Raw genomic sequence first — 57671 nt, 5'->3', positions numbered from 1 at the left:
CCATCTCGCTGTTTTGGGGCGTGAGTGAACTGACCACGACCGTTGGAATCGGGTGAAAGCGCATCAGTTTGCCGAGAAAGGTCAACCCATCCATTCGCGGCATCTCGATATCCAGGGTCAAGACGTCCGGCTCGAATTTGGCGATGTACTCCCGCGCCACATAGGGGTCGACAGCCGCGCCGACGACGTGGATATCGCCGTGGGCGCTCAGTGCCCGCTTGAGTGTGGACCGCACCACCGCTGAATCGTCGACGATGAGAACCTTGATCACAACAGCCTCCCTACATCGCCAGGCCGGAATCCTCTGCTCAGCCGGGGGCAGGTCGAATATCAGAATTCCTGGAGGACGGCCGCTTCCTCTTCGTCAAAGGGGATCATCTGCGCCGCGCTCGACCCGGTGCTCGCGGAAGGCGCGGCAGTCGGCGCCTCGGGCCGCGGCGAGGGTGTTGCCGCTGCGGGCCTCTGCATGGCGGGGGTGTGGGCGACGCCACTGAGAGTGAAGCGGGATACCAGGGTCCGCAGCTCGGCAGCTTGGGCCGAAAGTTCTGCAGCGGCGCTGGCGCCTTCTTCCGAGGCGGCTGCGTTGCGCTGAATGACCTGGTTGATCTGATCCATGACCCGGTTGAGTTCCTCGACGCCCTTGTCCTGCTGGTTGGAGCTGGCCGCGATCTCTTCGAGTACAGCCTGCACCGAGCCGGACTGTTCGTTGATCTCGCGCAGGTGAGCCAGTACCTCGGAGTTGATGGCGACGCCTTCCTGGGAGTTCTTCGCCGACTCGTCGATCAGGTCCGCGGTATCTCGGGCGGCTTCCGCCGAACGCATGGCGAGGTTGCGCACTTCCTCGGCTACTACTGCGAAACCCTTGCCGGATTCACCGGCCCGGGCCGCTTCGACAGCGGCGTTGAGCGCCAGGAGATTGGTCTGAAAGGCGATCTCGTCGATGGTCTTGACGATCTTGGCCGTCGCATCCGCGGAGGCCTTGATTTTGTCGATTGCCTGGGCCAGACGGGCCATCGATTCCACGCCCTGTTGAGACGAGTTTCGCGCGTTGTCGGCCAGCGCCCTGGCTTCTTGGGAGTTGATGGAGTTCTGGCGCGTCATCGAGGAAATCTGGGAGAGGCTGGAGGCCGCTTCCTGGGATGCTTCCGCCTGTTGGTTGGCGCCGTTGGCGATATCTGTGGTCGTCGCCGAGATCTCGGACGATGCTGCTGCCACCTGCTCGGCGGCCGATGCCACCTGGGCCAGAGATTCATCGAGGCTGCCGAGAGCCTCATTGAGCGAGGTGGAGATGCGGCCGTACTCACCCTCGAACTCGCCCTCGAGGCGGCAGGTCAGTTCTCCCTCCGCAACCCGCCGGAGAACGTCGCCGAGGCGTTTGAGGAAGCTCACGGCCTTGTCCCGTTCGTGCGCCACCTCCTTGGCCAGGGCTTCCATCTTGCGCCGCCTCGCTTGCATCAGCGCTTCGATCACCAGGGCGATGTCGACGCGGATCACGCGAGAGAAAGAGCCTGTGAACTGGAAAAGTTCCTCCTGCGTGGCCCCGGCTTCGAGAAGGGTCTTCTGGCAGAAATTCTGAATCACGTCGTACATGCCGACGTAGTAGTTGGCATCGAGATCGATATCGTCGTGGCGTTGACCTACCGTCGCACGGTACGAAAGGTAGGTGTCGTCGATCCGACCTTCGAGCATCGTCGCCAGGTAGCGGGTGATCAGGGGCTTCTGCCGATCGACGGAGGTGTGGCTGGTGACAAATTGCCAGGCTTCGGGGAAGCTCTTGATATGATCGTAGAAGCTGTCGACGAGCGCGTCGACGTTGGCCATCAGTTCACCTTTCCACGCCGCGACGATGCCGAGGTCTTCTTCTGTCAGGCCGTGAAAGGCCAACATTTGAGCGACCTTGGGGTCGCTGACGACGATCTGCCCCTTGCAAGCCGGACGAGTGGAGCGAGATCTAGAAAGGAAGGAGAACATCGCAAAAACCTCCTGGGTCCGGTCGACCCTGGTGATACCGGCCAGGCACATGGGCCTGCCGTGTAGAATCTGTGAATCCGGGTGGCGTCGTCCCGGAATCGAAAAAGGGAGCCCGTCGCCTGGCTCACGACGCGATCTCCACATTTTCTTCTTCGAGAGTCATGGACCGGGCGTAGGCGGCGAGTCCTCGAACGTCGAGGATCAGCCCCACCATGCCGTCGCTGAGGATCGCGCCCCCGGATACTCCCGGAGTTCGGCCGAGTCCGGCACCGAGAGACTTGACGACGATTTGCTGCTGGCCGAGAAGTTCGTCGACCAGCAGGCCGAAGCGCTCCTCCTGGTCGGAGACGATGACGAGCAAAGCGCGGGTTGGATCCTCTTCGGTCCCGGGAATGCCGAAGAGCGCGGAAAGGCGATACATCGGGAGCAGGCCCTCGCGCATGACGACCATCTCGCCTTCGCCCGCGACCTTCTTGATCTCATCGCGGGTCGGGCGGAGGCTGCGCACGATGTTCGCCGTGGGGTTGATGTACCTCTGGCGGCCCACGCGCACCAGCATGCCGTCGGTAATGGCCAGCGTTATCGGCAGGAGGATCGATACGGTCGTTCCCTGGCCCAACTTCGATTCGATGAGAATGCGTCCGTGGAGTTGCTCGACACTCTTGCGCACCACGTCCATACCGACACCGCGGCCGGAAACAGCGGTGACTTGAGCGGCGGTCGAGAATCCCGGCTCGAAGATCAGCGAGAAGACGTCGGAATCGGACATTCCCCGGTCACTTTCGATCAGCCCCTTTTCGAGCGCTTTGCGCACGATGACTTCCCGGTCGATGCCGCGACCGTCATCCTCCATCGAGACGACGATGTAGCCGCTGGCGTGGCAGGCCTTCAGGCGCACGGTTCCCATCGGAGGCTTTCCGGATTGGATGCGCTCGTCGGGAGTTTCGATTCCGTGGTCGATGGCATGGCGGATCATGTGCACCAGCGGGTCGGCCAGCACGTCGACCCTGTTGCGATCGATTTCTGTTTCCTCTCCTTCGACGATGAGCTGCACCTGCTTGTCGAATTTCTGGGTCAGATCGCGAACGAGACGGTGCATCCGTTTCAAGGTCGCCTTGATCGGAATCATGCGCAGGGACATGCTCAGGGCCTGGAGGTCCCGCACGATCTTCGAGAGGTGAGCGACCTTCTGGGTCAGCGCGTGGTCTCCACCACGCAGGACGGCGTGGTCCTGGGTCAGGATCGACTGAGCGATCACCAATTCGCCCACCATGTCGACCAGGAGATCCAGGCGGCTGGTGTGGACGCGCACCGTCGGTTCGACGGTGGTGCGGGGGGCGGCCCGTTGGGGTGTGGCGGAGGGTTCCGCCGAGGCGGGCGACGGCTCACTCGGCGTGGGAGTGGGGGGGGCGTCTCCGGTTCCTGGCGGGTCTCCGGGGAGGGGGCGGCCGGTTTCTCATCACGGGGCACCGGGGAAGGCGCCGGGGAGGAAGCTGCGGCCTGGGTTTCCGCGCTGCCGGCGGCAACCAGACCCGGCATCAGGGGGAGGGAGTCCGGAGGCCGTTCTGGCCGACCGCCGGCCAGGGCCGCCTCGAGGCCAGCCATCAGGTCCTTGAGGACATCGATGGAACGCAGGGAGAGATTGGCTTCCGGCTTTCCGTAGCTGATCTCCTTGCCGCGTACCCGGCTGAGCAGAGTCTCGGCCCGGTGGGCCAGGACCGACATGGCTTCGACACCGAGGAAGGCCGAGGTGCCCTTGATCGCGTGGAACGCCCGGAAGACCGTGTTGACCGCCTCGTCGTCGTCGGGATCGCTTTCGAGGGCCAGCAAGGCCCCCTCGGCCATCTCGATCCACTCGTTGTTCTCGGTGATGAACTCCGCCAGCAACTCGAGATCGGGCTCGTCGGGGAGTAGTGTGAAATTGCCCGCGGGCTCGGGAGGGGCGGAAGTCGGATCCACGACCGCCGGGGCCGGATCTTCCTGTTCACTTCGTAAGAGGTCCGGCTTTCGCTCCGCCTCGGGCGGAGAGGCTGGCGGCTCTCCGGGTGCCGGTTGTCGGGGGGCGGCGCCCGTCTCCAGGCAGGCCGTCACGCGCGCTTCCGCCTCCTCGAGCCCGGCGCTGTCCCGCTCGGGATTCAAGGCAGTCAGGTAGAGTGCCTTGGCCAGCACGATCAGCGCTCCGAGCAAACTCGAAGAGTCTTCATCGCCGGCCGAGCGGAGGGCATCGATGCCCTGAGGCAGGAGTCGGGAAGCCGGCAGCAGTTTGGCGACGGAGTCCGGGTTTCCGTCCAGCAGATCGTCCAGTTCCCAGGCGACCTTGGCGAGACGATCCTCCCCTTCGCGGTCCCAGCCCACCAAGGCCGGGACGAGCCTGCCGAAAAGGTCCGCGGGGAAGGCGGTGCCATCCCCATGGGTTCCGTTCTGGGCGGCCATCTCTCTCCTCTTCCTGTCAAACGGTTTTTCGGCGGAGGGGGGGGAGGGGACTTTAGCCCCCGTGCCGAAAAGGCCTCGCGCAGGTCAGCGGGCGGGAGTGAACGGGGGACGAACCGGCTTGCGGGGGAGAGACGGTTCCTTATAATGGCGCAGCGCTCGGCTCGGCACTCCCGGCGAGGGACCGCCGGGCGGGTGAGGAATCCTTCTCCTGTGGGCCGTTAGCTCAACTGGTAGAGCAGCAGACTCTTAATCTGCGGGTTCGGGGTTCGAGTCCCTGACGGCTCACCACGCCGGTGCCGAAAGCCGGCCCGGCCGTGCGGCGCCTGGGCGGCGTCGATCCGGGCGGTCGTCCGGGCGAAAGTGGCGGAACTGGTAGACGCGCGAGACTTAGGATCTCGTGGCTCCGGCCGTGGGGGTTCGAGTCCCCCCTTTCGCACCATGCCCGTGATCTTCTCCCGGGGATATTGGCGTCTTTACCGGCGGCGCCGGCCGCCGATCTGGGTCAAACTGATGCCTGCAGCCGGGCCGGCTCCCGCCGGCCGGACAAGGACGGAACGAAAATGAAAGTCCAGGTCGAGGATCTCTCCCAGGTGCGCAAGCGCCTGGCCATCGAGGTGCCGGCGGAGGAGGTGCAGAGTGCGTGGGATCGCGCCTTGCGCCAGGCTCGCCGCGAGATGAAGTTTCCCGGGTTCCGCCCCGGGAAGGCGCCCCTGGCCCTGGTGCGGGCCCAGGTGGGCAAGACCCTCGGCGGGAAGGTCGCCGAGGCACTCGTCGGGCGTTATGCCAGTGAGGCGATTCGCGAGCAAGGCCTGCGCCCCATCGATGGTGGGATTTTTCTCGATCTCGCGCGGGACCAGGAAGACCCGCCGCCCGCCGAGGAGGGCGAGAGCTACACTTTCGGCGTCCTGGTCGAATTGCCCCCCGACTTCGAGGTCGAGGACTACGCCGGCGTGAAAGTCGCGCGGCCCAAGGTGGAAGTCGACACCGAGGATGTCCAGAAGGAACTCAACGCCCTGCGGGAGAGCTTCGCCACCTACGAGCCCGTCGAGGGGCGGCCCTCGGCCGACGGCGACGAACTGGTGCTGCAGATCGAGGGGCACGAGAAAGACGGAGAGCTTCGCCTCGAGCGCCGCGCCAGCCAGTTGCGACTGGGTGACGAGGGCAATCTTCCCGAGTTCAACGAGCATCTGGCCTCCCTCGAGGTGGGTGACAGCTTCTCCTTCGAGGTCCAATACCCCGACGAAAAGCGTTATGGCGACCTGGCCGGTCGCCTGATGGTCTTCAGCGGAGAGATCGAAGAGATCCGCCAGCGCGTCGTCCCTGAAATGGACGACGCCTGGGCCGCTGGTTTCTCGGATATCGAGAACTTGGCCCAGTTGCGCGAGCGCATGCGCGAGGCCATCGAGGCCCGCCGCAACTCGGAAGCCGACGCCGTGGCCCGGGAGCGGCTGCTGGATCGGCTGCTCGACCGTACCCCCTTCGAGGTGCCGCCCAGCCTGGTCGAGGCGGAGCTCGAGTATCGTCTCAACGCGATCGGCCGCGACCTGGCCAGGCGGGGCATCGACCCCAAGAACGCCGATCTGAACTGGGAGGAGGTCGTCGACAGCGAGCGCAAGGCCGCCGAGCGCTCCGTGCGTCGCGATTTCCTGCTCGATGCGATCGCCGCCAGGGAACAGATCGAGGTGGAGGCGGCCGAGGTCGACCGGGCCATCGAACAGATCGCTCGCGAGAACGGCGTTCAGCCCGAGGAAGTGCGCCGGCGCCTGGCCAAGGGCGAAGGCCTCAAGTCGTTGAAACAACAGGTCCTACGCAGCAAATGTCTTGACTGGCTCTATGCCAGGGCTCATATTGTGTGAGGGATGGTCCCCAGTTTTCGAGGGAGAGTTGTATGCCGCTGGTTCCCATTGTCGTCGAACAGTCTGCCCGTGGTGAGCGTTCCTGGGACATCTTTTCCAGGTTGCTCAAGGATCACATTATTTTCCTCGGCCAGGCGATCGATGACCAGATCAGCAACCTGGTCATCGCCCAGATCCTCTTCCTCGAGGCCGAGGATCCCGACCGGGACATCAATGTCTACATCAACAGCCCCGGCGGTGTCGTCACGGCGGGATTGGCGATCTACGACACCATGCAGTTCGTCCGGCCTCACATCAACACGATGTGCGTGGGGCAGGCGGCGTCCATGGGCGCGGTACTGCTCGCCGCGGGTGAAGCGGGCAAGCGTTCGGCGCTGCCCAACTCGAGAATCATGATCCACCAGCCCCTGGGCGGAGCCTATGGGCAGGCGAGCGATATCGAGATCCATGCGCGGGAAATCCTGCGTTTGAAGGATCGGCTGAACCAGATCCTGGTCAAACACACGGGTCAAGACATGGACACGATCCGCCAAGACACCGAACGAGACAATTTCATGACTGCGGACGAGGCCAAGGAATACGGCCTGATCGACGCCGTCATCGAAAGCCGTAGCTGAGCGATCCAGCGAGGGGAAAGCGTCATGGCCGGCAAGAAAAAAGGCGGTTCGAGAGACGAAGGCGAGTTGCGCTGCTCTTTTTGCAACAAGAGCCAGCGCGATGTTCGCAAGTTGATTGCGGGACCTACCGTCTACATCTGCGATGAATGCGTCGACATTTGCGTCGATATCATCGCTGAAGAGCGGGAGCCCGAGGAGGGCGGCCTCGAGAACCGGTTGCCCAAGCCCGCCGAGATCAAGGAGTTCCTCGACTCCTACGTGATCGGCCAGGACCTGGCCAAGAAGAAGCTGGCGGTGGCGGTCTACAACCACTACAAGCGTCTCGAGCTGGCTTCCCGCACCGACGAGGTCGAGCTGCAGAAGTCGAATATCCTGCTCGTGGGCCCCACCGGGACGGGGAAGACGCTCCTGGCCCAGACCCTGGCCCGGATGCTCTCGGTGCCCTTCGCCATCGTCGATGCCACGACCCTGACCGAGGCCGGCTACGTGGGCGAGGATGTCGAAAACATCCTGCTCAAGCTGCTGCAGGCCGCGGGCAACGACGTGGAGAAGGCCCAGCGGGGCATCATCTACATCGACGAGGTGGACAAGATCGCGCGCAAGGGGGAGAACCCCTCGATCACCCGGGATGTTTCCGGGGAAGGCGTGCAGCAGGCCCTGTTGAAGATCCTCGAGGGAACCGTGGCGAACGTCCCGCCCCAGGGCGGGAGGAAGCACCCGCACCAGGACTTCATCCCCATCGACACCACCAATATCCTCTTCATCTGCGGCGGGGCCTTCGTCGGGCTGGACAAGATCATCGACCAGCGGACGGGCAGCAAGATGCTGGGATTCAAGGCCGAGGTCAAGAGCCGGGTCGACCGCAACCGCTTCGAGACCCTCTCCAAGGTGCAGCCTGAAGACCTGGTGAAGTTCGGGCTGATCCCGGAATTCATCGGTCGTCTGCCGGTCACCGCGCCGTTGGCCGACCTGGATGCCGAGGCCCTGGTGAGAATCCTCACCGAGCCGCGGAACGCACTGGTCAAGCAATACAAGAAGATCTTCGAGTTCGAGGGCGTCGAGCTGAATTTCACCGACGAGGCACTGCAGGCCGTTGCCCGGCAAGCATCAGAACGCAAGATCGGGGCTCGCGGACTGCGCCTGATCCTCGAAGAGATCATGCTGGAGTTCATGTTCGAAATCCCTTCCCTCACCGATCGTCGAGAGCTGACCATCACGCGGGATTTCGTCGAGAATGGCCAGGACGGCGCAGGACTGCGCCTGATGGAAAAGGCCGGCTGAGCGCCTGATCCTTTTTCCATTGCGGGGTGCATCCTCGGCCGGGGCCCGCCGCCGGGTTCGCTCGGTGCGTGGTCTTTCAATGGGGGCCTTGATGGCCCCGGGGTTCACCGCGACATGACTACCGCCAAGGTCTTGCGAGTGCCGATGGTTCCCCTGCGGGAGGCCGTGGTCTTTCCGCGGACGATGGTTCCCTTCGTCGTCGGGCGGCGGTCTTCCCTCAAGGCCCTCGAGCGGACGCTGGAGGGATCCCGCAAGATTTTTCTGGCCTGCCAGCGGGATCCGGGCGTCGATGACCCCCAGCCCGAAGAAATTCACTCCGTCGGCACGGTCGCCACGGTCGTTCAGTCCCTGAAGGTCGCTTCGGGGAACGTTCGCATGCTGGTCGAAGGCGAGTTTCGCGCTCGGGCCGTGGAAATCGTTCGCGCGCCGGACGGTCACTTGGTGGCCGAGGTGCTCGCGCTGTCCGAGAAGGGCGACAGCGGGCCCGAAGTGGAAGAACTCTGCCGCACGGTCAGTCGCCTCTTCGAGAGCTACGTCAAGCACAACCCCGCGTTGCCGGCGGAAGCCGTTCTTTCCACTCTCAAGGTCTCCCAGCCCTCGCGCCTGGCCGACACCATCGCCGCCCACCTGGCTGTCAGCGCGGAGATCCGCCAGGACCTGCTCGAAAGGCACCTGGTGCGCGAACGCCTCGAGCGCCTGGTACGGGTGCTCGAGATGGAAATCGAGCGGCTGCAACTCGACCAGACCGTCGACAGCCGGGTCAAGGAGCAGCTCGAGCAAGCCCAGCGCGAGTACTACCTCTCCGAGAAGATCAAGGCGATTCAGAAAGAGTTGGGGCGCGCGGGGAGGGACGACGAATTCGAGCAGCTTCGCCTGCGTATCGAGGAGTCCGGTCTCCCGGCCGAGGCGCAGGAGAAGGCACTGGCGGAGCTCCAGCGGCTGGAGGTGATGGCCCCGGTCTCGGCCGAGGCGACCGTGAGCCGTACCTGGCTCGATTGGTTGCTTGCCGTGCCCTGGAAAACGCGCAGCCGCGAGAAGCGCGATCTGCGCCGGGCCCGCCGGATTCTCGACCGGGATCATCACGGCCTGGAGCCGGTCAAGGAGCGAATTCTCGAGCACCTGGCGGTGAGCCAGCTCGTATCGAGGCGTCGCCGGAACACGATCTTGTGTTTTGCGGGTCCCCCCGGGGTGGGGAAGACATCCCTGGCTCGCTCCATCGCCGAGGCCACCGGCCGTAGGTTCGTGCGGCTCTCCCTGGGAGGCGTGCGGGACGAGGCTGAAATCCGCGGCCACCGACGGACCTACATCGGCGCCTTTCCGGGGCGTATCATCCAGATGATGCGCAAAGCCGGCGCACGTAACCCGGTCTTTCTGCTCGACGAGTTGGACAAGATGTCCATCGACTTCCGCGGAGACCCCTCGGCGGCCCTGCTCGAAGTGCTCGATCCCGAGCAGAATCACACCTTTCTCGATCACTACCTGGACGTGGAGTACGATCTTTCCGACGTCTTTTTCATTGCCACCGCGAACGTGCTGCATTCGGTGCCTCCGGCCTTGCTCGACCGGCTGGAGACGATCGCCCTGGCGGGATACACCATGGAAGAAAAGCTGGTCATCGCCGAGCGCTTTTTGCTGCCTCGACAGCTCAGTGCCCACGGCCTGGGCCGGCGGGGCGTGAGGATGGACACGGCGGCGATCCGGCAGGTGATCGAGGGCTACACCCGGGAGGCCGGTGTGCGCGGCCTCGAGCGGGAGGTGGCCCGTATTTGCCGCAAAGTGGCCCGGATGTACGTGGAGGGCCGCTGGAAGAAGGGTTTTCTCATCGATGCCGACCGGGTGGAGGAGTTGTTGGGCGTGCCCCGCTATCGTCTCCGGGAAAAGCGGGCCGGCAACGAGTTGGGGGTGGCCACCGGCCTGGCCTGGACAGCCGCCGGGGGGGAGCTGTTGGCCATCGAGGTTGCCAGCGTGCCAGGAAGGGGTAAGCTGATCATCACCGGGAAGGTCGGTGACGTGATGCAGGAGTCGGCCCGGGCCGCGCTGACCTACGTCCGGTCGCGGGCCGCCGAGTTGGGCATCGACCCGGGCTTCCATCGCCGCTTCGACCTGCATGTTCATGTTCCGGAGGGCGCCATTCCCAAGGACGGTCCTTCCGCGGGAGTCGCCATGGCGACAGCGCTGGTCTCGATGTTGGCCGGCATACCCGTCCGGGCCGACGTGGCGATGACCGGAGAGATCACGCTCCATGGCAAGCTGCTGGCGGTGGGAGGAATCAAGGAGAAGGTGCTCGCTGCCCATCGCTCGGGACTGCGCCGGGTGATGATGAGCCGGGAGAACGAAAAGGACCTGACGGATTTGCCGCAGGAGGTCCTGGGGGATCTGGAGATCATCCTGGTCGGTCACATGGACGATGTCCTGCCCCGGGCGCTCGAACGGCCCCCCAAGAGCCTCTCCCTCCTTCAGCCGGAGGGAGAAGACACGGCCAGGCCCCACTGAGAGCACAGGGGTCGGCGGAACAGGCCACGAGAGATGGCGTCATGGAAACCCAAGAGCGTGAGCTTCGTGCGCGCCGTGACACGGATCGACGACTTTCCCCGGGATGGTCGGCCCGAGATCGCCGTGATGGGCCGGTCCAACGTGGGCAAGTCGAGCCTGATCAACCGCGTCCTGGGGCGGCGCAGTTTCGCCCGGGTGAGCAAGACTCCCGGTCGGACCCGGGAGGTGCACTACTACCTGCTGGACGACAGGCGTTACCTGGTCGACCTTCCCGGCTTCGGCTACGCGAGGGTCGGCAAGGAGATGCGGCGCCAGTGGTCGCGCCTGATCGAGGCCTACCTGGGGCGCAAGGAAGCCCTGGCGCTGGCGGTCCACCTGGTCGACGCGCGCCACGATCCGACTCCCCTCGACGCGATGATGCGCGACGCCCTGCTTTCGCGGGGACTGCCTACCGCCGTGGTTCTGACCAAGTGCGACAAGTTGTCGGGGTCGGCCCTGCCCCGTGCGCTTTCCCGGACACGGCGCCGGCTCGAGCTTCCGCGGGAGGTACCGCTGGTGGCGACCTCCGCGGCGGATGGCACGGGAATCGATGCGTTGAGCAAGTTGATGATCGCTGCCTGGAGCGGTGAGCAAGCCGCCTGGAGCAGGCGAGAGGACGAGGCATGAATCTTCACGAGATCAAGGAGATGGAGATCGGTGAGTTGACCAACCTGGCGCTCTCGATGTCGATCGAGAATGTTTTCCAGGTTCGTCGCCAGGAGCTGGTGCACCGGATACTTTCCTCGCGAGTGCGCAACGGTGAACGGGTCGTGGCTCGCGGCGTGCTCGAAAAGCTCCCCGAGGGTTACGGTTTCCTGCGTTCCCCCGAGCACTCCTACCTTCCCGGTCCGGACGACATCTACGTCTCTCCCGGCTTGATTCGGCGTTTCAAACTGCAGACCGGCGACCTGGTCAGTGGCCCCCTGCGCCGCCCGCGGCGCAACGAGAAGTACTACGCCCTGCAGGAGGTCGAAGCTCTGCACGACCTGCCGGTGGCCGAAGCCAAGCGGGAAAAGGGTTTCGAGGACCTGACCCCATGGCATCCCGACGAGATGCTGCGGATGGAAACCGACCGGGCCAATCTCACGGGTCGGGTGATCGACCTGCTGGCGCCCATCGGCAAGGGACAGCGGGGGCTGATCGTGGCCCCGCCCCGCACGGGGAAGACCATGTTCCTCCAGGCGATCGCCGGGGCGGTGGCGGAAAACCACCCGGATGCGCGGCTGATCGTGCTGCTGATCGACGAGCGCCCGGAAGAGGTGACCGACATGCAGCGCACCGTGCGCGGTGAAGTGGTGGCTTCCACTTTCGACGAGCCCGCCACCCGGCACGTGCAGGTGGCCGAGATCGTGCTCGAGAAGGCCAAGCGGATGGTGGAGTTCGGCAAGGACGTGGTGATCCTGCTCGATTCCATCACACGCCTGGCCCGGGCCTACAACGCCGTCCAGCCGGCCTCGGGCAAGATCCTCAGTGGCGGCATCGATGCGGCGGCGCTCTCCCGGCCGAAGAAGTTTTTCGGAACGGCGCGGAAGGTCGAGGAGGGAGGATCGTTGACGATTCTCGCCACGGCCCTCGTCGATACCGGTTCGCGGATGGACGAGGTGATCTACGAGGAATTCAAGGGCACCGGGAACATGGAGATCCACCTCGACCGGCACCTGAGCGATCGGCGGGTCTACCCCGCCATCGACGTCAAGCGCTCGGGCACCCGCAAGGAAGAGCTGCTGATGCCCGAGCAGCAGTTGCGCCGGGTCTGGATGTTGCGCAAGGTGCTCGACCAGCTCGGAGAGGTGGAGGCCATGGAATTGCTCCTCGAGCGGCTGCGCAAGACCGACTCGAACCAGGAGTTCCTGGATTCCATGGCGGCCTGAGCGGAGCCCGGCCGGGGGAGCAATGCCGACGGATCCGCGCTAGAATCCGGCGGCTGTAGTCCCCGACGCTGCTCGGTCTCCAGAGTGGGTGGCGAAAAAATGACGAATATCCCCGCCAGGGGGAAGGAACGATCGGACGATGAAGCAAGGAATCCATCCCGAATACCACGATGTCGAGGTCACCTGCGCTTGTGGCAACTCCTTCAAGACGCGCAGCACCAAGAAGGACCTCCGAGTGGAGCTGTGCTCCGCCTGCCATCCTTTCTTCACCGGCAAGCAGAAGCTGGTGGACACCGCCGGCCGCGTGGAACGCTTCCAGCGGCGCTACCAGAAGGCGGAGAAGGCCGCACGCCGGCGGAAGGAAGGCAAGTAGTCTCCGCACCCATGACGCCCGCCCCTGCCAGCCCCCCCCTGCCTCTACGGGGAGGTGAAGATGGCCGCTGATGCCTCGCTGCTGGCCCGGCTCGAAAAGCTCGAGAGCGACTTCTCCGGGCTCGCCGCGCGCATGGCGGATCCGGAGGTGGCCGGCGACGTGGAGGCCTACCGGCAGCTGGCCACCCGCTACGCCGAACTCGAGCCCCTGGTCCTGGCCTTTCGCGAGTACAGGGGTTGCCGGCTCGAACTCGACCAGGCCCGCGAGATGCTTTCCGGCGAGGCCGACGCCGAGATGCGCGAGTTGGCCCGGGAAGAGATCGACGCCCTCGAATCCCGCTGCGCAGCACTGGAAGACCGCCTGCGGCGCTTGCTGCTGCCCCGCAACCCGGATGATGACAGGGGTGCCGTGCTCGAGGTGCGGGCGGGCACGGGGGGCGATGAGGCGACCCTCTTCGCCGCCGAGCTGATGCGCATGTACCAGCGCTACGCCGAGTCGCGGAACTGGGGTTTCGACCTGGTGGAATTGTCCGAGAGCGAGATCGGGGGGATCAAGGAAGCGGTGATCAACGTCTCGGGCAAAGGCGTCTACTCACGGCTGAAGTTCGAATCGGGGGTGCACCGGGTTCAGCGGGTACCGGCCACGGAGACCCAGGGCCGCGTGCACACCTCGGCGGCCACCGTGGCCATCCTGCCGGAAGCCGAAGAAGTCGATGTGGAGATCGAGGAGAAGGATCTGCGCATCGACAGTTTTCGCTCGTCCGGCCCTGGCGGGCAGTCGGTGAACAAGACCACCTCTGCCGTGCGCATCACCCACATGCCTTCGGGGTTGGTGGTGCAATGCCAGGACGAGAAGTCGTGGCACAAGAACCGCGCCAAGGCGTTGAAAGTGCTCCGGGCACGGTTGCTGGACAAGCAGCGCACCGAGCAGCAGGCTCATCAGGCCGCCACCCGCCGCGTCCAGGTCGGCAGCGGTGATCGCTCGGAGAAGATCCGGACCTACAATTTTCCCCAGAATCGGGTCACCGATCATCGGATCAAGCTCACCCTGCACCGCCTCGAGGCGATTCTGATGGGCGATCTCGACGAGCTGATCGACGCGCTGGCCACCGCCGACGAGGCGGCACGCCTCCAGGCGGAGATGCAGGCCGAGTGAGCCCCGCTCGGCTCGCGCCCGGGAGGGGGGCCATGAAACTCGGAGAGCAGCTCGGCCGGGCTGCCGAGCGCCTCGCGGCGGCGGGGATCGAGGGTCCCCGCCGGGAGGCCCGCTGGTTGCTGGCCCACGTGCTGGAGATCGCTCCCGGAGAGCTGGCCCTGCGTCTCCGTCAGCCCCTGCCGCCGGCCGCCGGGCGGCGCCTGGAGGCGCTGATCGAGCAGCGCTGTCGCCGGCGCCCCCTGCAATACCTGCTGGGAAGCTGGCCCTTTCTGGATTTCGATGTGAAGTGCGACGAAAGAGCCCTGGTGCCCCGCCCGGAGACCGAGGACCTGGCGCTGCTGGTCTCGGAGCAGCTCGCCGCCGGGTCTTCGGGGAGGCTCCTCGACGTGGGAACCGGCGGCGGCTGCATCGCCCTGGCCCTGGCCCGTCGTCACCCGGCTCTCGAGATCCTGGCGGTGGACAGCGACGGTGGAGCCCTCTCTCTGGCCCGGGAGAATCTTCGCCGCGCCGGCCTCGCGGACCGGGTCGGCCTGCTGCGCTCGGACCTGTTGACCGGCCTGGGCGGCTTGGGACCGGGCGCCTTCGTGGTGGCCAACCTGCCCTACGTCACCGAGGCGGAGTGGGAAGAGCTTCAGCCCGAGGTACGGGACCACGAACCCCGGCAGGCCCTGGTCGCCGCGGACGATGGGCTGGCCCTGATCCGCAAGCTCGCCGAGCAGGCGGCCGGGCGTCTGGGGCCGGGGGGGCGCATGGCTCTCGAGATGGCTCCCGGGCAAACGTCACGGATGGCCGCCGAACTGGCCGCCGCCGGCTGGGAGCAGTGCCGCATCCACCGTGACCGCTTCGATCGCCCGCGCATCGTGACCGCCCGCCGGGGTCGGTGAACGACGCGGGTCGGCCGGTTTCGGCCGCTACCCGTCCTCGGGGAGCTGCTCCTTGAGTTCCTGCCGGGGGCGTCCGAGCTGGCGGCTCAGGCGCCGCAGAGCCCGGCGGCGGTCACCCCCTTCGGCGTCGAGGGCGGCCCGGTAGGCTTCACGCAGTGCCGCGTCCGCCTCCCGGGGGGCGGGGCCCTCGCCCGCCGCCACGACCAGCACGATTTCTCCCCGGATCTTCTCCCGCGGGGCCAGGGCGCGGCGGATTTCGGCCGCACTGCCTCGCAGGATCTCCTCGTGGAGCTTGGTCAGCTCCCGGCAGAGCACCAGGGGGCGCTGGCCGAGGATCGACTCCATCTCGGCCAGAGTCGCCAGCACCCGGTGGGGCGCTTCGAAGAACACCACGGTCACGTCCAGATGCGCGGCGGCCTCGATCCGGCGTTGCCTGGCGGTGGCCCGGGAAGGAAGAAATCCCCCGAAGTAGAAGCGATCGGCGGGCAGTCCGGCCACCGACAGGGCCGCGATCACCGCCGAGGGGCCGGGGATCGGAACGACCCGGTGGCCGAGACGGGCCGCTTCGGCCACCAGGCGATGGCCCGGGTCGGAGATGGTGGGGGTGCCTCCATCGCAGATCAGCGCCAGGGTGCCGCCCCTTTCGAGCACCTCGATCAGGCGCCTCATCGAACGGGCCTCGTTGAAGCGGTGGCAGGAAAGCAGGGGGCGACGCAGATCCAGGTGTTCGAGCAGCCGGCCGGTGCGCCGGGTGTCCTCGGCGGCCACCAGGTCGGCCGCCTCGAGGGCCCGGCGCATTCTGGGGGTCAGGTCGTCCAGGTTTCCGATGGGGGAGGCCACCACGTAGAGGCGGCCGGCCTGGCGGTTTTCGGGGCCGGTCTGCGACTCGTTCACCGGGCTCGGGCCTCCATCCCGCGGCACGGCCGGGGAGGTCGATTCTACCTGCCCTTCTTGCGGCGGAGTTTTTTCATGTAGCGTTCGCGCCGGCGGGCACGCTCCTCCCGGGCCGCCTGGCGGGCGGCGGTCCGGCGATCCTCGCCGACGCCCCCCGGGGAGCCGGAGAGAGGGGCAGGGGTGGGGGGCGGGGCCACGGGGACCGCCGGGGCGACCGGGGCCTCCGGCCGTTGCCGGCGTCGCGGCAGGGTTCGCGGATCGACGGGCCCGCTGGAGGCGGGTATTTCATCCTCGTCCAGGTGAACGCCCCGGCCCGGATGGCCCAGGGGACCCGAGACCAGCGCCTGGAGATCGCCTTCCAGGTGCCGGGGAGGGAAGACCCGGGTTCCTTCCGGCAGCCGGCGGGCCAGCCCCCGGTCCGCCGTGACCACCGCGATCTGCCTGCCCGCCCCTTGGAGGCGCCGGGCCTCGGCGGCGATCCAGTCGTCGGCCTCTGCCGGCGGGTCGACCCGGATCACCCGCAGGCCTGCTTCCTCGCCGCGCAGGGTGCCCGGACGCCGGTCCCAGACCAGGACGACCTCGCTTTCCCGCAGGGCGGCCCACTGCCCGAGGAGGGTCGTCAGGTGGTCGACGGCGCCGGGGAGATCCCCGTCGTTCAGCTCTGCACCCTCCCGCCTCGCCAGGGTGAGCAACACGTTGTAGCCGTCGATCAGCACGACCCTGGGCCACTGGCGCATGGTCAAGCCCCCTTGCCGGGATCCGTCCCGGCGGAATATTGTCATCGGCACGGGGTTCTGTCATGGAGGCCGCCGGGGCGGCCCGTGGCTGGAGTGAGACATGGCACAGAAGATCGTCTGGACAGTCGGACACTCCAGCCGCAGTGCCGAGCAGCTGGTGGCGCTGCTGACGGAGGCGGGGATCGCCGCTGTCGCCGACGTGCGCTCGTCCCCCTGGAGTCGCCGGCATCCGTGGCACGGGCGGGACGAGATGGAGCGGATCCTCGCCGCGGCGGCCATCGCCTACCACTGGCTCGGCGCGGCCCTGGGAGGGCTGCGGGACGAGGGTTACGCGGCCCATCGGCTGACCGACGTCTACCAGGAGGGGCTCCGCCGGCTGATCGCCCTGGCCGGGGACCAGCCCACCGCCCTGCTCTGTGCCGAGGCCGATCCCCGCTCCTGCCACCGCAAGTTCATTGCCGACGATCTTTCCCGGCGTGGCCTGCTGGTGCGCCACCTCCTGGGGCCCGGGGAGAGCGTGCCCCACCAGCCCGCCCTCTTCGCCGAGTGAAAGGCTGGCCGGATGGAGGGGCGGGCGGCTATTCTTGGGGCGGATGAGATCCAGGGGCGTTTTCGTGGGACCGTCACGAAGAGCCCCCGGGGGGCCGGCGGCCCGGGAGACGTCTGATCGGGAGGCCTCGTGCGGCGTCCCCCGTGGCCGGGTTCGGTCATCATGCGGGCCTGGGCCGCACGGCTGCGCCGGGCCCGGGACATCACCGGGGACAGTGCCCTGGGAGAAAAAGTAAAGATGCCTGCCGTGAGGTACCCCGCGGTGGCCGGGGCTTTCTACCCCGCCGATCGTGTCCGTTTGGCCGCCCTGCTCGATCGCATGATGCCCTCGACACCCGAAGCTGTTCCGGCGATGGGAGTACTCGTGCCCCATGCGGGATACGTCTACTCCGGCTCCTGCGCCGGGGCGGTGTGGGGCACCCTCGCGCTTCCCGGGCGGGTGATTCTCCTCGGTCCGAACCACACCGGTCGGGGGGCGGCGCTGGCGGCCGCGGAAGAGGCCTCGTGGGCCACGCCCCTCGGCTCCGTGGCCGTCGACCGAAGCCTGCTCGAGGATCTCGGTCGGCGACTCGCTGCCTTGCGCTTCGATTCCCGGGCCCACTCCGCGGAGCATGGTCTGGAGGTACAGGTTCCTTTCATGCAGCGCCGCCGGGAAGACGTGCAGATCGCGCCCCTGGTGTCGGCCGTCACCGACCTGCCGGCCCTGCTCGAGATGGGGCGAGCCCTGGCGGAGGTGATCGAGAGCTGCGAGGGACCGCGGCCGATGATCGCGGTTTCCTCGGACATGACCCACTACGAAAGCGCCGCCGCGGCGCGGGAGAAGGACGCCGCGGCTCTCGAGCGCCTCGAGGCCCTCGACCCGGAGGGCCTGGCGCGGGTGGTGCGGGAGCGGGAGATCAGCATGTGCGGCGCGGCCTGCGCGGTGGCGGCCCTCGAGGCGCTGCGCCTCCTGGGTGCGCGTTCGGCCAGGACGGTCTGCTACACCCACTCGGGAGAGGTCACCGGCGATGACACCGAGGTGGTGACCTATGCCGGCATGGTGTTTTCCTGATGAGGCGCTGCCTTGCCATAGGGCTCGCGTTCCTCGGCGGGTTCCCGGCGGCCCGGGCGGCCTTGCCCCTGGCCGGTGCCGGAGTGGGTTTCGACCGTGTCGTCGCCGATCGCATCCAAAGCGGCCCCGGTGACGACCACTGGCTGCTGCTGAAAGGGAATGTGATCCTCGAAGGGCCGGAGGCGAAGATCCTGGCCGACGAGGTCTTCGTCGATCAGGACCGCAAGATCGCCGAGGCGACGGGAAACGTCGTGCTCGGCATCCCCGGAGCGGTGCTCAGTGGATCCCGCCTGATCTATCGTTACGAGGCCGGGACCGGGGAGATGGACGAGGCGGTCGCTTTTCTCGAGGAAAACGGCGCGATCCTGCGTGCCGCACGCCTCGAGTTGCTCGAGAAGGGCAAGGTGCGGGTCGAAAAGGCGGTGTTTACCACCTGCAGCCAGCCGGTGCCCTACTGGTCGTTTCGCATGCGTCGCGGGGTCTTCGACCTGGGCCGTTACGCCCACCTGCGGGGGGTTTCCTTCCGCGCGGGCAGGGTGCCCGTGTTCTACACGCCCTTTCTGGTCTGGCCGATCAAGGAAGACCGGGCCTCCGGCTTTCTCTTCCCCGAGTTCGGCTCCTCCGACAAGCTCGGCCAGACCCTGTCCCTGCCCTACTACTGGGTGCTCGGGGAGCATGCTGATATCACTCTCTATTTCGATGCGCATACGCGGGTGGGGGCAGCGTTGGGTGCGGAACTCGCATGGCTGCCCACCTGGAACGGTCGGGCCCGCGGCCGGGGTTACTGGATCAACGACCAGGTACGTCGCCGCACCCGCTACCGTTTCGAATGGGAACAACGGCAGGACCTGCCCCGGGACTTCAAACTGACCGCCAAGCTGGAGACGATCTCCGACTTCGACTACACCACCGACTACGAGACCGACCTGGCCCGCTCGTCGACGCCCCAGACCTATTCCACGGTGGATATCACCCGCAACTGGTCCTGGTATTCCCTCTCCTTGCGCGCCCGGCGGCACAAGCAGTATTTCGTGGGGGGGACTCTCGACAGTCGTTTGCTCACCGGCCAGGTGGTCAACAGCCAGTTGCCGGAAATCGAGTTGCGGGGCCGCAGTCAGAGGTTGGGGAGGAGCCCGTTCTATCTTTCGTTCGAGAGTTCGATCGCCGGTTTCGAAAAGCGCATTCTCGAGCCCCCCGACGGCATGCCCGGTGTCCACAGCGACGAGGAACTGGAGACGCGAGTGCTCAATCGATGGGGCCGGGTGGATGTCAATCCCCGACTCAGTGTGCCCCTGGTGCGTCGCAGCTGGCTCGACTTTCAGCTCTCCGCCGGCTGGCGCGGCACCTGGTACACCCACGCCAACGCACCGGATGCGGGCGCGGATCTGTCGCTGGTCTCCGAGCCCTTGTTCCGCAGCCTGTGGAATGCCGGGTTCAGCCTGGCGGGTCCGCGCCTTCAGCGGGTCTTTCCCACGCCGAAGTGGAGCTTCTCGCCCAAGCTCAAGCACGTGATCGAGCCCTTCGTGGAGTATCGCTGGCGGCCGCCGGCCGGGGTCGACCAGCGGGAGATCGTCGTCTTTGACGAGATCGACTCCGTTCCGGGGGAGCTTTCCGACTTTCGCTACGGGGTGCGCCAGCGTCTTTTCGCCCTGCGCCCTCCGGGGATCGGGCGCTCGAGCGGGGTGGCCAGCGCCGAGGACGCCTCTCTCGAGGCTGTCGAGAAAGAGGCCGAGCAGGAGGCGAAGCGCAGCGAGCAGGCGGAGGCCGAGCCCGAGGCGATGCCTCGACTGGAGGTGACCGAGAACCTCAACCCCACCGAGATCGCCAGCCTGGAGATCTACCAGTCCTATTCGCTGGTGCGTGACCTGGGGCGGGTCTACACGGTTCTCCTCGATCCCGAGACTCTCGAGCCCCGTCGCGATCCTCTCACCGGCCGGGTGGTGACGGTCACCACCGGTGTGCGTTCCTTCTCGCCGATCACCATCCGTGGTCGTTTCAACCCGACCCACGAGCAGGCCCTCGACGTGGCCTACACCTTCGATCCGGCCAACAACGTCCTGACCGAGACCCAGGTCTCGGCCCTGATGGGCAGCGGTGAGCGGGGCTACTTCCAGGGGTCGTGGTATCGGCGCCGACCGTCGAACCCGGCGGCGACGAACCCCACCAACTTCCTGCGGACGCGCTGGGGGCGCACCTTCAGCAGGCGCTTTTCCGGGCAGGTGGACCTGGACTACAACCTGGAGGACGGACGCCTGGATCACCAGTACTACCTCCTCCGCTATTCCACCCAGTGTTGCAGCTTTCAGCTCGGCTGGGATCGGCGTGATTTCGTCGGCAACGACCGCAACGAGATCCGCCTGGTGGTGGACCTGGCCGGCATCGGCCAGATTCTCGATCTGAAGGACTCCCGCTGAAAGCCGTCCCTGGTGGGGAGGGCGCCAAGTTGGGGTATTCTCTGGCCGGTCCAGGCGGCGGGGTGGGACTGAGAGGGAGCTGTGCAGGAAAATCTCAAGATCCGGCCGCTGATCATCGGTGCCGGAGGACTGGTGGGCCGCACCCTGGTCAGCCGGCTCGAGCCTCGTTTTCCCCATACGGTCTCCGCCACGCGGGCCGAGATCGACATCTGCGACCGCTGGGGCATGGCCGCGGAGATAGCCCGTCTGCGGCCCACCGTGGTGCTCAACTGCGCGGCGATGTCCAACGTGGATGCCTGCGAGGAAGATCCCGAGGCCGCCGATCGCGTCAATGCCGAGGGCCCCGCGCACCTTGCGGAGATCTGCCGGCGGGAGGGCATCCGCCTGATCCATTTCTCCACCGATTATGTCTTCGATGGAGAAAAACAGGGTGAGTACGACGAGGCCGACGCACCGGGTCCCGTCAACCACTACGGCTGGAGCAAGCTGCGTGGAGAACAGGCGGTGCTGGAGACCCTCGTCGAGGCGGTCGTGCTCCGGGTTTCGTTCGTCTTCGGTTCCGGAAGACCGACTTTCCTGGACAAGATCGCCGATCAGCTGCGGCAGGGCGATGGGGCCGTGCGGGTCTTCGAGGGGTGGGCCAGTCGGCCTACCTGCACCCTGGAGATCGCCCAGGTGGTGGAGCGCATCCTCGAGTCGGATCTGACGGGGGTCTGGCACCTGGCCAATCCGCCCGCCGGCTCTCGCGCCGACTTCGCCCGCGAACTGGCGCGCGTGCTGGGCGCCGACCCGGAACGGGTGGAGGGAACCGATCCCGCCGCCGTGGAACTGCCGGCGCGGCGTCCGTCCCGTACCCCGCTGGCCACCTCGCGCCTCGAGCGAGCCCTGGGCTGGAAGCCCCGGGACTGGCGGGAATGGGCCGCGGAATACCTGGGAGTGGCGGCTGGTGAGCCGGGGGAGGAGCCCCGATGAGGGTCTTCCTGACCGGCGGAACCGGTTTCCTCGGGGGACGGATCATCGACCACCTGCTGCGGGCCGGTCACCAGGTGGTGGCCCTGGCCCGGCGTCCGGAAGCCCTGGAAAGGCGGGAGGGACTTCTCCCGCTGCGGGGAGACCTTCTCGATCGAGCGAGCCTCGAGCGGGGCCTGGCCGACGTGGACGCGGTGATCCACGTGGCGGCGCTGGTCAAGCGCTGGGTCAAGGACCGATCCCTCTTCGACAAGGTGAACGTGGAGGCCCAGGCCACCCTGATCGACCTGGCCCTGGGGCGGGGTCTCGAAAAGGTGCTGGTCTGCTCGTCCTTCGTCGCCCTGGGACCCACCGACCGTACCACCGGGGACGAGGATTCCCTGCATGACGGCCGGCCGCGAAACGATTACGAGAGGACCAAGCTGCTCGCCGATCGGCAACTGCGCCAGCGCATGGAAAAGGGTGCGCCCCTGGTCGCGCTCTATCCCGGGGTCGTCTACGGCCCGGGGCGCATGACCGACGGCAACATCCTCGCCGCCGCCGGCCGGGATCTTCTCCGGGGTCGCCTGCCGGGGACGATCGGTCCGGGGGACCGGCGTCAATGCCTGGCTTTCGTCGAGGACGTGGCGGCCGGCTTCCTGCTGGCCCTGGACAAGGCGGAACCCGGTTCGCGTTACGTGCTCGGGGGCGAGAACCTCACCGTGCGCCAGGCGCTGGAGCTGATGGCCCGGGCCGGCGGCGTGGAGGTGCCCCGGCGGGTGATCCCCTACTCGGTGGCCGGCTGGCTGGGCCGGATACTTTGTTGGCAGGCCGGTTGGACCGGGATCGAGCCTCCCCTGAGTCCCGGCGAGGTGGAGATCTACCGCCACGAATGGGCCTATTCGTCCGAGCGGGCCCGGCGGGAACTGGGTTACACCATCACTCCGGCCGCCGAGGGTCTGGCGCGGATGATGCGCTGGCTCGAGGAGCGCGACCGGAGCCCGGCGGCCAACTCGCCGGGTTGAGGAGCGGGTGATGTCGTCCATCGGTCGGGAAATGGCGCGCAAGGGTGTGCATGTGGCCATGGGAGGCTTTGCCTTCCTGCTCGTGTGGTTGACGCCCTGGCAGGCGGCGCTGCTGGCCTGCGGGGCCCTGGTCCACAACCTCTTCGTGCTGCCCCGCTACGGCGGCCGGCGCATCTTCCGCGGGACCGCTTCCGAGCGGGGACACGACCTGGGCATCGTGCTCTATCCCGCCAGCATCCTGGCCCTGGTGCTGATCTTCCCCGGGCACCTCGAAATCGTCGCTGCGGCCTGGGGGCTGCTGGCTTTCGGTGATGGTATGGCCACGGTGGCGGGCATCCTGGCGCGAGGCCGTGGCGGCAGCCTGCCGTGGAATCCCCAGAAGTCCTGGGTCGGCCTGCTGGCCTTCGCGGCCTTTGGCGGAGCCGGTTCCGCCACCCTTTACGGCTGGACGCTGGGCGTGACGATGGAAGCCGCCTGGCTGCTGCCCCTGCTGCTCGTGGCCGCCGTGATGGCGGTGGTCGAGAGCCTCCCCCTGGGCCTGGACGACAACATCGTGGTTTCGGTGGGCGGCGGGGCCCTGCTCTACGCGGCGCTTTCCATCGACCCCCAGGTGCTGGTGGAGCGGAAGGACGTGTTCGTCGGCCGCGTGCTGGCGGCGGTGGCCGTCAACCTGCTGCTGGGGGTGGCCGCGTGGAAGGCTGGTTCGGTGGACCGTTCGGGCCTGCTCCACGGGGTCGTGCTCGGGACGGCGATCTGGGTTTTCGCTGGCGCGGGCGGCTTCCTGATGCTCTTCGCCTTTTTCTTCCTGGGCAGCGCCGCCACCCGGGTGGGCTATGGGACGAAGATCAGGGAGGGCACCGCCCAGGAGAAGGGGGGCGCCCGGGGGGCCGCCAACGCCTGGGCCAATGCCGGTGCGGGGGCCCTCTTCGCCCTGCTCGCCGCGGGCAGCGCCGAGCCCGGGCCCTACTGGCTGGCGCTTGTCGCGGCCTTCGCCACCGCCACCGCCGACACCCTGGGCTCGGAGATCGGCCAGGCCTATGGCCGCCGGACTTACCTGGTCACCACCTTCCGTCCGGTTCCGCGAGGCACCGATGGCGCGGTCAGTCTCGAGGGGACCCTGGCAGGCGTCGCCGGGTCGCTGGTGGTGGCTCTGCTGGGTTGGGGGATGGGGTTGATCTCCCCGGCGGCCGTCGCCTGGGTCGTGCTCGCCGCCTGGATCGGGACGACTCTCGAGAGCTATCTCGGCGCTCTGCTCGAGCGTCGAGCCCGGATCGACAACGAGGCGCAGAACTTCCTCAACACCCTCGTGGGGGGGGTGGTGGCCATGGCCCTGGTGCATGGACTCTGAACCCCGCGGCCGACAGGCGCGCCGGCCGGCTCCGGACCGGCCCGGCGCCGGGCGCGCCGCGGAGTACGGCTCGAGTCCGGCGCGGGTGTTCAGGCCTCCGTGGGGGGCGTGCGCTCGACGCCGCCGGCGGTTGTGGCCTACCATCGCTGGCCGCCCGGCGGCGCTGTGAGCCGAAGGAGTCACCCCGTGAGTCAGAGCACAGTCCCCGCCACCGGCGGGACCGGTGGGCTGGTGGAGTACATCCGCTTCACCCGACCCTTCACACTCTTGCCCCCGACACTCGGGGTGATCTCCGGCGCGATCTGCGCGTGGGGCTCCTACTGGAACCCGGATCCGGCGCGCGAGCTTCATCTCTCGGTGATCCTCACCGTCCTGCTGGGTTCGCTCTGCGCGGCCCTGCTCAACGCGGCGAGTAACGTGATCAACCAGATCTACGACCTGGAGATCGATCGCATCAACAAGCCCGAGCGCATGCTGCCGGCGGGGAGGATCTCGCTTCGGGCCGCCTGGGGCTATACCTGGCTGCTCTACGCTGCGGCGGTGCTCCCCACCTGGCTGGTGGTGATCTACCCGGCGCGGGGCCTGGCGGATCGCTGGTTGATTCCGCCGGGGATGCTCGAAGGAGCGCCTTTCATCGTCCGGATCCTGGCCGGCCACGCCTGTTTTTTCATCTACCTGGCCGGGATGGCCTTCACCTTCGTCTACTCGGCTCCGGTCCTGGGGCGCACCAAGCGTCACGCCCTCGGCGCCAACCTGACCATCGCCGTTCCACGGGGCATGCTGCTCAAGGTGGCGGGGTGGTCGATGGTCGGTCCGGTGCTGGCCCTCGAGCCGTGGTACATCGGGCTGATCTTCGCCCTCTTCCTGGTGGGGGCGGCGTCCACCAAGGATTTCTCCGACATGGAGGGCGACCTGGCGGGGGGCTGCCGCACCCTGCCGCTTCGCTTCGGGGTGAGGACGGCGGCCTGGATGATGGCCCCGTCGTTCGTTCTGCCCTGGCTGCTGGTGCCCCTCGGTGTCTGGTTGCCCGACCCCCTCGACCCGGCCGGGGCCCACGCCGTATTGACCGGCAACCCCCTGGCCCTGGTGTTGCTGGGGCTGGGCCTGGCCGCCTGGGGCAGCTACACCGTCTGGCTCATCCTGCGGGATCCCGAAGCCATGGCCACTACCGAGAACCACCCCTCCTGGACTCACATGTACCTGATGATGATGGCCGCCCAGGTCGGCTTCGCGGCGGCTTATCTGCTATAACAGCAGGGCGTGGGAGCGGTGGGTTGCTTCGTCCGGCAGGAGAATGCAAACCATGGCCAGGCCATTGACCGATGATCCCGTCACCGTCTACACCGCCCAGGGCGAGGGGGAGGCGCAGGTGATCCGCTCGTTCCTCGATTCCCACGGCATCACCTCTTGCCTGCGCGGCGAGTCTTTGCGGCTGACCCATGGCTTTACTCTCGACGGCCTGGGGCAGGTGGAGGTCCAGGTGCCCTCGTCTCTCGCCCCGCAGGCCCGGGAACTGATCGCCACCGCGCTGGAAGAAAACGCGTAGCCGTCTGGCGGGGGCCATCCGTCCTGGTACGTTGTCGCCCGGCCTGTACCGTGCTTTCTGCCATCGTTGCCGGGGCTGCTGCGCCTGCCCAGATTGCCTTCGAGGGAAGAAGGGAGTTTGGGCATGGGACAGGTCATCACTTTTCCACGGTGGCGAGTGATTGCCCGGTCGCAAGGGGTGCCCCCGGGAGAGCCGCGGATGCTCGTCGACCCCCATGGGCGTATGTATCCCATCGAGGCCACCCTGCAGCGGCGGCTGATCGCGGCTCCCGACCCCGCCCTGCCGATTCGTTACGAGTCGGTCGTGCGGGTCGGGGGGCGGCACTACCTTCTGAGCTGGATCGAGGGTGACGAGACCTGGGATGTTCAACCCGCCTCGTGACGCGGTTCAGGAGGCGACGCGCACCTGGGCGGGCCGCAGGATCTTGCCCTCGAAACGGTAGCCCGGGCGCAGTTCCTCGATGACGTGGCCTTTTTCCTGGCCTTCCTCCGCCGGGGTGGCCATCACGGCTTCGGCCTCCTCCGGATCGAAGGGCCGCCCGACCACTTCCAGGCGCTCGACGCCTTCGGTTTCGAGCAGGTCGAGGATCTGCTTGTGGACCAGCTTGACCCCGTCGAGGAGGGGGCCGGCCTCGGCGTGTTCGAAGGTGCGCTCGAGGTTGTCGAGGGCGCCGAGGATGCCGAGGAAGGTGCGGGAGAGGGTTTCGCGGACGCGCTGCTCGAAATCACGCTCGAGGCGACGGCGCAAGGCCTCGGCGTCTTCCCGGGCCTGGTCATAGGCGGCCGCGTAGCGACGGAGCTTCTCCTCCGCCCGGGCGGCTCGTTCCTCGAGGGCCGCCAGGGCGTCATCCCTCGTCTCCACGGTGTCGGCGAGATCCTCGCTCGCGGCGCTCTCCCCGGTGGCAGAGGCGTCGTTTTCGTCGGCTTGGGTGCGCAGCTCGCCTTCCGGGGTGAAGCGGCGGTGGTCGTGGATGCGTACCTCGTCCGGAGCGTTTTCGGCCAGCTCTTCGGGGTCGGGGTGGCGGGATTTCGTCTCGCTCATCGTTTTCGTCTCTCGTCTTCCTGGGTGTTCAGCGAATGGGTAGCGGAATGCGGTAGAGCCCCCGCCGCGCGGCAATCACCAGGTCGGCGGACCGGCGGTAGAGAATCTGCGGCACGAACTCGTAGAACTCTTTGGCGCTGCGGACCTTGTGGCCGGCGAGGCTGCGAACGGCGAGCCCCGAGACCAGGCCGATCTCCGCCGCCTTGGAATGGGCGCGGACCTTGTCGATGACCACCAGCCCGCGGCGGTCGGTGACCGTGAATCCCAGCACGCTCCAGGCGAAATCTTCGGCACGCTCCGCGGGGAAGGCCACCACCCGCAAGGGATGGACGACCTCCTCCCCCTTGCGCACCAGGCGGACGTTGACCCGCCGGCCGTACTCCACCTGGGCGATGGCGGTATCCCAGTCGGCGATGTTGGTGACTTTCCGCGAGCCGACGGCGATGATCACATCGCCCAGGCGAAAGTGGGCCTCGGTGGCCGGCGAGTCGCGGTAGATCTTGACCACCAGCACACCTTCCCGGGACTCCATGCCGTAGTACTCGGCCAACTGGCGATCGAGGTCCTCGACCACCAGGCCGGTCCAGGCCGGGCGCAGGTAGCCGTAATCCCTCAGCTCCCGGAGCACTTTACGGGCCCGGTCGATGGGGATCGCAAAGCCCAGGTTCTGGCCCTTGGCGACGATCTGGGTGTTGATGCCGATCAGCTCGCCGCGGATGTTCAGCAGCGCGCCGCCGGAATTGCCGGGGTTGATGGCGGCGTCGGTCTGGATGAAATCGGCGAAGGGGATGGCCCCCTCGTCGGGCCCGGGGAGCATGCGGCCGGTGGCCGAGATCACGCCGGTGGTGACGGTACTCTGCAGTCCGAAGGGATTGCCGATGGCGATGGCGGTCTCACCCACCATCAGGTCCGCGGAACTGCCCATGGCCACCGAGGGCCAGGGACCCTCGCCCTGGAGTTTGAGGACGGCCAGGTCCGTGGCCTGGTCCGATCCGACCAGGTCGGCCTCCACCTGCTTACCGTCGACGAAGGTCACCGTGATGCGGCTGGCGGCGGCGATCACGTGGTTGTTGGTCAGGACGTAGCCGCGCGAGTCGACGATCACCCCCGAGCCGAGGGAATTCTCCACGTAATACTGGCGGCCGCGCCGCGGGCCGCCGCCGAAGAACCAGTCGAAGATGTCCGGCGTGCGGGCATAGGGGTTGCGGACGATCACCTCGGTGGAGATGTTCACCACCGCCGGGGAGACCCGCTCCACGGCGTCGACCACGGGGGTGCGGCGGGATACCGGCGGGGCACCGGCGACGGTGCCGGCGAGGGCCACGGCCAGGACGGTCAGTGCGACGGCGGGCAGGGAGCGGGAGGTCATCGGCGGCGTTCTCCTCGAGGGGCGGGGTTGCCAGGGGCCGGGCCGTCTGGGGGACTCAGCTCTGAACGGGAATGCGGCGAACGGAGGTCTCTTGTTGGCGGCGCAGGACCACTTCGAGCACCCCGCCGCCGTAGCCGGCCCGCACGCCCTCCGGGTCGATCCCGTCAGGCAGGGCATAACGGCGGAGGAAAGAGCCGAAGGGCCTTTCGATGCGTCTTGCCGTGGCCGGATCCACATCGCCGGGGGGGCGGCGGCGGCCGGAGAGGACCAGTTGACCGTCCTCCAGGCGCACGTCGATGTCGGCGGGATCCATGCCCGGAAGGTCGGCGCGGAGCAGAATGCGGTCGGGCAACTCGTAGAGGTCGACCCGCGGGCTCCAGTCGCCGGCTCCGCCGGTCTCGGACGATGGCTCGAGGCGGCCGAGGGCCTCGTCGAGCAGGCGGTTGATCTTTTCCTTCAGTTCGACGAACTCCCGCATGGCGGCTCCCTCCATCCGGCTTTCCCGGGTCGCCGTAATGGTACACCGGCCGACCGAGGGTGCTCATGGGATCGCCGGAGCCGTCCGTCAATGGAAGGGGAGGCGGCGGAAGGGGCGCCCCGGGGGATCAGTAGTCGAGTTCGATGGCGCCGTTGGGGCAGCTCTCGGCGCACTTGAAGCAGATCGTGCAGCTGCCGGCGTCGACGATCCGGACGACGCCGTCCTCGATACGGAAGACCGGCTCGGGGCAGACCGCCTCGCAAACCTGTTCGTTTTCGCAGAGATCGGTGTCGATGCTCACCACGCTGGCCATGGGGGAAAGATGGCTCCCCGGTCGGGGAGCGGCAAGGTCCGCGGTGGTGCGAGTACAATCGGGGCCGGCGCCGGACAGCGCGCGCCGGGGAGGAAGCAGCCATGCGCATCGCCGTGGGCTCGGATCACGCCGGCTACCGGCTCAAGGAGCATCTCGCCGCCCGCCTTGCCGCCGCGGGAGCCGATGTCCTCGACCTGGGCACGGCTTCCGAGGAAAGCTGCGACTATCCGGAATACGGTCGGGCGGTGGCCGCGGCGGTGGCCGCGGGACGGGCCGATCGGGGCCTGGTGATCTGTGGGACGGGACTGGGCATCTCGATGGCCGCCAACCGGGTGCCGGGGGTTCGTGCCGCCCGCTGCACCAGTGAATACGACGCGCGCTATGCTCGCGCACACAACGATGCCAACGTTCTCGCCCTGGGTTCCCGGGTCAGCGGCGTGGGGCTTGCGGAGGCCATCGTGGACACCTTTCTGGCGACGCCCTTCGAGGGGGGCAGGCACCAGCGCCGGGTGGAGCAGATCGACGCCCCGCCCGCCGCTGCCGACGGGGCCGACGGCCCGGGGAGCGAGTGATGTACGAAGCGATGTATGAAGCCCTGTGGCAGGCCGATCCCGATACGGCCCGCGCGATTCGGGACGAGGCCGTGCGCCAGCACACACATCTCGAGCTGATCGCCTCGGAGAACTTCGTCAGCGAAGCGGTGCTGGCGGCCGCGGGTTCGGTGTTCACCAACAAGTACGCCGAGGGCTACCCCCGTCGACGCTACTATGGCGGCTGCGAGCATGCCGACGAGGTGGAAGTCCTGGCCCGCGACCGGGCCAAGCAGCTCTTCGGCGCCGAACGGGCCAACGTGCAGCCCCATTCCGGCTCCCAGGCCAACCAGGGGGTCTACTTCACGGTCCTCGAGCCCGGCGATACGGTGCTGGGTCTCGACCTGAGCCACGGCGGGCACCTGACCCACGGCCATCCCCTCAACCTCTCCGGGCGGCTGTTTCGCTTCGTGGCTTACGGTGTGCGGCGGGAAGACGAGCGCATCGACTATGACCAGCTTGAGAGCCTGGCCCGGGAGCATCGTCCCAAGCTGATCGTCGCCGGCGCCAGCGCCTACCCGCGCTTCATCGATTGGGAGCGCATTCGGGCCATCGCCGACGAGGTCGGGGCCCTGACCATGGCCGACATCGCCCATCCGGCGGGGTTGATCGCCGCCGGGCTCCACCCCAGCCCCGTGCCCCACTTCGATTTCGTCACCTCCACCACCCACAAGACTCTGCGCGGGCCTCGAGGCGGGCTGATCCTCTGCCGGAAGAAGTTCTACAAGGACATGCAGAGGGTGGTCTTTCCCGGTCTCCAGGGGGGACCGCTGATGCACGTGATCGCCGCCAAGGCGATCGCCTTCCGGCAGGCCCTGCAGCCGGAATACAAAGAGTATTGCCGGCAGGTGATGGCCAACGCCGAGGCGCTGGCCACAGCCCTGGCCGAGGAGGGGCTGCGTATCGTCTCCGGCGGGACCGACACCCACCTGCTGCTGGTCGATGTCTTCAGGGAAGGCATGACCGGCAAGGACGCCGAGGTCGTGCTCGATCGGGTGAACATCACCACCAACAAGAACACCATCCCCTTCGACCCCAATCCGCCGGCGCTCGCCTCGGGCCTGCGGCTGGGAACCCCGGCACTGACCACCCGCGGTATGAAGGAGGGCGAGATGCAGGTCATCGCGGGGCTGATCGCCCGCGCCCTGCGCCACCGGGAGGACGACGCCGAGCTGGCCCGGCTGCGGGCCGAGGTCATCGACCTCTGCGAGGGCTTCCCGCTCTACCCGGAGCGCCGGCGGGCCCTGCCCGGCGATTCCGCTTGAGCGGGTCGGGAAGCGCACACCGATGAAGGCCGGCCCGGAGGGTCTCGAGCGGGTCTTCGGCAAGGGGGGAACCCTCAGTCGCCTGCGAACGGATTACGAATACCGGGCCGGCCAGCAGGCCATGGCCCGGGCCGTCGCCCGGGCCCTGACCGAGGGGCGGCACCTGGTGGTGGAGGCCGGGACGGGGGTCGGCAAGTCCCTGGCCTACCTGGTGCCGGTGGTCCTCAGCGGCCGCCAGGTGATTCTTTCCACCGGCACCCGGGCCCTTCAGGACCAGCTTCTCGAGCGGGAGGTGCCGGCGGCCTGCCGGGTGGCGGGACGGGATCCGGGGGTCGCCGTCCTCAAGGGGAGGGAGAACTACCTCTGCCTCAAGCGCCTGGAGGATGCCGAGGTGGAGCCCACCCTGGGGCATGCCGAGGAAGTGCCCGTCTTCCAGGAGATTCGCCGTTGGGCCGGGTCCACGGTCACGGGTGACCGTGCCGAAGTCGGGGTTCTGCCGGATCGCTCCTCCCTCTGGTCCCGTCTCGATGCCCGCAGCGAGACCTGTATCGGCAGCCGTTGCGCCTTCTTCGATCGCTGCTTTCTCTACGCCGCCCGCCGCCGGGCCCAGCAGGCGAAGCTCGTAGTGACCAACCACCACCTGTTGCTGGCCGATCTCGCCCTCAAGGACAGCGGGGCCGGCCAGATTCTTCCCCAAGCGGAGGCGGTCGTACTGGACGAGGCCCACCTGGTTCCGGAAGTCGCTGCCTCCCACTTCGGCGAGCGCCTCAGCCTGCGCATGGTGACGGACCTGGCGCGGGACGCGGCGGAGGAACTCGAGCGACTGGGGGAGGATCCCCTGGTGGCCGGGGAACTGGAGCGCCGGGCCCGAAGACTTTTCGCCCGCCTGCGGCCTCCGGCCGGTCGGGGGCGGGTACGTCTCGAGCGTGCCGGGCTGGAGGCCGAGCGCGAGGTGGTCGAAGATCTCGAAGCGGGCTGGGCGGAACTGGCCTCCGCCGTGGGGGGGGCGGGGGAGCGCGGCGAGGAGCGCGCCCTGGTGGCGGCACGCTGCCTTCAGCAGGCCGAGACCCTGGCCTCCCTGCTCTCCGGCCAGGGCGAGACGCGGGTGGTGACGGTCGAGGCCCAGGGACGACGCGGTGCGGTGATCGCCTCCTGGCCGATCGATGTCGGCCCCCTGCTCGAATCCACCCTGGCCCGCTCCTGCGCCTCGGTGGTCGCCACCAGCGCGACCCTGTCGGTGGCCCGGCGGCTCGATCGCGCCTGCCGGCAGCTCGGTCTGCCCGGGGCGGAGAGGGTGATCGTCTCCTCCCCCTTCGACCATCGCAAGCAGGCGGCGCTCTACGTCCCCCGGGATTTTCCTGAACCGCGGCACCCCGATTACCCCCGCCGCTCGCTGGACGAGATCGAGGCCCTGATCCGGATCAGCCGGGGGCGGGCACTGGTGCTCTTCGCCTCCCACCGGGCGCTGGAAGAAGCGGCTGCGGAACTGCCCGGTCGCCTGGAATGGCCGGTGCTCGTACAGGGTCAGTCCCCGCGGGAGCGACTGGTGGAAACCTTCCGCCGGGAGGTGCATTCGGTGCTGCTGGGCACGGCTTCGTTCCGCCAGGGAATCGACGTGCCCGGGAGGGCCCTGTCCCTGGTGATCGTGGACAAGCTCCCCTTCGCCGTGCCCGACGACCCCCTGGTCGCCGCCCGGGGCGAGGCGATCCGGCGCCGGGGGGGCAATCCTTTCATGGAAGATTCCCTGCCCGACGCGGTCATCTCCCTGCGCCAGGCCCTCGGTCGCCTGATCCGCAGCCGCCGGGACCGGGGCCTTCTGGCCCTGCTCGACGTGCGGGTGCGCACCCGCCGCTACGGCGACGCCGTCCTCGCCTCCCTGCCCGACTGGCCCCTGCTCGCAGAGCGGGCGCAGGCCGAGGCCTGGTTCTGCGGCAACGTCTAGCAGCCCGCTCCAGGAGCCTCTTGCGTGGGGGAAACCGAGCTTCCGGCGGCCACGGCGGCCTTGGAATCCCGGCCCCTCGCATCGCGTAGACGGGGTCGGCGCACCACCCGGCCGCCTGGGTTACCCGTAAGCCCTTGCGATTATTTTGCGCCGCCGTTGTTGCCTGAGGTTTCTTTTCGTCACTGCGGAACGTGCTTCACGTGGACCGAGGACCCAGATTAGACCCATGAGGGTGGGTTTGAGTCCCTGGCGGTTGCCAGGTGAGGAGTGCCGATGAAACTTCGCATTCTTTTCGTCGATGATGAGCCCCGTATCCTCGCCGGTCTCCGGCGCATGCTGCACTCCATGCGCGACGAATGGGAGACGGCTTTCGCCGAGTCGGGCGCCGAAGCCCTGGAGATGCTCGAAAAGCAGCCCTTCGACGTGATCGTTTCCGACATGCGCATGCCCGGCATGGACGGATCCCAGCTCCTCGCGGAAGTTCGTCGGCGCCACCCGGAAATGCTGCGCATCGTGCTCTCCGGTTATTCCGAGATCGAACTCGTGTTGTCCTCGGTGGGCCCCTCCCATCAGTACCTGACCAAGCCCTGCGACGCGTCCACGCTGCGCAGTACCATCAGCCGGGCCCAGGCCCTGCGCGGCCTGCTGGCCGATGAGAACCTGCGTTCGCTGGTGGGCAAGATGGACCATCTGCCGAGTGTGCCGAGCCTCTTTGCCGCACTGGTCGAGGAACTGGGCAAGGAGGACGCCTCGCTTCCGGCGGTCGCCCGTCTGGTCATGCAGGATCCGGCCATGACCGCCCAAGTCCTGCGCCTGGTGAACTCCGCATACTTCGGGCTCCCCCAGGAGATCCACAACGCCGAACGGGCGGTCGGCTACCTGGGCATCGCTTCGCTGTCATCCCTGGTTCTTCGCGAGGGCGTGTTCAGCGAGGCGGACAAGTCACTGGTCAACCGTTTCCGCCTGGAGGAGATCTCCCGGCACGGAAACGATGTGGCCAGCCTCGCACGGCGGATGGTCAAGGAGGAGGGAGCGAGCACCGCCGAAGTCGAAGATGCCTTCACCGCCGGTCTTCTGCATGATGCCGGCAAGGTGATCCTGGCGATCAACCTCCCCGACGAGTATGAGAAGGTTCTCCAGCAGTGCCAGGCGGGCCACTACGATCCGGCCGAAGAGGTGGCGCTGCTGGGAGCGGACCATGCTGCTGTCGGGGCCTTCCTGATGAGCGTCTGGGGCTTGCCCAACACGGTGGTCGAGGCGATTGCCTTTCACCATCGGCCTTCCGACTGTCACGCCGAGGGAGTGACGACCCTGACCTGGGTCCACGTTGCCAACGCCTTGTCTTCGGGCAAGACCGGCGCCGCGGCCATCGATACCGACTACCTGCGCAGTTTGGGGCTGGTGGACCGGTGGCCGCGGTGGCGCGAAATGGTGGAAGAGATTCAAGCGGTCGCCGAGGACGCATGAAATGAAGCGCATCCTCTTCGTCGATGACGAAGTCAACATTCTCTCCGGGATTCGGCGCAACCTGCGGCGGAATTTCGATGTCTTCACCGCGGAAGGAGGAGAAGCCGGGCTGGAGATGATCGAGACTGAGGGTCCCTTTGCGGTCGTGGTTTCGGACTACCGCATGCCCGGCATGGACGGCGTGCAATTCCTGGCCAAGGTGCGGGAAACCAGTCCGCAGTCGGTGCGCATGATGCTCACCGGGCAGGCCGAGATGAACGCCGTGATCGGGGCGATCAACTCGTCGAAGATCTTTCGCTTTCTCCCCAAGCCCATTTCGCGGGACGAACTGATCGCCGCGCTCGATGATGCTCTCGAGCAATACCGGCTGGTCACGGCGGAAAAGCAGCTTCTCGAGCAGACTCTATCGAGCAGCGTCAAGGCGCTGGTGGACCTGCTCGGCATGGTCAATCCCGTCGCCTTTTCCCGCGCCGCGCGCATCAAGCGCTGTGTTGCGTGGCTGGTCGGTCGGCTTCAGCCTCCCGATCCCTGGGAGTTCGAGTTGGCCGGTCTGCTGTCCCAGGTGGGATGCGCAACGATCCCGGCGGAGACTCTGCAGAAGGTCTTCGCCGGGCAGGAGGTCAGCGAGGACGAGGCTGAGATGGTCGCTCATCATCCTCGGACCAGCTACTTCCTGCTGCGGGAGATTCCGCGGCTCGAACGCGTGGCGGCGATGATCGCCTGCCAGAACGATCCCTCGAATCTCGTCGAACCCTATACGGAAGACGAAGCGGTGCGCCTGGGGGCGGGGTTGATTCGCGTGGCGGCGCGTTTCGACGATCTGGTCAGCAGGGGCCTGACGCCCAAGCTCGCCATCGCCGAATTGGCTGGCGCGGACCCTCCGTTCCCCGAAGAGCATCTCGCTCTGCTCAGGGAGTACGACGCCTCCGAAGAACAGTCGATGACCGTGCGCGCCGTGAACCTGCGCGACCTGGCGCCGGGGATGGTTCTCGATGAAGACGTCCTGGCCGTCAACGGAGTCGTCGTCATCAGTCGCGGCCAGGAAGTGACGGGGGCGCTGATCATGCGTCTGAAGAATTTCGACAAGGGAATGGGAATCAAGCAGCCGTTCCGCGTGAGAGTCCCCTGTTTCACTTCCGTCACCCCGGGAGAGGAGTAAAGCCCATGTCCGCCACTGTCCTGCTGGTCGATGACGAACCTCGGGTGACCGCGGCCTTGCGCCGCCGCCTTCGCCGTGAGGGGATGCAGGTCCTCGAAGCCCAGTCGGGAGAGCAGGCCCTCGAGATTCTCGACGCGGAAGCCGTCGATGTCCTGGTCAGCGACGAACGCATGCCGGGGATGAGCGGCAGTGAACTCGTTCGCCGGGCCGCCGAAAGTCATCCCGAGGTGATTCGCATCATTCTCTCCGGACAGGCCACGCTCGACGCGGCGGTCAAAGCGATCAACGAGGGGCAGATCTTCCGCTTCCTGCTCAAGCCGTGCGAGGAAACCGAACTGCTCTACTGCATCCGCCAGGCCCTCGAGCATCGGGATTTGCTGCGCGAAAACACCGAGTTGCGGCGCGAAGTGGACGAAAAGATGCGACTCCTGCGTCACCTGGAGCAAGACAATCCGGGTATCACCACCATCGAAGAAGACGAAGAAGGTGCCGTTGTGATCGATGTCCGCGAGGCCCTGGATCTCACACCGGAGCGGTAACCGGCGCCTGCAAGGGTAGCCGGATACGGAAGGTCGTTCCCTTCCCGACCTCGCTGTCGACCTCGATACGTCCCCCGTGCTGCTGAACGATGACCCCGTGGGCGATGGCCAGTCCCTGGCCCGTGCCGCGGCCGACTTCCTTGGTCGTGAAGAAATGGTCGAAGATGCGAGAGAGATTCTCCCGGGGGATGCCGACGCCGGTGTCCTCGATCTCGATTACGGCCTCTTCACCTTCCACCCGGCTGCGAATCGTTATCTGCCCCTTGCCGGAGGCACCATCGCCGACTTTTTCGGCGATGGCGTGGGCGGCGTTGACGATCATGTTCAGCACCACCTGGTTGAAATCTCCGTGGCTGCAGGCCACCGGGGGCATTTCCTCGTCGAGTTCGAGTTTCACGTCGGCGACATACTTCCACTCGTTGCGGGCGACCGTCACGGTACTGCGGATCGCACGATTGAGGTCCACGGTCTCCTTGCCGGTACCGCCGGGATGGGAGAAGTCTTTCATCGCGCGGACAATGCTGGAGATGCGCTCGAGGCCTTCGAGAGATTGGGCGACGGCCTGGGGGACATCCTCGAGCAGGTAGTCGACATCGACCTTTTCGAGAGCTTCTTTGAGGCGCGCGAAGCTGGCGGCCAGGTCGGAAGGCTCGTCCTTGAGGCATTCCTCCTTGAGCGTGGTCAGCAGGGGTTCGAGATCCCCGAAAGCATCCTTCAAAAAGCGGGTATTGTCCGCGACGAATTGGGTCGGTGTGTTGATTTCGTGGGCGATTCCGGCGGCAAGCTGTCCGACGGCTTCGAGCTTCTGGGATTGCTGGAGCTGGGTTTCCAGTTCCAGTTCCCTTGAGACGTCTCGGCCGACCTTGACGAAGGATTCGGTCTTTCCGTCGGAGCCGCGTACCGGCGAGATCACGGCCTTTTCCTTGTAGACAGTGCCGTCCGCCTTGTGGCCCGTCAGCAATCCCTGCCAGGGTTGCCCTCGTTCGAGCTGGGTGAAGATCTGCTCGAACACGGAAGCCCCGCCTTCGGGCTCGGCCAAGTCGCGGAGATTCATCGTGAGGAGTTTGTTCCGGGCGATGCCGGTGACTTTCTCACACGCGGGATTGACGTAAAGCAGCTTTCCTTGCTTGTCGCTGACCGCGACCGCGTCCCGGGTTTGCTCGATGGCCCGCGCCAGGAGTTCCCTTTCGCGCTCGGTTCGGCTGGTGACCGCCGAGAGGACGATCTGGCGGGCGATCGATTCGACGAAGAGCACCTCTTCGCGGGAGAAGGCGTGGGGTTCGCGCAGGCCGACGACGAGCACGCCGAGCGGTCCGTCTCCCTCCTGGCAGGGAACGAAGATGCCTGCCCGCAAGCCGCGCGAACCGAGGAGATCACTGGCGGGCTCGTTGTCAGGGTCGTCGAGGTCTTCGATGATGACCGTCCGGCCGCGCTGGAAGGCGCGCCCGGCGGCGAGGCGTTCATCGACGGCCACCTCCCGCTGGCCTGGTTCGGAGTCGCGTTCAAAGGCGGCCGTGATCCCGAGGATCTGGTTGCCCCTGTAGGGCCGGAGGAGTGCGGCGAAGGGAGCTTCGAGGGCGTCGCCCAGCTCGCGGCACGCGGAATCGTTGACGAGCTGGGGCTCCCTGCGCAGGAGAATCATTTCACCGATGCGGGCCGAGGCGCGGGAGAAACGCGCGTGAGCACGGACTCTCAACTCCATGCGCTTGAGGGAGGTGATGTTGACGTGGGTGCCGGCGATGCGGATCGGTTGGCCGTTCTGATCCCGTTCGACCACACGCCCGGTGTCGAGGATCCAGACCCACTCACCGTTGCGGTGGCGCAGGCGATACTCGGCCCGGAACATGGGCGTCTTGCCTTCCAGGTGGCGTTGGAGTTCGGCGAGCACCCACTCGCTGTCCTCGGGGTGGATACGCTGCTTCCAGAACTCAGAGTGCGCCTTGATCTCGTGGGCTTCGTAGCCGAGCATGCGGGCCCACAGGTCGTTGATGACGATCTTCCCGTTCTTCAGATTCCAGTCCCATAGGCCGGTGTCGGCGCCCTGGATAGCCAGGTTGAGGCGTTGCTCGCTCTCTTTGACGGCGGCCGCGGCGCCCAGGATCTCCGCCCGGCGACGGGCGAGCAGCTCGCGGGTGTAGGAGAGGCCGATCAGGCCGACGAGCCAGGCCACCAGCAGGGTGAGCCCCAGGGACTTCGACCACTTGGCGAAAGACGTCGAAACCGGCGGAACGGGGATCTCGATGGTCAGCCCCCCCCTGACGGCGCCGACGACGTCCCACTGGCTGTCGTGGCAGGCGGCGCAGCTCCGCTCCATGCGGAGCGGCCACATGACCCGGGCAATGGTGCGACGGCCCCGCCGGCCGAAGGTGACCACCTCGGGCTCGCCGCGTTCGAGGCGTTGGAGGGCCTCGCGCTCCCATCCGACGGCCATATTGGCCTTGCTGAGCGGGTGGAGGCTGGTCATGCGGCCGGTGATGTGTGCCTTTTTGTCGCGGAGCGTTTCGATCTGGCGCGTCATGTAGGCCGGGTTCACCTTCACGAGTTGGCCGCCGCCCTCGATGTTCAACGTGCGGGATGCCTCGTCCAGGTGCGGATTGGGGGGTGTTTCCTCGGTTAGGGGAACGTACAGGCCACCCTTCGAGGCGGCCCTGGAGCGGTAGAGCAGGTCTGTTTCGAGGGCCGTGCGTGCGGCCGCTACGGCTTGCTGCCTGTCACTCTGCAGGAATGTCAGCAGACTCAGGGTCAGGGCACCGAGGGCAAGGGCGGACCAGCACAGCGCGGCCCACTGAAGCCAGCGGCGAACGGTCACTTCGCGAAAGGCGGAGTCGAGTCGGCTCATGGCACCCTCAAGCCCTCCGATCAGAACCTAGGTTTCCGCGAAGTGGTTGTCCAATCGCGAATTCCCCGTCAGCCGGAGGAGTTTGGCCGGCCGTGGCGGGTGCTGTCCGGTAGGCCGGCGGATGGAGTTGCTGGACACGGCCGGTCCTATGCGGGAAACTGCTGCCCGTCACAGTCCCCGCCAGGAGATCCGCCGCCATGACCCTCGAAGAAGCCATCACGACTGCCATCGAATACGAGACCCGGGTGCACGCCGCCTACAAGGAAGCCCATGACAGGGCCGGCGACGAGGTCGGCCGGCGGGTCTTCGGCACCCTGGCTCGTGAGGAGGCCGGCCATATCGCCTACCTGCGCCGCCGGCTGGCCGAGTGGAAGGAGAGCGGTACCCTGACCGACGAGGTGCTGGAGAGCGCCGTGCCCCCCGCCGGGGAGATCGAGGCGAAGACCCGGCAGCTCGGCGAGAAGCTGAACAAAACCTCGCCGATCGGTAAGGACGAGGTTCGTCTGCTGGAGAAGGCGCTGAAGGTCGAGCAGGAGACCTCCGATTTCTACCGCCGCATGGTCGATGAACTCGACGGCCAGGGGCGGCGGCTCTTCGCCCGCTTCCTCGAGATCGAGGAAGGCCATGGAACCATCGTGCAGGCCGAGATCGACGCCGCCAACGGTCACGGTTTCTGGTTCGACATTCCCGAGTTTCGCCTCGGTTGAGGATCCGGGGCAGGGAAGGACTTGATCGTCTTTCCGCCCAGTGCTAAAAAGGCGGTGATTCCCGTTAGGGGTGCTCCGGCCGGCGTGGCGGGAGCTGAGAAAGACCCTTGGAACCTGACCTGGTTCGCACCAGCGTAGGGAAACGGCGACGGTCCTGGATCTCCACGTAGACATCCAAGATTGCACCGTTTCCCGGCATGCGGCGCGCGCCGCACCGGGAGACCGATCATGCGTTCTTTTTCGACGACTACCCGAAAGTCCGTGGGTTGGAACTCGGGCCTTCTCCTCCTGGCCCTGTTGATGATCCTGCCGATCCCCCGAGCGGACGAGGATTCGGCGGGAGAGTCCGATGCGCCGGCCGGCACCTCGGTGGTCGAGGAAGTGCTGGTGACGGCGACCCGGGCGGGTGAGGACACCCCCGCGACCCACAGCAACCTCTCGCAGGAGGCGATCGACGAGCAATACTGGGCCCAGGACCTGCCGATGCTTCTCGGGACCCTTCCGGCGGTCTACTCCTACTCCGATGCGGGCAATGGCATCGGCTACTCCTACATGCGGATCCGTGGCTTCGACCAGCGGAGGATCAACGTCACGATCAATGGTGTGCCGCTCAACGACGCCGAGTCCCACGAGGTTTTCTGGATCGATCTGCCGAACTTCGCCGACTCGCTCGAGGATGTGCAGGTCCAGCGGGGGGCCGGTACGGTGCTCTATGGTGCCGGCGCCATCGGGGGCGCCGTGAATCTCGAAACCGCCCGCCTGGCTCCGGGGGAAACCTTCCATGCCGAGATGGGCGTGGGTTCGTGGAATACGAGCAAGGTCACGGCCGGCTGGAAATCGGATCTGCTCGCCGGGCGCTGGGTGCTGGGGGTCCAGCTCTCCCGGATTGCCACCGGGGGCTATCGTGACCAGTCCTGGACACGCATGGGCCTGGCTTTCCTGACGGCTCAGCGGATGGGGGCCAACAGCCTGCTGCGGATCAACCTCTACGGCGGCAAGGAGAATTCCCACCTGGCCTACGAGGGGCTGACCCGGGAGCAGCTCGCCGCCGACCGCAAGGCCAATCCCCTCGACTGGCCCGGGGAACAGGACCATTTCAGCCAGCCTCACTTCGAGGTGATTCACGAGTGGCAGGCGAGTCGGAACCTGGAGGTGGCCAACACGGTCTATGCCTTCTACGGCCGGGGCTACTTCGACCAGTTCCGCGGCGAGAAGGACTGGTTCGAGTTGCACCTGGCCGATGGCTACGGTGAGGGCCGGGCCACCGACGTGTTCCGCCAGCGCTGGATCAAGGAGTGGGACTACGGCTGGCTGCCGCGGGTCAGTCTGCAGCACGGCCGGGGCCGGCTCACCGCCGGGGCGGAGTTGCGGATCCACCGGGCCGAACACTACGGCACCGTCAGCGCTCAGAACCTGCCTGCGGGCACGCCTCAGGGCTTTCGGTACTACGACTACGAGTTGCCCAAGACCAGCACCACCTTCTTCGTGCAGGAGGAATGGAAGCCCGTCCGGCGGTTGACGGTGCTGGCCGGCCTGCAGTACGTGAGCCATCGCTGGAGCCTGGAACAAGACCGGGTCACCGGCATCGACTACGACGTGCGCTACTCGTGGTGGGCTCCGCGTCTGGGTCTTCATTGGCGCTTCGGTCCGCGCCTGGGGGCTTACGTTTCGCTCGGCCGGACGCGTCGGGAGCCGGCGGTCAAGGATCTCTACGACCCCCAGGACGCCTGGGATGCCCCCGCCTTCCGCAGCGTGGATCCCACGGGCCGGGCCACCGGCCCGCTGCCGCGGGAAGAGCGTCTCGACGATCTGGAACTGGGGCTCGAGTACCGGGCCGGGCGCTTGCTCTTCAAGGCCACGGCCTACCGCATGGACTTTCGCGACGAGATCATCTATCTCGGTGGCATCAACGACCTGGGCCAGGCCCTGACCGGCAATGCCGAGCGCTCCCGTCACGAGGGCCTCGAGTTGGAGGCCGCCTGGGCGCCCACCGCCCGCTGGCGGTTGGCCGGCTCGTTGACCGTTTCGGACGACCGCAACCTGCGCTACATCGAAGACGGATGGGGTGGTCGGGTGGACTACTCCGGCCGGCGCATCGCCGGGTTCCCCGGCGCGCTGGCGCGGCTGGCGGCTTCCTGGTCGCCTTCCTGGGGGCGCCTCGAACTGGGTGGGCAGCACGTGGGCAGGATCTTCGTCGACAACAGCCAGAGTCGGGAGGCTTCCACCGACCCCTTCACCCTCTGGCATCTCGATCTGCTCTACAACCTGCCCGGTGGGCGCGACAGCCGGTATGCCGTGCGGCTGCGGGTGGAGAACCTCTTCGACAGCGAATACGAGGCCTACGGCTACAACTGGGGCGAGCCAACATTCATTCCCGGAGCCTCCCGCAACGTTTTCCTGATGCTCTCCTGGAAGCCCGTCCGATGACCCGTCCGGGAGTCGGCTGGCGGTGACCGGCGGCGCTCCGGGTGCCCTGGTCGATCTGGCCGTTGTGGCGGCCTACCTGGCGGCCCTGGTGCTGCTGGCCCGCCGCCGCCGATCGACGAGCACCGGCGAATACCTGCTGGCGGGTCGCTCGCTGACCCTGCCGGCATTCGTCGCCACCCTGGTGAGCACCTGGTACGGCGGCGTGCTCGGCGTGGGGGAGTACTCCTACCTGCACGGCCTGTCCAACTGGATCGCCCTGGGCGGGCCCTACTACCTGGCGGGGCTGATCTTCGCCTTCCTGTTGGCGGGAAAGGCGCGGCGCTCCGCCCTGGTCACCGTGCCCGACCGGCTGCTGGCCGATCACGGCCCGGGGGTCGCCGCCCTCGGTGCCGTGCTGGTGTTCGTCAACATGCTGCCCGCGGCCTACCTGCTGATGCTGGGTGTGCTGGCCCACCGCCTGCTGGGCACCTCCGTGGGCCTGGGCGTCGGGTTCTTCGCCGTGCTGAGCGTGACCCTGGTGGTTGGGGCCGGCTTTCGCGCCGTGGTCCGGCACAACGGCCTGCAGTTCGTGTTGATGTACGGCTGCTTCGCCCTGCTGCTGCCGGTGGCCCTGGTGCGGGCCGGTGGCGTGGGAGCGCTGTCCGGCCTGCCCGCCGGGGCCCTGAGCTGGGACGGGGGGCTGGGCCTGCAGGCAGTGGCGGTGTGGTACGTCATTGCGTTGCAGACCCTGGTCGAACCCTCGTTCTACCAGCGCTGCTACGCCGCGCGCACGCCGGCGGTGGCCCGACGGGGCATTCTCTGGTCCGTGTTCTTCTGGATCGTCTTCGATGGACTGACCACCCTCACCGGTATGCTCGCCCGCGTCCTGCTGCCGGATCTCGGCAACCCTGTCGAGGCGTACCCTGCCCTCGCCGACGCCCTGCTCCCGCCGGTGGCCCGGGGGCTGTTCTATGTCGGCCTGCTGGCCACGGTGATGTCCACCGTCGAGTCCTACCTCTTCGTCGCCGCCACCACCATCGGTTTCGACCTGCCACGGATCTGGCGCCGCTGGAGGGGCGTGGATGGCGGGGCGGAGACCCGGTCGGAAGCGGGGACTACCCGCGCCACCCGGGTGGGGTTGGCCTTGGCCACGGCCGCCAGTGTCGCGCTGGCCCTGTCCACCGATTCGGTGGTCACCCTGTGGAAGGCCATGGGGTCGGTGATCACGCCGAGCCTGCTGTTACCGCTGCTGGGGGGCTTTCTTCCCCGTTGGCGGGCGGGGAGCCGGGCCACGGGAGCCTCGATCCTCGGCGCCGCCTTGACGGCCCTGGCCTGGATGGCGCCGACCTGGGCGGGACGGGAACTTCCCCTCGGCATCGAGCCGATCTTTCCCGCCCTGGCGGTGTCGGTGGCTATTCACCTGCCTGCCTGGTTGCGGCTTCGAGCGCCAGGCGAGCCGCCTGCCGGGCCTGGTCGGCCCGGAAATCCCGGCCCAGGGTCCGTGACGGATCCGGCCGCCTGAGATCGGTCGCCGGGTGGGCGGGCGCGTCGGCCAGCCACTCCTCGAGGGGCCGGGCCTCGAGGCCCGCCACCGTGGCTCCCGCGGCGGTCAGATCCACCAGCCGCCGGGGTTTGCGGGCCAGCCAGCGTTCGAGGCGTCGACGGTGCAGATCGAGGGAGGGCGTGGTGAGCACGCTGCCACCACCACGCGCGGGCACCTGGAGCCGGGTGCCGGCGTCCGCTCGCCGGCCCCCCGCGTGGCTGACCTCTCCCGCCAGAGCCAGGTCGATTCCGCACAACCCCGTCTGCTCCACGGCCAGGGCGTCGAGCACTTCCAGCGCGGCCAGCAGCACCGTGCCCTCGCTGGCATAGCGGCCGGCGGCGCCGAAAAGGGGGTGGGCCCGGTCGAGCAGGCCACCGGCTTCGCAGGCGAAGAGCGGGCGAGGGGAGGCGGCGGCGATCCGGGGGTGGGCGCCCTCGAAGTAGACCAGCGGAAAGTCGAGGCGCAGGCCTTCCACCTTGGCGAGATTCCCGTCGAGGGGGTGCAGGGTGAAAGCCAGTTCGACGGGTACGGCGGCCTGCGCCAGGGCGCGCAGGGCGGTGTCCAGGGCGGCGACGACGACCTTGCCTGGCGCGGTTCGGGCGATGAGACCGAGTTGCCTGTCGAGACTCGGGCCGGGGCCGATGAGCAGGACGCGCTTGCCCCGCAGCGCGGAGGCGAGGGCCGCGGCCGGCTCGGAGCGTAGGATCAGCGGCAGGTTGCTCTCGATGTTGGCCAGCACGACGCCCCGCTGCCGCAGGCGTGAACGCTGCACCGTTTCCAGTTCCCGGGCCATGGCCGCCAGGGGAGCCAGGGCGGGGGCGGTGGCCGCCAGCAGGGGAGCATGCACGACCACCCGCAGGTCTTCGTCCAGGCGCCGGGGCAGCGCCCCGGCGATGGTGGCCAGATCGCCGGTCAGGAAGACCAGGCGCGGGTGATCGAGCAGGTCGTCGAGGGCTCCCAGTTTCCGGGCCATCGCAAAGCAGCCCGGGTCGAGGACCACGCAGAAGAGGCGAGCCCCGGCAGGGGCCGCGGCCAGGGCGGCCCGCGGCAGGTGGCCGGCGCCGACGCCGAAGACGACCACCGTTTCCGCGGCGCTCACCCCGGCGGCCGTCACCACCTCCCGCGCCTGGGCCCGGGGGTCGAGGCGCGAATGGAGGTAGCAGGGGCTCGGGGAGGCGGGGAGGTAGAAGATCAGTTCCCCGTCGAGGCTCCGGGAGACCTCGGGCCGGGGAGCCGGGGGGAAACCGCGACCTGGGCCCTGGATCACCATGGCCAGAGCATAACCCGCCCGCCGAAGCTGTCGCGCCGGTCTACCAGGTGACCCAGTTCAGGTACTCGTCGATGGCGTTGGCGGCCTTGCGCCCGGCGCCGGCGGCGAGGATCACCGTGGCCGCGCCGGTGACGATGTCACCACCGGCGAAGACGCCACGCTTGGTCGTCCGGCCGGTCTTGGGGTCGGCGACGATATTGCCCCACTTGTTGGTCTCCAGGTCGGCGGTGGCCTGGGTCAGCAGGGGATTGGATCCGTTGCCGATGGCGACCACGGCAATGTCGATCTCGGTGTCGAACTCGCTGCCCTCGACGGGCACCGGCCGGCGTCGGCCCGATGCATCGGGTTCGCCCAGTTCCATGCGCTGGCAGCGCACCGCCCGCAGGTTGCCCTTGCCGTCACCGAGCAGTTCCACCGGCGAGGTCAGGAACTGGAAGTTCAGCCCCTCCTGTTCGGCGTGGTGGATCTCCTCCTGGCGGGCGGGCATTTGCTCCCGGGCGCGCCGGTAGAAGAGGAAGACCTCGTCGGCCCCCAGCCGCAGGGCCGTCCGAGCGGCGTCCATCGCCACGTTGCCGCCTCCGAACACCGCCACCCGCCGGCCGTGGGCGATGGGCGTGTCGCTGTTGGGGAACTCGAAGGCCCGCATCAGGTTGGCCCGGGTCAGGTACTCGTTGGCCGAGTAGACCCCGTTGAGGTTCTCACCGGGGATGTTGAGGAACATGGGCAGGCCGGCGCCGACGCCGATGAACACGGCCTTGTAGCCTTCCTCGAAGAGATCGTCGATGCTGATCGAGGCCCCGACCACCACGTTGCAGCGGATCTCCACCCCGAGACTGGCCAGGTAGTCCAGTTCCCGCTGGACGATGGCCTTGGGCAGGCGGAACTCGGGAATGCCGTAGACCAGCACGCCGCCCGCCTTGTGGAGCGCTTCGAAGATGGTGACCTGGTAGCCCTTGAGAGCCAGATCGGCGGCCACCGTCAGGCCCGCGGGTCCCGATCCCACCACGGCCACCTTGAGGTCGCGCTTCGGCCCGATCTCGGGGCACACGCCGTCGGGATGAGCGGCCTCGTAGTCGGCGGCGAAGCGCTCGAGGTTGCCGATGGCCACGCTCTCGCCCTTCTTGGCCACCACGCACACCGCCTCGCACTGCTCCTCCTGGGGACAGACCCGCCCGCAGATGGCGGGCAGGGCGTTCTTCTGCTTGATGTGGCGCGCGGCCTCGTTGAAGCGCCCTTCCTTGATCAGGGCGATGAATCCGGGGATGTCGATCTCCACCGGGCAGCCCTCGACGCACTTGGGCTTCTTGCACATCAGGCAGCGGGCCGCCTCTTCCCGGGCTTCCTCGGGGCTATAGCCGAGGGGCACCTCGAGGAAGTTCCGCCTGCGTACCTCGGGATCCTGCTCCCGCATGGGGACCTTGGTCTTCCGCTTGTCGGCCATCAGGTTGTCTCCGGCGTCGATCCCTGTGGATGACTCAATTTTCTCCGCCCGGCTGCAGTCCGAGACGGCACTCGTGCTCCCAGCGTTCCATCGCCTGGCGTTCCTGGTCGCGGTACATGCTCTGGCGCGACATCAGCAGGTCGAAGTCCACGGCGTGACCGTCGAATTCCGGGCCGTCGACACAGGTGAAGAAGGTCTTGCCGCCGACATCGACGCGGCAACCGCCGCACATCCCCGTGCCATCGATCATCACCGAGTTGAGGGAGACGATGGTCTTGACTCCCAGAGGCCGGGTGGTTTCGGCGACGAACTTCATCATGATCGGCGGGCCGATGGCCAGGCAGAGGTCCACGTCGTCGTGGGCCTCGAGGATTTCCTTGAGGGGCTCGGTAACCAGCGCCTTGCGGCCGCGGGAACCATCGTCGGTGCAGACGATCAGTTCGTCGCTGATCGCGCGCATCTTCTCCTCGTAGACCAGCAGGTCACCATGGCGGGCGCCGATGATGTTGATCGTGTAGGCGCCGTTTTCCCGGTAGCCCCGGGCGATGGGGTAGACCGGGGCGATACCGATGCCGCCACCGACGGTGACGACCTTCCTGTGACCGCGGATCTCGCTGGGATGCCCGAAAGGGCCGACGACGGCATACAGCGCGTCACCCGGCTTCATTGCGCCGAGTTGGGCGGTGGATTTGCCCACGACCTGGAAGACGATCTCCACCGTGCCCTTCTCGCGGTCGAAGTCGGCGATGGTCAGGGGAATGCGTTCCCCCCGCTCGTCGTTCATCACGATCAGGAACTGTCCCGGCTGGCAGCGTCGCGAGACCATGGGGGCATAGAGGTCGAAGATCTTGATCTCTTCCGTCACGTCCTCGGTGGAGAGGATCTCGTACTCGCGCATGGTTTTTTCCTCTTTTTCCTAGTCAGCCAGGTGTTCCGCGGCTTCGGCGGCTTCGCGGCGGACGATGAAGGCCTGGTCCCAGCCCATCTCCGAGGACTGGCCGAGCACCTGGTCGAGTCGACTCTGGACGCGGGCGCGCTGGTCGCTGCTGAGTATGCCGGCCGCGGCCATCTTCCCCAGGCCCCGCACGGCCTTGGCGCGAATGGCGGGGAGGGGATCGACGCTGGCGGCCATCAGCCGGGTGTAGCTGCGTTCCGCGGCCGAGGTGTCGAACTGCTTGCCGAAGCGCTCGACGAACTTGCCCAGGGCACGCACGGCCGTATCCCGCACTTCGGAATCGCCGTGCCCGGTCAGTTCGAGCACCAGATCCAGGCCCTGGAGGATGGAGCGATCCCGGATCTTGGTCAGGGCGTAGATGCCTCCCACCAGCAGGTGGGAGTCGTCGCTGCCCCGGCAGGCGTCGATGATGGGTGTGACAGCCTCGGAGCCGAAGAGTGCCAGGACCCGGGCGAAGCAGAACAGGGCCTTGAAATCAGAGCCCCGCATTTCCTCCATGTGCAGGGGGATCAGGTCGGGGCCCATCGAGTGGAGCAGCCGGATGGCCTGGTCGACCACCGTCGCCATTTCGGGGCGGTCCTGCACGTCGAGGTAGAAGAGGGAGGCCACCGCGGCGGCGGCTTCCGAACGCTCCTGGGGCTCGAGGTCGGGTACCAGCCGGCGGAGGGCGAAGAGGGCTTCGAGGACTTCGTCGGCGCCATGGGCGCGCAGCTGCCGGTAGAGGGTTTCGAGTTCGGCTCGCGCCATTGTCGGGCCTCCCATGTCAGGGGGGGGCGGTGGGTCCGCCCCGGGTTCCGGGAAATCAGCCGCAAGGGCGGATAACTTTACATTAAGTTTCTCGCCGTGGCCCGCGATGGAAGGGGGTTTTGCCGGCCTCTTGCGCACTCCGCCGTGGAATCCGTCGCCTTTCGTTCTACTTTTGCCTGACGCCGGGCCGTCTTCGCCGTACATAGTGACGAAAGGTCAGGTTCGAGGATCGCATCGGCCCTGGATGCGGCGGGAGGCCGAATGCAGGGCCGACAGGGTTCGTACGGCTCGTTTCGGGGGCTTGGAGGAAGGCTGGTGATCACCCGCTCGAGGTGCTTGTGGCTATTGCTGTGCGCGGCCGTCCTGTCGGCGGCGTCTTCCGTGTCGGCGGAGACGGCCGGTCCCCGCCTGCGGGAACCCCTGTCCCGGGTTCTCGACGAGGCCGCTCCCGGAGAATGGATACCGGTCTACTTCGTGCTGGCCGAGCAACTGACAGGCCCCGCTCTGCGGGAGCGGGTCGCCGGCGTCGCGGACCGGGACCAGCGTCGACGGATCGTGGTCGGGGCGCTCAAGGCGCACGCCGAACGGACTCAGCTCCGGTTGCGCCGTGAGTTGCAGCGGCTCGAGAGTCTGGGGCGGGCGCGACGGGTGCGTTACCTCTGGATCGGCAACATTGTCGCCGCCGACTTGAGTGCCGAGGAGATCCGCCGGCTGTCCACGCTCGACGAGATCGATCACGTGAGTTACTCGCCCAAAGTGGACGTGTCTCTCGATCAACCCCTGACGCCGGTGAGGGAAACCTCGCCGCTGGCAGCCTACCTCGCGCCGGCCGCGGGGGTCGATGAAATCGAATGCGGGGTCGACCTGATGAACGCGCCGCTGGTCTGGAACGACCTGGGGGTCACCGGTGAGGGCGCGGTGATCGCGGTGATCGATTCCGGCACCTGCTGGTATCACTCGGACATCGAGAACCAGGTCTGGGTCAATCCCGGCGAGGATCTCGACGGTGACGGTGTCGTGATGGACGCCGATGACGAGAACGGTGTCGACGACGACGGCAACGGCTATGTGGATGACCTGGTCGGATACGATATCGACCAGGGGGACAACGATCCCAACGATGACAACTCCCACGGTTCGCACACCGCGGGTACCGTGGCCGGGGACGGCACCGCGGGGACCCAGGCCGGTATGGCCCCCGACGCCCGGGTGATGATCCTCCGCGTGGGCCTGCAATTCTCGGACGAGCCCGATGTGTGGGAGGCCATGCAGTACGCGGCGGACAACGGGGCCGATGCGATTTCCATGAGTCTCGGCTGGCCCCACAACCAGAACCCGGATCGGGCCACCTGGCGCACCAACTGCGAGAACACGATCGACGCGGGCACGGCGATGGTCATCGCGGCCGGTAACGAGGGTTCGGGCAGCGAGCCGGACAACGTGCGCACGCCCGGCGACGTGCCCCGGGTGATCACCGTCGGCGCGACGGACTGCAGCGACCAGGCGGCGTCGTTCTCGAGTCGCGGTCCTGTGACCTGGGAGGACGTGCCGCCGTTCAACGACCATCCCTACCCGCCCGGGCTGATCAAGCCCGACGTTTCGGCGCCGGGCGTGAACACCAAGTCTCACAACCTCTGCAGCGGTTACTCGACCAAGTCGGGTACCTCGATGGCGACCCCCCACGTGGCGGGTACGGTGGCCCTGATGGTGGCCAACGATCCCGACCTGACGCCCGACGACATCAAGCTGTTGCTCGAAGACAGCTCGGTCGATCTCGGTGAACCGGGCAAGGACAATACCTACGGCACGGGCCGGGTGGATGCTTACGAGGCGGTCTTGCTGACAGCCAATTCCGACGGACGGATGTCGATTCGTGAGCGGGCTTCGAACTGCGCCGGAACCCTTTCGCTGGTGGTCACCGACGCCGATCTCAAGGGCGGTGGCACGCTCGACGTGGATGTCACTTCCAACACGGAGCCCACCGCGGAAGTGATCACCCTGGTCGAAACCGGACCGGCTACCGGCGTCTTCCGCGGCGAGATCCCCGTCGACGGTGGTCCGCCCCAGGCGGACGGTGCGATCCAGGTGGTCGACGGCGACGTGGTGACGGCGACCTACATCGATGCCGACAATGGCGCCGGCGGGACGAACATCCCCAAGACCGATACCGCCGATATCGATTGCAGCGAGCCTCTGATCACTGACGTGCGTGACGAGGGAGCGACCCTCACTTCGGTGAGCATCAAGTGGAGCACCGACGAGAGAAGCGACTCTCTCGTCGAGTACGGGCCGGCGATTCCACCGACTCTCGAGCAGGCTGACGGCCGCCTGGTCCAGCAGCATTCGGTGTTACTCTCTCGTCTCGACGAATGCACCGTCTACTACTACCGGGTCACCAGCGTCGATGCCCTGGGCAACCGGGCCATGGACGACAGGAACGGCCAATTCTATCATTTCGAGACGCTGGGTGATTTCGGCGAGGGACCCCAGTCCTGCCACGCGGGCAAGGTGACGATCGACCTCGATTTCTACTCCTGCGCCGATACGGTGGGTATCACCGTCACCGATCTCGACCTGAACCTGGACAGTGGGGCGGTCGACACGGTGACTGTGGAGGTGACCAGCACCACGGAGACGGTCGGCGAATGGGTTCAATTGACCGAGACGGGGAGTGATACCTCCCGCTTTACCGGTTCGATCGGTACGGCGACCGGCTCACCGGTCGCCGATGGCCGGCTCCAGTTGGCCGACGGGGACCGGATCACCGTGACCTACCTCGACGCGGACGACGGCACAGGGGCCGCGGCTGTTGCCTACGACACGGCGCGGGCCGATTGTGCCGGACCCGTGATCTCGGACCTGCGGGTGGAAGCGATCACCGACGAGCGGGCGACGGTGAGCTGGACTACCCAGGAACCGGCGGATTCCGTCGTCGAATGGGGCTTGACGCCCGAACTGGGCCGGACCACGGCGGCGGCTTCGCTGGTCACGAGTCACAGCGTCGTTCTGCACGAGTTCCAGAGCTGCGGGACGGTCTACTTCCGGGTGCGCAGCACCGACGAATTCGGCTACACCACCGTGCGGGATCGCCATGGCGCGTCCTTCGCCTTCGACCTCGGCCTGGTTCCGGGACTGTACTGGAAAGAATCCTTCGAGCAGGGAAGCGGTTCGTGGACGCTGGAGGGCGAGTGGGAGTTCGGCCCGGCCCAGGGGGCCGGCGGCTCCTCCGGCCGTCCCGACCCCGCGGAAGCCTACAACAACGCCGGTGTGCTGGGACACGATCTCAGTGGACAGGGGGCTCACCCCGGTGACTACGAACCGTCAACGGTGGAATCGGCCTACACGCCCTTTCTCGACGCTTCGAGCTGGACCCGGACCAAGCTGATCGTCTACAAGCAACTGCATGCGGGAAACGGAGACGAGGCGTCGATCTGGCTGTGGACCGACGCCGGTCGCCCGCTCTTCCGTTCCGAGGGGCTGGTGGACGATGCGGCCTGGGAGAAACTGGAGTACGACTTGGGAACTTTTGTCGATGGCCGCCCTTCCATGCGGATTCAGTTTCGGCAGTCCGCCGATGCCGGCGCGCAGTATTCCGGTTGGACCATCGACGACGTGATCCTTAAAGACGGATCCCTGCCCGATTATGGGCCCTGCGGAGGTTGCACCGGCGCACCTTCCTTCGCCGGCGCCGTTTCGGCCACCGACAACGACGCCTGTGGAGCGAGTGGTGTCACCGTCTCGTGGAACGCCGCTGTTTCCTGGGGCACCGGTGGAGGCGGGACCTACGCCGTCTACCGCGCCGAGCAACCGGATTTCGCCCCCGGTCCGACGAACCTGGTCGCCTCCGGCATCACGACTCTATCCTACGATGACACGTCGGCGCCCACCGACCGGCAGCTTTTTTATGTCGTGCGAGCGGAGAACGACGAGACCTGTTCGACGGGGCCGGCGGGCGGCGGTGTGATGGACGACAACAACGTTCATGTCGCCGTGCAGGAGACCACCAGCCGAGAGCTCCCGGCAGAGGTCGTCGGCCTGGGGGCCACTCTCTACGGGCACGTGCATCTGCGCCTCGAGTGGCATGCTGTCGCCGAGGCCAGCGTCTACCGCGTCTATCGCTCCGAATCGCCCCAGCCGGCGTCTTTCGTGCTGCTCGGGGAGAGCGAGGGGCTCTTCTACGATGACGAGAACGTGGGGAGTGACGGCAAGACCTACTATTACCTGGTTCGTGCCGCCAACGCCTGCGGCGACGAGGGCCCGTAAGCAGGCCATCGGGCAGGTCCGGTTGGAGGCGAGGCTCCGGCTCCCATCCGCTGCCCGCCGGGGGGGGGGCGCCGAGGCCGCCAGGCGCGGCGGGCGGCGAGGATCGCTCGCCCGCGGCCCGGAGGAGAGGGGTAAGCGGGGCGTGCCGGCGCGAGTACCCGCCGCGCCGGCCCTGGGGAGGGGCGGAAGTCACTCTTCCGCCTGCCTCCCCCGCGCCCCCGGTAGGTCCGGAGACGCTTGGTCTTGCGCGGGCTTTGGGCTCAGCAGGCCGGCGCGGCTTCCGGGCTGACGGCGGGTTCACGCATTTCCGTCGCCGGAACCTTGGCGGGGGTGTCTTTGCCGGTGCCGTTGCCGTTGTCGTCGCTGGTCCGGGCAAGGGTCATCATCTCCCCGGGTTCGAGGATCAGGATCGACCGCCCGTCGCCCAGGATGGATGCGCCGGCCAGCCCGGGAATCGCGGTGAGGTAGTCCGCCAGGGGTTTGACCACGATCTCTTCTTTGCGCTGGATACGATCCACGATCACGCCCAGCCGGTTGCCGCCCAGCTTGAGGATCAGCAGGGTCAACTCTTCCTGCTCCAGGTCGTGCCGCCGCTGGATCCCGAGAAGTTCCGCCAGGTCGGCCACACTGACGACCTCTTCGCGAAGGGTGATGGCCTTTTTCTTCATCAGCGATTTGACCGCGTCGACCCGTACCTTGACGGTTTCAGCGACCGCGTCCAACGGCATGGCGAACGTTTGCCCGTCGACTTCCACGAGCAGTGCGTCCACCAGGGCGAGGGTCAGCGGAACCTCCAGCCGGACGATAGTGCCTTGGCCCTGCTCGGAGCTGACATGCACGTTGCCTTTGAGCTTTTTGAGGTTGGTCAAGACCACGTCCATGCCAACACCGCGCCCGGAGATGTCGGTGATGTTCTTGGCGGTCGAGAAGCCCGGCTTGAAAATAAAGCCGCAGATATCCTCGTGGCTCAGGTTCTGAGCCTGTTCGCGGCTGACGAGGCCCTTCTCGATCGCTTTTTCCAGCACGGCCTCCGTGTTGATCCCGCGCCCGTCGTCGACGATTTCGATGATGATGAAGTTGCCTTCATGAGCGGCCCGCAAAATCACCGTGCCGACTTCCGGTTTGCCGGCGCGCAGCCGTTCCTCGGGAGGCTCCATGCCGTGGTCGATGCTGTTGCGGATGATGTGAACGAGAGGGTCACCGAGTTCCTCGGCGATGCCCTTGTCGATTTCGGTTTCCTCGCCTTGCAGAATGATCTGGGCCCGTTTGCCGCTCTTCTTGCTCAAATCCCGGATCATTCGTGGGAACTTCTGGAACACGGTGCGGATCGGCACCATGCGCATCTCCATCACCGTGCGTTGCATCTCCTCGGAGATACGGGCCACGGCCAGAGACGCCGCACGGAGGTCTTTGAGCGCGTCGCCCCTTTCCCCGTCGCCGAGTTCGAGTCGCCGCTCGATGTGGCCGAAGGCGTTGCGGGCCACGATCAGCTCACCGACCAGGTTCATGAAGGTGTCGAGCAGTTCCTGGTTGACGCGCATGGTTTTCGGAGCGCTCTCCGTTACCCTTGGGCTGCTCGGCTTCGTCTGTTTCGCCGAAGCCTTGCCGGCTTCTTCTTTCGCGCCGCCTGTGTTGGATCCACTGTGGTTGCTGCCTACCGCACTGGGCTCCTCACTGGGCTCCTCCGGCTTGCCCGCCAGGATATCTGCCAATCTTTTCTCGAGATCGGCGACCCGGTCGGCCAGTTGTTGGGAAACCGTGTTGTCGAAAGGAACTTTCCCGCTGCGAATCGCGGCGATTTGATCCTCCAGGTTTCCGGCTGCGCCTTCGAGTTGCTGGAAATCCATGTAGCGCGCGCTGTTTTTCAGCGATCTGGCGGCCCGCTCCATGATTTCAAGCGTGCTTTTTCTTTTCGCCTCGTCCGTCAGTCGGGGCAGGCATTCTTTGAGGTTATCCCGGTGCTGTTCGACGGCCTTGGCAAAGGTGGCCATGGGCCCGCTTTCGGGAACCTGGGAAGATGTCGGGGCGCCGTTTTCCTGCCGGGCGGCGTCCGCCTTCGTAGTGGCGATTCTGCGAGAGATGCGCTCGGCGACATCCTTGGCTTTCTCGTTGGGTACGGCGGGGTCAGCGACCATTTTCCGGAGAAGATCAAGCGCTTCGAAAAGCAGGTCGAGTTCGTCTTCCTCGATCCGCATCGCAGATTCCTGCCGCCGAAGCACTTCGAGCAGGCTTTCCGAGGCATGAGCCAGGTGACTGATCGTGTCCAGCCCGAGGTAGGCGGCGGTACCCTTGATCGAATGCATGTCTCGGAAAAGCGAGTTTACCGCCTCCCGGTCGTCCGGGACTTCGGAAAGTCGAACGAGCCCTTTTTCACAGGAATCGAGGTGCTCCTCGGCTTCGATCCTGAACTCCTGCAGAATCTCCGGTGTGATATTGTAACCGCCGGGTTCGCCCTGGGCGGCCTCTTCGGTCCCGGCGTCCTCCGCGCTCTGGGCGGCCTCTTCGGTCCCGGGGTCCTCTGCGCTCTGGGCGGCCTCTACGCTCCGGGTTTCCTCTGTGCCTCCGGGGAGGTTGGTATTTTCGGGCGTTTCGCCGCTTGCTTCGCTGGAGCTCATGCTGGATGCCTCGGTCGAAGGGGCCTGGTCCGGCCCAAGAAGATGCGATAGGGCTTCGTGAATCGCGGAGAGCTGGTCATCGTCCGTGGAAGAACCGCTCTGACCGGGGTTGGCCAGCCCTTCCTTGGCGTCGCTTACCAGTTGCCGGAGTATGTCGCAACCCTGGAAGAGGACGTCCATGATGGCGGTCGAAACCGCCCTTTCCCCCTTACGGAGCTGATCGAGCAGGGTTTCCAGGCGATGGCTGAGGCTGTTGATATCAGACAGGTCGAGGAAGCCTGAACTGCCCTTGATCGAATGGATCGCACGAAAGATGCCGTCCAAAAGTTCGCTGTTTTCCGGATCTTTCTCGTATTCCATCAACTTTTGATCTATGCCGTCGAGGTGCTCGAGAGATTCGGCGATGAACTCGACGACAATTTCCTCGTCCAACTCGAATCGATCGTCTGTCATATTTGCCTCCGCGTGCCCGAACGCCGGTCAAGGGCGAAAGAGTCAGATTCAGCTCGCCGTCACGCCAAGCAGCATTTTGGAGTTCTCGATCAGCGCTTCGGGTTCGGCGGGCTTGGTGATATAGACGTTGGCCCCCGCCTCGGCGCCTTTCATCTTGTCCTCGGCCTCTTCTTCGGTCGATACGATGATGATCGGAATCGTTTCCTTGCCGGGAATCTTGCGGATCTGACGCGTCAGTTCGTAACCATCCATGCGGGGCATGTTGATGTCCGTGACGACGAGATCGAAATCTTCCTGGTTGAGAATCTCGAGGGCGAGAAAACCGTTTTCGGCTACGGCGCAGTCGAAGCCGGCCTTTTCAAAGATGAACGAATGAAGGTTCAGAACAATGTGGGAATCGTCTACGATCAGGATCCTGGGCATGGTTTTCAGTCTCTCTTTGAGTGGAGTGAGCCGGCCTGGGGCTTTCTGTAGAAGACTTGATCGCCGAGTTTCGTCAGTTGAAAGGCGGCCGTGATGCGGCCGACGGATTCTGAAGCTCCAAGAAAGAGGAAACCTCCCGGTTTGAGGGCGTCGTAAAACGAGTTGACGACTTTCTTGCGGGATAGCTCATTGAAGTAGATGAGAACATTGCGGCAAAAGATAAAATCAAAGCCGCGTTGTTTGCGCATGGCCCTGCGATCAATGAGGTTCACCAGGTCGAAATGGACCGGTTCCGCGGTGTGTGGCAGAACCTGCCATGAGGTACCCTGGTTGGAGAAGTATTTCTTGCGATAGACGAGCGGGGTGTCCTTCATCGACCGGCGGCCGTATTCGCCTTTTTTCGCGATCCTCAAGACCTGTCGATCGATGTCGGTCGCGAGAATGGAGACGTCCCAGCGCTCATAGTCTTCAATCATCTCCTGGGCGATGATCGAGAGCGTATAGGGCTCCTCACCGGTGGAGCAGGCCGCTGACCATATTTTGAGAGTGGAGTCACCGACCTTTTTTTTCTCTTCAAGAAGCAACGGCAAAGCTCGCTCCCCGAATCCCTGGAGCTGGGGGAAGTCCCGGAAAAAGTAAGTCTCGTTGACGGTCAACTCCTCAATCAGATTCTGCAGTTCTCCGCCTGGATCTTCGAGGAGCAGGCTTCGGTAATAGCGGCGGAAGGTTCTATGGCCGGAGGCCTCCATGCGGCGCTCGATGCGCGCCTTCATGGCGTAGTCTTTCTTCGTTTCGTAAAGAATTCCCGTTTCCTTGTAGATCAGCTCCCGGATCTGGTCCAGCTGAACCTGGGTGATTTCGGAAAGCATGGCGCGGCTTGCCCTTTCGGACGTCGGTGTCAGCGATCGTGTGGCGGTCATGGCGTCACCAGGCTCCTGGCTTCCTGGAGGGCGAAAACGGCCTGGGGTTCGAGCGTCGTCTCGTCGATCTGTTCGAGGGCCTCGCGGGCCTTGTCGGACCCGATCGTCGTCAGCGCGAGGAAGATGGTGCCGTCCATCCAGGGGTGGCGGCCGATATGGCTGGTCAGGGCCTCGACGGCGTCGTCCCCCCCGACTCGCCCGAGGGCTTCACAGGCCGCGGTTGCCACATTGATGTGAGGATCGTCGAGAGCTTGCAGCAGTGTGGCGAAAGCCTTGGACTCTTTCGTCTGATCGATCTTGCCCAGGGTATCGACCGCGATTTTGCGCAGGTCATGAGAATCGGTCGAGGAGAGATAGAGGTCCGCAGCCGGGGCGATGGCGTCCACACGAAGGTTCTCGAAAACCTCCAGCGCGCTGTTGCGGACGGGAGCCTCGGGATGATCCAGGAGTGGCGCGACTCGCCGGGCGACGGTTTCGCCGCCGATGGCGATCAGGGCCTGTACCGCGGCTTCGCGAACGGCCACGGCGGAGTCGGTGAGTGCGGCGACCAGGGGGTCGATGGCCTCGGGATTATGGAGATCGCCCAGGTCCTCGGCCGCGAAACGCCTGGTTTCCTCGTCCGGATCGGAAAGCTGTTGGAGCAACTCTTCAAAGGTAGGTTCGGTCATGATGCGTCTCCCTTGGCGGAGGCGTATGCGTGGGAATCGTGGAGTTTTACTCGCGCCGGGAGGAGATCTTTCTGCCGGCGGTGGCCGGGCGAGTGGAGTTTCCCGGCGGGGGAAAGGGCCGTATGTGAAGGATTTCCAATGCTGGACAATCCGGGGCGCTCGCTCGGTGACAGCGGGCCGAATGGCGTGGAACGATGGCGCACGCGCAGGGCGGCGGACGCGGCCTGGGTGTTCATGCCGAGACCCTCGCACCGGCGCCGACAAGGGCCACGATTTTTTCCGCGATTTCGTAGGAGGGCAGGACGAACTCGGCTCCTCCCCGTGCGATGGCTTCCCGGGGCATGCCGAAGACGATGGAAGTCTCTTCGGATTCGGCGATCGTGCGTCCACCGGCCTTCCGAATGGCTGCCATGGCATCGGCGCCGTCCGCACCCATCCCGGTCAGGAGGACCGCGACGATGTTTGGGCCCCCGTAGAGCTGTAGAATGGAATGCATGGTGACGTCCACCGAGGGCCTGTGTAGTGTGTCGGCAGGTTCCGGGGAAAGGCGCACCAGGGCTCCCTTGCGATGGCCCCCACGACGGGCGAGAAGCATGTGCGAATCGCCGGGTGCGAGGTAGCCGTGATTGTCCTCGACCACATCGTGGGCCTCGGCCTGCTTGAATGGGAAGGCACAGTGCCTGTCGAGGCGTTCGGCGAAAGAGGGGGTGAAGGAAGCGGGCATGTGTTGAATGATGACCACGGGAGCGCCCAGGTCGGCAGGGAGGAGCGGC

At 66.7% G+C, this 57671-nt stretch carries 48 protein-coding genes, 2 tRNA genes and 1 riboswitch (2 of these 51 running past the window's edge); of the genes, 30 read left to right on the top strand and 20 right to left on the bottom strand.

The genetic code is table 11. The features are described 5' to 3' along the window. The 4 genes from Q9Q40_02575 to Q9Q40_02560 all read right to left on the bottom strand — a co-directional run. On the bottom strand, positions 1-271 hold the start of the coding sequence (locus Q9Q40_02575; GenBank protein MDQ7006095.1) for a chemotaxis response regulator protein-glutamate methylesterase. It extends 773 nt beyond the left edge of the window; 271 of the gene's 1044 nt are visible here — the first part of the coding sequence; its start codon is at positions 269-271; its stop codon lies off the left edge, out of view. 59 nt (positions 272-330) lie between these two features. After that, positions 331-1971, bottom strand: coding sequence for a methyl-accepting chemotaxis protein (locus Q9Q40_02570; GenBank protein MDQ7006094.1), 1641 nt, complete (start codon positions 1969-1971; stop codon positions 331-333). 124 nt (positions 1972-2095) lie between these two features. Beyond that, on the bottom strand, positions 2096-3283 hold the full coding sequence (locus Q9Q40_02565) for a chemotaxis protein CheA (protein ID MDQ7006093.1): 1188 nt from the start codon (positions 3281-3283) through the stop codon (positions 2096-2098). Then, on the bottom strand, positions 3226-4404 hold the full coding sequence (locus tag Q9Q40_02560; GenBank protein MDQ7006092.1) for an Hpt domain-containing protein: 1179 nt from the start codon (positions 4402-4404) through the stop codon (positions 3226-3228). Before Q9Q40_02560 ends, Q9Q40_02565 begins: the two co-directional genes overlap by 58 nt. A 212-nt stretch (positions 4405-4616) precedes the next feature. Here Q9Q40_02560 and Q9Q40_02555 point away from each other — a divergent pair. The 11 genes from Q9Q40_02555 (at position 4617) to prmC (ending at position 14973) form a co-directional block, all read left to right on the top strand. Then, a tRNA-Lys gene (locus tag Q9Q40_02555) sits at positions 4617-4692 on the top strand. Between the two features lie 66 nt (positions 4693-4758). Continuing rightward, positions 4759-4843 (top strand) — tRNA-Leu (locus Q9Q40_02550). 121 nt (positions 4844-4964) lie between these two features. Continuing rightward, positions 4965-6260 carry a trigger factor gene (tig, locus tag Q9Q40_02545; protein MDQ7006091.1) on the top strand — a complete coding sequence of 432 codons (1296 nt, stop codon included), beginning with the start codon at positions 4965-4967 and terminating at the stop codon, positions 6258-6260. A 32-nt stretch (positions 6261-6292) separates the two neighbouring features. Then, positions 6293-6877, top strand: coding sequence for an ATP-dependent Clp endopeptidase proteolytic subunit ClpP (clpP, locus tag Q9Q40_02540; protein MDQ7006090.1), 585 nt, complete (start codon positions 6293-6295; stop codon positions 6875-6877). A 24-nt stretch (positions 6878-6901) separates the two neighbouring features. Further along, complete coding sequence (gene clpX / locus Q9Q40_02535; protein MDQ7006089.1) at positions 6902-8158, top strand: ATP-dependent Clp protease ATP-binding subunit ClpX; 1257 nt, start codon at positions 6902-6904, stop codon at positions 8156-8158. Between the two features lie 114 nt (positions 8159-8272). Continuing rightward, positions 8273-10651 (top strand): endopeptidase La, encoded by a 2379-nt coding sequence (gene lon / locus Q9Q40_02530; protein MDQ7006088.1) that lies wholly within the window; start codon positions 8273-8275, stop codon positions 10649-10651. A gap of 57 nt (positions 10652-10708) precedes the next feature. Continuing rightward, positions 10709-11317 (top strand): ribosome biogenesis GTP-binding protein YihA/YsxC, encoded by a 609-nt coding sequence (gene yihA / locus Q9Q40_02525; GenBank protein MDQ7006087.1) that lies wholly within the window; start codon positions 10709-10711, stop codon positions 11315-11317. Further along, complete coding sequence (rho, locus tag Q9Q40_02520; GenBank protein ID MDQ7006086.1) at positions 11314-12561, top strand: transcription termination factor Rho; 1248 nt, start codon at positions 11314-11316, stop codon at positions 12559-12561. The genes yihA and rho overlap by 4 nt, the downstream gene beginning before the upstream one ends. A gap of 139 nt (positions 12562-12700) precedes the next feature. Continuing rightward, a complete protein-coding gene (gene rpmE / locus Q9Q40_02515; GenBank protein MDQ7006085.1) occupies positions 12701-12934 on the top strand; it encodes a 50S ribosomal protein L31 in 234 nt (77 codons plus the stop codon). 78 nt (positions 12935-13012) lie between these two features. Further along, on the top strand, positions 13013-14089 hold the full coding sequence (prfA, locus tag Q9Q40_02510; protein ID MDQ7006084.1) for a peptide chain release factor 1: 1077 nt from the start codon (positions 13013-13015) through the stop codon (positions 14087-14089). A gap of 32 nt (positions 14090-14121) precedes the next feature. Continuing rightward, a complete protein-coding gene (prmC, locus tag Q9Q40_02505) occupies positions 14122-14973 on the top strand; it encodes a peptide chain release factor N(5)-glutamine methyltransferase (protein MDQ7006083.1) in 852 nt (283 codons plus the stop codon). A 27-nt stretch (positions 14974-15000) separates the two neighbouring features. Here prmC and rsmI read toward each other — a convergent pair whose 3' ends face one another. Further along, on the bottom strand, positions 15001-15867 hold the full coding sequence (gene rsmI, locus Q9Q40_02500) for a 16S rRNA (cytidine(1402)-2'-O)-methyltransferase (protein ID MDQ7006082.1): 867 nt from the start codon (positions 15865-15867) through the stop codon (positions 15001-15003). Positions 15868-15911: 44 nt separating this feature from the next. Continuing rightward, positions 15912-16604 carry an NYN domain-containing protein gene (locus Q9Q40_02495; protein ID MDQ7006081.1) on the bottom strand — a complete coding sequence of 231 codons (693 nt, stop codon included), beginning with the start codon at positions 16602-16604 and terminating at the stop codon, positions 15912-15914. Positions 16605-16704: 100 nt separating this feature from the next. On the opposite strand from Q9Q40_02495, the gene Q9Q40_02490 reads away from it, so the two are divergent. The 9 genes from Q9Q40_02490 (at position 16705) to Q9Q40_02450 (ending at position 25866) form a co-directional block, all read left to right on the top strand. After that, positions 16705-17154, top strand: a complete 450-nt coding sequence (locus Q9Q40_02490; protein MDQ7006080.1) for a DUF488 domain-containing protein — start codon at positions 16705-16707, stop codon at positions 17152-17154. Between the two features lie 129 nt (positions 17155-17283). Continuing rightward, positions 17284-18204, top strand: coding sequence for an AmmeMemoRadiSam system protein B (gene amrB, locus Q9Q40_02485; GenBank protein ID MDQ7006079.1), 921 nt, complete (start codon positions 17284-17286; stop codon positions 18202-18204). After that, positions 18204-20618 carry an LPS assembly protein LptD gene (gene lptD, locus Q9Q40_02480; GenBank protein MDQ7006078.1) on the top strand — a complete coding sequence of 805 codons (2415 nt, stop codon included), beginning with the start codon at positions 18204-18206 and terminating at the stop codon, positions 20616-20618. The genes amrB and lptD overlap by 1 nt, the downstream gene beginning before the upstream one ends. A gap of 81 nt (positions 20619-20699) precedes the next feature. Further along, a complete protein-coding gene (gene rfbD / locus Q9Q40_02475; protein MDQ7006077.1) occupies positions 20700-21590 on the top strand; it encodes a dTDP-4-dehydrorhamnose reductase in 891 nt (296 codons plus the stop codon). Continuing rightward, entirely contained in the window at positions 21587-22591 is a 1005-nt protein-coding gene (locus Q9Q40_02470; GenBank protein MDQ7006076.1) for an NAD-dependent epimerase/dehydratase family protein, read from the top strand. Before rfbD ends, Q9Q40_02470 begins: the two co-directional genes overlap by 4 nt. A 10-nt stretch (positions 22592-22601) precedes the next feature. Further along, the gene (locus tag Q9Q40_02465) at positions 22602-23939 is read left to right on the top strand and encodes a TIGR00297 family protein (protein ID MDQ7006075.1); all 1338 of its coding nucleotides are present in this window, start codon (positions 22602-22604) and stop codon (positions 23937-23939) included. A gap of 186 nt (positions 23940-24125) precedes the next feature. Then, complete coding sequence (locus Q9Q40_02460; GenBank protein MDQ7006074.1) at positions 24126-25190, top strand: UbiA family prenyltransferase; 1065 nt, start codon at positions 24126-24128, stop codon at positions 25188-25190. A gap of 52 nt (positions 25191-25242) precedes the next feature. Further along, the gene (locus Q9Q40_02455; GenBank protein MDQ7006073.1) at positions 25243-25485 is read left to right on the top strand and encodes a hypothetical protein; all 243 of its coding nucleotides are present in this window, start codon (positions 25243-25245) and stop codon (positions 25483-25485) included. Positions 25486-25683: 198 nt separating this feature from the next. Continuing rightward, complete coding sequence (locus Q9Q40_02450; protein MDQ7006072.1) at positions 25684-25866, top strand: hypothetical protein; 183 nt, start codon at positions 25684-25686, stop codon at positions 25864-25866. A 6-nt stretch (positions 25867-25872) separates the two neighbouring features. Here the strand turns inward: Q9Q40_02450 and Q9Q40_02445 are convergent, their stop codons facing one another. The 4 genes from Q9Q40_02445 to Q9Q40_02430 form a co-directional block, all read right to left on the bottom strand. Further along, positions 25873-26526, bottom strand: coding sequence for a nucleotide exchange factor GrpE (locus Q9Q40_02445; GenBank protein MDQ7006071.1), 654 nt, complete (start codon positions 26524-26526; stop codon positions 25873-25875). Positions 26527-26554: 28 nt separating this feature from the next. After that, positions 26555-27895, bottom strand: a complete 1341-nt coding sequence (locus Q9Q40_02440) for a trypsin-like peptidase domain-containing protein (GenBank protein ID MDQ7006070.1) — start codon at positions 27893-27895, stop codon at positions 26555-26557. 55 nt (positions 27896-27950) lie between these two features. Next, on the bottom strand, positions 27951-28388 hold the full coding sequence (locus tag Q9Q40_02435; GenBank protein MDQ7006069.1) for an Hsp20/alpha crystallin family protein: 438 nt from the start codon (positions 28386-28388) through the stop codon (positions 27951-27953). Positions 28389-28500: 112 nt separating this feature from the next. Next, positions 28501-28686, bottom strand: a complete 186-nt coding sequence (locus tag Q9Q40_02430) for a 4Fe-4S dicluster domain-containing protein (GenBank protein ID MDQ7006068.1) — start codon at positions 28684-28686, stop codon at positions 28501-28503. Between the two features lie 101 nt (positions 28687-28787). On the opposite strand from Q9Q40_02430, the gene rpiB reads away from it, so the two are divergent. The 6 genes from rpiB (at position 28788) to Q9Q40_02400 (ending at position 35648) form a co-directional block, all read left to right on the top strand. Further along, the gene (gene rpiB / locus Q9Q40_02425) at positions 28788-29258 is read left to right on the top strand and encodes a ribose 5-phosphate isomerase B (GenBank protein ID MDQ7006067.1); all 471 of its coding nucleotides are present in this window, start codon (positions 28788-28790) and stop codon (positions 29256-29258) included. Continuing rightward, a complete protein-coding gene (gene glyA, locus Q9Q40_02420) occupies positions 29258-30541 on the top strand; it encodes a serine hydroxymethyltransferase (protein MDQ7006066.1) in 1284 nt (427 codons plus the stop codon). The genes rpiB and glyA overlap by 1 nt, the downstream gene beginning before the upstream one ends. A gap of 22 nt (positions 30542-30563) precedes the next feature. Next, the gene (locus Q9Q40_02415) at positions 30564-32483 is read left to right on the top strand and encodes an ATP-dependent DNA helicase (GenBank protein MDQ7006065.1); all 1920 of its coding nucleotides are present in this window, start codon (positions 30564-30566) and stop codon (positions 32481-32483) included. 273 nt (positions 32484-32756) lie between these two features. Continuing rightward, positions 32757-33950, top strand: a complete 1194-nt coding sequence (locus tag Q9Q40_02410; GenBank protein ID MDQ7006064.1) for a response regulator — start codon at positions 32757-32759, stop codon at positions 33948-33950. A gap of 1 nt (position 33951) precedes the next feature. Beyond that, entirely contained in the window at positions 33952-35109 is a 1158-nt protein-coding gene (locus tag Q9Q40_02405) for a response regulator (protein ID MDQ7006063.1), read from the top strand. A 5-nt stretch (positions 35110-35114) separates the two neighbouring features. Beyond that, complete coding sequence (locus Q9Q40_02400; protein MDQ7006062.1) at positions 35115-35648, top strand: response regulator; 534 nt, start codon at positions 35115-35117, stop codon at positions 35646-35648. Here the strand turns inward: Q9Q40_02400 and Q9Q40_02395 are convergent. Continuing rightward, entirely contained in the window at positions 35632-38487 is a 2856-nt protein-coding gene (locus tag Q9Q40_02395; GenBank protein MDQ7006061.1) for a PAS domain-containing protein, read from the bottom strand. The genes Q9Q40_02400 and Q9Q40_02395 overlap by 17 nt on opposite strands. Before the next feature lie 197 nt (positions 38488-38684). Here Q9Q40_02395 and Q9Q40_02390 point away from each other — a divergent pair, with 197 nt between their 5' ends. From Q9Q40_02390 to Q9Q40_02380, 3 genes are all read left to right on the top strand, one after another. Beyond that, positions 38685-39194 (top strand): ferritin family protein, encoded by a 510-nt coding sequence (locus tag Q9Q40_02390; protein ID MDQ7006060.1) that lies wholly within the window; start codon positions 38685-38687, stop codon positions 39192-39194. A gap of 56 nt (positions 39195-39250) precedes the next feature. Further along, positions 39251-39352: riboswitch (TPP riboswitch) on the top strand. A gap of 70 nt (positions 39353-39422) precedes the next feature. Next, the gene (locus Q9Q40_02385) at positions 39423-41621 is read left to right on the top strand and encodes a TonB-dependent receptor (GenBank protein MDQ7006059.1); all 2199 of its coding nucleotides are present in this window, start codon (positions 39423-39425) and stop codon (positions 41619-41621) included. A gap of 22 nt (positions 41622-41643) precedes the next feature. After that, positions 41644-43122: a sodium:solute symporter family protein gene (locus Q9Q40_02380; protein MDQ7006058.1), complete on the top strand. Its 1479-nt coding sequence runs from the start codon at positions 41644-41646 to the stop codon at positions 43120-43122. Here the strand turns inward: Q9Q40_02380 and Q9Q40_02375 are convergent. The 4 genes from Q9Q40_02375 to Q9Q40_02360 are packed head-to-tail and all read right to left on the bottom strand — an operon-like array spanning position 43013 to position 47556. Next, entirely contained in the window at positions 43013-44413 is a 1401-nt protein-coding gene (locus Q9Q40_02375) for a DUF115 domain-containing protein (GenBank protein MDQ7006057.1), read from the bottom strand. The genes Q9Q40_02380 and Q9Q40_02375 overlap by 110 nt on opposite strands. Before the next feature lie 40 nt (positions 44414-44453). Continuing rightward, positions 44454-45854, bottom strand: a complete 1401-nt coding sequence (gene gltA, locus Q9Q40_02370) for an NADPH-dependent glutamate synthase (protein ID MDQ7006056.1) — start codon at positions 45852-45854, stop codon at positions 44454-44456. Between the two features lie 34 nt (positions 45855-45888). Next, positions 45889-46752 (bottom strand): sulfide/dihydroorotate dehydrogenase-like FAD/NAD-binding protein, encoded by an 864-nt coding sequence (locus tag Q9Q40_02365; protein ID MDQ7006055.1) that lies wholly within the window; start codon positions 46750-46752, stop codon positions 45889-45891. 18 nt (positions 46753-46770) lie between these two features. Beyond that, complete coding sequence (locus Q9Q40_02360; GenBank protein ID MDQ7006054.1) at positions 46771-47556, bottom strand: hypothetical protein; 786 nt, start codon at positions 47554-47556, stop codon at positions 46771-46773. Positions 47557-47871: 315 nt separating this feature from the next. On the opposite strand from Q9Q40_02360, the gene Q9Q40_02355 reads away from it, so the two are divergent. Next, the gene (locus tag Q9Q40_02355) at positions 47872-51819 is read left to right on the top strand and encodes a S8 family serine peptidase (protein MDQ7006053.1); all 3948 of its coding nucleotides are present in this window, start codon (positions 47872-47874) and stop codon (positions 51817-51819) included. A gap of 260 nt (positions 51820-52079) precedes the next feature. Here Q9Q40_02355 and Q9Q40_02350 read toward each other — a convergent pair whose 3' ends face one another. The 5 genes from Q9Q40_02350 to Q9Q40_02330 form a co-directional block, all read right to left on the bottom strand. Further along, positions 52080-54887, bottom strand: a complete 2808-nt coding sequence (locus Q9Q40_02350; GenBank protein MDQ7006052.1) for a chemotaxis protein CheA — start codon at positions 54885-54887, stop codon at positions 52080-52082. A gap of 48 nt (positions 54888-54935) precedes the next feature. After that, entirely contained in the window at positions 54936-55310 is a 375-nt protein-coding gene (locus Q9Q40_02345; protein MDQ7006051.1) for a response regulator, read from the bottom strand. Positions 55311-55315: 5 nt separating this feature from the next. Beyond that, positions 55316-56230 (bottom strand): protein-glutamate O-methyltransferase CheR, encoded by a 915-nt coding sequence (locus Q9Q40_02340; GenBank protein ID MDQ7006050.1) that lies wholly within the window; start codon positions 56228-56230, stop codon positions 55316-55318. Next, positions 56227-56898: a HEAT repeat domain-containing protein gene (locus Q9Q40_02335; protein MDQ7006049.1), complete on the bottom strand. Its 672-nt coding sequence runs from the start codon at positions 56896-56898 to the stop codon at positions 56227-56229. The genes Q9Q40_02340 and Q9Q40_02335 overlap by 4 nt, the downstream gene beginning before the upstream one ends. 232 nt (positions 56899-57130) lie before the next feature. After that, on the bottom strand, positions 57131-57671 hold the end of the coding sequence (locus Q9Q40_02330) for a chemotaxis response regulator protein-glutamate methylesterase (GenBank protein ID MDQ7006048.1). 548 nt of this gene lie beyond the right edge of the window; the window shows 541 of its 1089 coding nt (coding positions 549-1089); the start codon falls outside the window, past its right edge — the gene reads right to left on this strand; the stop codon is at positions 57131-57133.

This window comes from Acidobacteriota bacterium, from assembly GCA_030949985.1.
GTDB lineage: Bacteria > Acidobacteriota > Polarisedimenticolia > J045 > J045 > JALTMS01.
This window is presented reverse-complemented; position numbering and strand designations above follow the sequence as displayed.

What these genes read in the sequence shown, in the direction of transcription:
- Q9Q40_02570 (MDQ7006094.1), bottom strand. Translation starts at nt 1,971, where the DNA reads ATGTTCTCCTTCCTTTCTAGATCTCGCTCCACTCGTCCGGCTTGCAAG.
- Q9Q40_02560 (MDQ7006092.1), bottom strand. Translation starts at nt 4,404, where the DNA reads ATGGCCGCCCAGAACGGAACCCATGGGGATGGCACCGCCTTCCCCGCG.
- tig (MDQ7006091.1), top strand. Translation starts at nt 4,965, where the DNA reads ATGAAAGTCCAGGTCGAGGATCTCTCCCAGGTGCGCAAGCGCCTGGCC.
- clpP (MDQ7006090.1), top strand. Translation starts at nt 6,293, where the DNA reads ATGCCGCTGGTTCCCATTGTCGTCGAACAGTCTGCCCGTGGTGAGCGT.
- clpX (MDQ7006089.1), top strand. Translation starts at nt 6,902, where the DNA reads ATGGCCGGCAAGAAAAAAGGCGGTTCGAGAGACGAAGGCGAGTTGCGC.
- lon (MDQ7006088.1), top strand. Translation starts at nt 8,273, where the DNA reads ATGACTACCGCCAAGGTCTTGCGAGTGCCGATGGTTCCCCTGCGGGAG.
- rho (MDQ7006086.1), top strand. Translation starts at nt 11,314, where the DNA reads ATGAATCTTCACGAGATCAAGGAGATGGAGATCGGTGAGTTGACCAAC.
- rpmE (MDQ7006085.1), top strand. Translation starts at nt 12,701, where the DNA reads ATGAAGCAAGGAATCCATCCCGAATACCACGATGTCGAGGTCACCTGC.
- prmC (MDQ7006083.1), top strand. Translation starts at nt 14,122, where the DNA reads ATGAAACTCGGAGAGCAGCTCGGCCGGGCTGCCGAGCGCCTCGCGGCG.
- Q9Q40_02495 (MDQ7006081.1), bottom strand. Translation starts at nt 16,604, where the DNA reads ATGCGCCAGTGGCCCAGGGTCGTGCTGATCGACGGCTACAACGTGTTG.
- Q9Q40_02490 (MDQ7006080.1), top strand. Translation starts at nt 16,705, where the DNA reads ATGGCACAGAAGATCGTCTGGACAGTCGGACACTCCAGCCGCAGTGCC.
- lptD (MDQ7006078.1), top strand. Translation starts at nt 18,204, where the DNA reads ATGAGGCGCTGCCTTGCCATAGGGCTCGCGTTCCTCGGCGGGTTCCCG.
- Q9Q40_02470 (MDQ7006076.1), top strand. Translation starts at nt 21,587, where the DNA reads ATGAGGGTCTTCCTGACCGGCGGAACCGGTTTCCTCGGGGGACGGATC.
- Q9Q40_02465 (MDQ7006075.1), top strand. Translation starts at nt 22,602, where the DNA reads ATGTCGTCCATCGGTCGGGAAATGGCGCGCAAGGGTGTGCATGTGGCC.
- Q9Q40_02455 (MDQ7006073.1), top strand. Translation starts at nt 25,243, where the DNA reads ATGGCCAGGCCATTGACCGATGATCCCGTCACCGTCTACACCGCCCAG.
- Q9Q40_02450 (MDQ7006072.1), top strand. Translation starts at nt 25,684, where the DNA reads ATGCTCGTCGACCCCCATGGGCGTATGTATCCCATCGAGGCCACCCTG.
- Q9Q40_02445 (MDQ7006071.1), bottom strand. Translation starts at nt 26,526, where the DNA reads ATGAGCGAGACGAAATCCCGCCACCCCGACCCCGAAGAGCTGGCCGAA.
- Q9Q40_02440 (MDQ7006070.1), bottom strand. Translation starts at nt 27,895, where the DNA reads ATGACCTCCCGCTCCCTGCCCGCCGTCGCACTGACCGTCCTGGCCGTG.
- Q9Q40_02435 (MDQ7006069.1), bottom strand. Translation starts at nt 28,388, where the DNA reads ATGGAGGGAGCCGCCATGCGGGAGTTCGTCGAACTGAAGGAAAAGATC.
- Q9Q40_02430 (MDQ7006068.1), bottom strand. Translation starts at nt 28,686, where the DNA reads ATGGCCAGCGTGGTGAGCATCGACACCGATCTCTGCGAAAACGAACAG.
- rpiB (MDQ7006067.1), top strand. Translation starts at nt 28,788, where the DNA reads ATGCGCATCGCCGTGGGCTCGGATCACGCCGGCTACCGGCTCAAGGAG.
- glyA (MDQ7006066.1), top strand. Translation starts at nt 29,258, where the DNA reads ATGTACGAAGCGATGTATGAAGCCCTGTGGCAGGCCGATCCCGATACG.
- Q9Q40_02415 (MDQ7006065.1), top strand. Translation starts at nt 30,564, where the DNA reads ATGAAGGCCGGCCCGGAGGGTCTCGAGCGGGTCTTCGGCAAGGGGGGA.
- Q9Q40_02410 (MDQ7006064.1), top strand. Translation starts at nt 32,757, where the DNA reads ATGAAACTTCGCATTCTTTTCGTCGATGATGAGCCCCGTATCCTCGCC.
- Q9Q40_02405 (MDQ7006063.1), top strand. Translation starts at nt 33,952, where the DNA reads ATGAAGCGCATCCTCTTCGTCGATGACGAAGTCAACATTCTCTCCGGG.
- Q9Q40_02400 (MDQ7006062.1), top strand. Translation starts at nt 35,115, where the DNA reads ATGTCCGCCACTGTCCTGCTGGTCGATGACGAACCTCGGGTGACCGCG.
- Q9Q40_02395 (MDQ7006061.1), bottom strand. Translation starts at nt 38,487, where the DNA reads ATGAGCCGACTCGACTCCGCCTTTCGCGAAGTGACCGTTCGCCGCTGG.
- Q9Q40_02390 (MDQ7006060.1), top strand. Translation starts at nt 38,685, where the DNA reads ATGACCCTCGAAGAAGCCATCACGACTGCCATCGAATACGAGACCCGG.
- Q9Q40_02385 (MDQ7006059.1), top strand. Translation starts at nt 39,423, where the DNA reads ATGCGTTCTTTTTCGACGACTACCCGAAAGTCCGTGGGTTGGAACTCG.
- Q9Q40_02375 (MDQ7006057.1), bottom strand. Translation starts at nt 44,413, where the DNA reads ATGGTGATCCAGGGCCCAGGTCGCGGTTTCCCCCCGGCTCCCCGGCCC.
- gltA (MDQ7006056.1), bottom strand. Translation starts at nt 45,854, where the DNA reads ATGGCCGACAAGCGGAAGACCAAGGTCCCCATGCGGGAGCAGGATCCC.
- Q9Q40_02365 (MDQ7006055.1), bottom strand. Translation starts at nt 46,752, where the DNA reads ATGCGCGAGTACGAGATCCTCTCCACCGAGGACGTGACGGAAGAGATC.
- Q9Q40_02360 (MDQ7006054.1), bottom strand. Translation starts at nt 47,556, where the DNA reads ATGGCGCGAGCCGAACTCGAAACCCTCTACCGGCAGCTGCGCGCCCAT.
- Q9Q40_02350 (MDQ7006052.1), bottom strand. Translation starts at nt 54,887, where the DNA reads ATGACAGACGATCGATTCGAGTTGGACGAGGAAATTGTCGTCGAGTTC.
- Q9Q40_02345 (MDQ7006051.1), bottom strand. Translation starts at nt 55,310, where the DNA reads ATGCCCAGGATCCTGATCGTAGACGATTCCCACATTGTTCTGAACCTT.
- Q9Q40_02340 (MDQ7006050.1), bottom strand. Translation starts at nt 56,230, where the DNA reads ATGACCGCCACACGATCGCTGACACCGACGTCCGAAAGGGCAAGCCGC.
- Q9Q40_02335 (MDQ7006049.1), bottom strand. Translation starts at nt 56,898, where the DNA reads ATGACCGAACCTACCTTTGAAGAGTTGCTCCAACAGCTTTCCGATCCG.